Here is a 41,833-nt window from a genome sequence, read left to right as displayed (position 1 = left end):
CTCCATCAGGGCGTAGACCTTCTCCAGGCGCTTCACGACGTTGAAGACCTCGAGCAGCTGCTGCTTCTCGGCGATCTTGACGCTCAGGTGACCGGCGATGCGGTCGGCCAGCTCGGACGGGTTGTCGATCTGCGGGATCGCCGCCAGCGCCTCGGGCGGGACCTTCTTGTTGAGTTTGACGTAGTTCTCGAACTGCTCGATCACCGCGCGGCTCAGGGCCTCGGCCTCGGGCGAGCCGACGCCGTCCTCCTGGACCATGGCGATCTCGGCCTCGTAGTAGTCTTCCTGGCCGGTGAAGCGGGTGATGCCCGCGCGCGCCTTGCCCTCGACCAGCACCTTCACGGTGCCGTCAGGCAGCTTCAGGAGCTGCAGGATGGTGGCGACCACGCCGACGTCATAGATGGCGCCGGGCGACGGATCGTCGTCGTCCTTGTCCTTCTGGGTGGCCAGCAGGATCTGCTTGCCCTCGCCGCGCATCGCCTCTTCGAGCGCACGCACGGATTTCTCGCGGCCCACGAAGAGCGGCACCGGCTGATGAGGGAAGACCACGATGTCCCGCAGCGGCAGGATCGGCAGAATCTTGATCTCTGACATGATGCTCTAACTCCTGGCGGGCCCCTTCAGTGGCGACCTCGCCTGCCGGATCGCGGTCACTCAAACGATGCGCTTGAGTCGGACGACCCGTCCGCCGGACCTCGGCGGCTTGCTCAACGATTTATGTGGACGGTTTCCAACACCTTTCAAGCGCAGCAAGAGCCATGCGCGACACTGCGTCCCATCGCCTCTGACAAGCCAGCTTGAGCGGGAGAACGCGGGGGCGACGCGCAAGGCCATGCCCGACCACACCGCCTAGATATGGACGCGGCGGCCTCCGCTCAAGGCGAGGCCGTCGCGCATGACGAGACGGTCCCTCCCCCCACGCGGGCCGGGCGAGCGGACAGGCGGCGTCGCGACCGGGCCTGGAGGCCTCGACCGTGCGCCAGGATCTTGCGGCAAGCGGCGTCACCGGGGCGCCGGGGCCGCGGCTCAACCGGTGTCGGGAGCGCCGGGCCGCGGCGCGGCCGAGGACATGCCCGCGGGCGTGACCTCTTCGGACGGCCAGGCGGCCTGATGGGGCCAGAGACCCTTGCCCATCACGTGGCTGACACGGTCGACGGCGTCGACCTTGGGCTCGTCCAGCGGCAGCCGCGCGCAGATGTCGGCGACCAGCGCCTCGATGTCGGCCGTCAGGAAATCGGGCCGCTCGGACTCGATCTCGACCTCGCGCGCCAGCGCCGCCAGGGCCGCCTCGCGCTCGTGGGGCTCGGCGCAGACGACCACGGCCGCGCCGAGCCGGCCTTCGAGCTCGCGGCCCCGCGCGGTCCGACGCGCGACGTCCAGCAGCCTTTCGCGGGCCGCCGCCTCGGCCTCGCGCGCCAGGCGCGCCTTCAGCGCCAGCGACTGGCGGAGCGAGCGCGCGAGCCGCTGGTAGGTCCGGCCGAGGTCGGAGAACTCGGCGGCGCTCTCGGCCGCCATCATCCGCGCATGCGCTTCCTCGGCGCCGGCCAGGTCGCACGCGGCGATCCGGGCCAGGGCGGCCTCGATGTCGATGTCGGGCGGCGCGGCGGTCATCCGCCGCATGGGCTCATGCGGCTACGTCAGATTCGGTCGCACGTAGTGAGCCGGCCAACCGCCACAGCGGAGGCGCCCCTCGCGCGAAGCGCCTTCTTCGAACCACGAATGAACACGAATGCACACGAATGGGGCCCGGAGCTCTCGGCGAACATTCGTGTTCTTCGTGTTCATTCGTGGTCGAAAAAGAACGGCCTTCGGCCTGAAGGAACCGGCGGGACGGATCGCCCCGTCAGCCTCGCGGCCGTTCGCCTTTCCAGTTCAGCTCGATGGTCACGCCCGTGGGGTCGCGGACGAAGATCTGCCTGACGGTCGTGCCGGGCGTCTCGACCGCGCGGAACTTCCGCCCGGAGCGCTGCACGCGAGCGAACGCATCGTCATAGTCGGAGATGTCGAAGGCGAAGTGGTCGAGGGACGACCCCGCCGACTCGGCCGCGGGCGCGTCCACCTCGACGAGGTGCACCACGTCCTTGTCGCCGGCGTAGAGCCACGCCCCCGGGAACGGGAACGGCGGCCGCCAGCCCTCGACGAGGCCCAGCACGTCCACCAGGAACGCCCGCGTGGCGGCCAGGTCGGCGGTGCGGATGTTGACGTGGTCGAGGCCGTTGATGAGGGGCATGGGCGCAGTGTGGCGCGGGAGGCCCGCACCTTCAACGTGATCCCGCGGCCCGCTTCACCTGCCGCCCAAGGATGGGTCCCGCGGACAGGCCGCGGGATGACGACGGGTGAAGTTACGCCGCGCCGCCCTTGTCGCGGCGTTCGGCGTAGATGATCAGCGGCTGGGCGCGGCCTTCGATGACTTCCGCGTTGACCACCACCTCCTCGACGCCGTCGTAGGTGGGCAGCTCGTACATGGTGTCGAGCAGCACGCCCTCGAGGATCGAGCGCAGGCCGCGCGCGCCGGTCTTGCGCACGATGGCCTTGCGGGCCACGGCGTTCAGCGCGTCGTCGGTGAAGGTGAGGCCCACGTTCTCCATCTCGAAGAGGCGGACGTACTGCTTCACGAAGGCGTTCTTCGGCTCGGTGAGGATCTTCACCAGGGCCTTCTCGTCCAGGTCGTCCAGCGTCGCGATGACGGGCAGACGGCCCACGAACTCGGGGATCAGGCCGAAGCGGAGCAGGTCGTCCGGCTCCACCTGGCGGAAGATCTCGCCGGTGCGGCGCTCGTCAGGGTCGGAGACCTTGGCGCCGAAGCCGATCGAAGTGCCCTGCCCGCGCGCCGAGATGATCTTCTCGAGGCCGGCGAAGGCGCCGCCGCAGATGAACAGGATGTTGGTCGTGTCGACCTGCAGGAACTCCTGCTGCGGATGCTTGCGCCCGCCCTGCGGCGGCACGGAGGCGACGGTGCCCTCCATGATCTTGAGCAGCGCCTGCTGCACGCCCTCGCCCGACACGTCCCGCGTGATGGAGGGGTTGTCGGACTTCCGGCTGATCTTATCGACCTCGTCGATGTAGACGATGCCGCGCTGCGCGCGCTCGACGTTGTAGTCCGCGGCCTGCAGCAGCTTGAGGATGATGTTCTCGACGTCCTCGCCCACATAACCGGCTTCGGTGAGCGTCGTCGCGTCGGCGACGGTGAACGGCACGTCGATGATTCGGGCGAGCGTCTGCGCCAGCAGGGTCTTGCCGGTGCCCGTGGGGCCGATCAGCAGGATGTTCGCCTTGCCCAGTTCGACGTCGTTGTTCTTCGTCGCGTGGTTCAGGCGCTTGTAGTGATTGTGGACCGCGACCGAGAGGACCTTCTTGGCGTGATCCTGGCCGATCACGTAATCGTCGAGGACTTCGCGGATTTCCTTCGGAGTGGGCACGCCATCCTTGGACTTCACGAAGGAGATCTTGTGCTCCTCGCGAATGATGTCCATGCACAGTTCCACGCATTCATCACAGATGAACACAGTCGGACCTGCGATGAGCTTACGCACCTCGTGCTGGCTCTTGCCGCAGAAAGAGCAATACAGCGTGCTCTTCGAATCTCCGCTGGCCGCCTTGGTCATGGTCTCATCTCACTCTCTCAGCGAAGCCGGCCGATGGTCTGGACGGCTTCGCCCCGGGGCGTCATCTGCCCTCGCTTGCAGGATACGCGCCGCGGGTTGTCCAAGTCTTGACATTCCCTGATCCGCGCCGGGATCACAAGCGTTCGCTTGCGGGAGCGACATTGTGAGGCGCGCACCTCCGGGAACCGGCGGCGCCTGGCACCAGATGGGAAACGCGCCGAAATGGCACAAGAGCGTGAGGACGACCCGGTGGTCGAAGAGGGTTGGGATCCGCCCATCGTGGCCTTCGATTTCGACGGCACGCTCACCGTGCGCGACAGCTACACGGCGTTCCTCAAGTGGCGGACGCCGGCGTTCCGGTGGTGGCTGGGCAGTCTGCGGCTGGCGCCGGCCGCCGTGGCCTACCTGTTCCACCGGGATCGCGGACGGATCAAAGCGGCGGCGACCAAAGTGTTCCTTTCCGGCGTGCCGCGCGAGCGTCTCGAGGCGGACGCGCGGCGGTTCGCCGAGCTCTTCTCGCGCAAGCTTCTGCGGCCCGACGCGATGATCGCGTGGAAGCGGTGGCGCACGAAGCGCGTCAAGCTGGTGATCGTCACGGCCTCGCCCGACATCGTGGTGGCGCCCTTCGCCCGCGGCCTGGCGGCCCACGACCTGCTGGGAACGCCCCTGGCCTTCGACGCGCAGGACCGGGTCACCGGGGCGTTCTCGTCCCCCAACTGCCGCGGGGCGGAGAAGGTCGCCCGGCTGAAGGCCGCCTACGGACCGGACCTGCGGGTCCACGCGGCCTACGGCGACACCAGCGGCGACACCGAGATGCTGGCGATCGCGGAGCAGCCGTACTTCCGGGTGTTCACCGGCAAGCCGTGAGGCGCGCCTGGCCGGCGGCGCGGGCCGCCGGCGTGCGCAGCTCCGACTGTCCCGGCGAATGCCGGGACCCATCGCAATTGGAAGAGCTCCGAGACGACCGGACCCGCGCCGGGATCACCGGGTATCGGGCACGGACCCTAAGGTTCTCCGGCGATCGACGCCCATGCGGCGGCCAGCTGCGCCTCGAAGGCCTCGCGGCTGAACCCGGCTGCGGCGGCGCGGCCGGCGGCGCGGCGGGCCTCGAAGGTCTCGCCGGCGCGCAGTTCGTCGACGCGTCGCGCGAGCGTCTCGGCGATCTCGATGTAGGCGCCCTCGTCGAACCAGTCGCCGTTCTCGGGCGTGGCGTACTCGCGGCCGCCGCCGCCGGTGAAGCCCACCACCAGCGCGCCCGTGGCCAGGGCCTCGAGGGGCGGCAGGCCGAGGCCCTCACGCTCGCCGAGCGCCAGGAAGAGCTCGCTGCCCGCCATGGCCTGGGCGACCTGGGCGCGGGACATGTCCCTGATCTCGATCCACGGGACCTCGCCCAGGTCGGGCCGCAGCGAGCGGAAGGCGCCGCGGATCAGCCGCCACTCCTGCGGCCGGCGGTTGACGGTCGCGGCGATGCGGAGCCGGCGCGGCCCGCCCGCCGACGCGAAGCCGGGATCCAGCGCGGGCCGAACCACGTGGAGCGGCCGCGTCCAGCCCATCCGCCGGAGCATGTCGGCCGCGAAGCCGGACGGCAGGATCATCGCCTCGGCGCCCCAGCGTTCGATCGAAGGGACGTCCAGGAAGGCCGAGAAGCTGTAGTAGGGCCCCTGGTTGTGCAGGATCTTGCGGCAGGGCGCGTCCATGACCGCCAGCGCGCCCGCGCCGAACATCTCGCCCACCACCGCGATGTCGTCGGCCGCCAGCGACGGGGCGCCGACGCTCCAGGGCGCGTCGAAGCCGGCCGGGAACTCGGGCGCGAAGGCCCCCGGCGGCTCGCCTTCCGGCCGGACGAACAGGAGGCGCGCGTCGTAGCCGAACCGGCGCAGGGCCGCGACGTGGTCGAGGTTCACCAGCTGGCCGCCGGTCCGGTGCACCCCCTGGGTGACGTAGAAGATCCGCAACTGCGCGCCCCCGCCTCACCCGCACGGTGGCGGACTCGCGGGCAAACGAAAAGGGCGCCCGGCGGACCGGACGCCCTTCGCAAAGCCGGGTGGCGGCGCTCAGACGTCGCCGTCACGCTTCTCCCAGACGTGGTCCACGAGGCCCCAGTCCTTCGCCTCGTGCGCGGTCATGAAGTGGTCGCGGTCCAGCGTCTCCTCGACCACCTCGATGGGCTGGCCGGTGTGCTTGGCGTAGATCTCGTTCAGGCGGCGCTTGGTCTTCAGGATGTCCTCGGCGTGGCGCTGGATGTCCTGGGCCTTGCCCGAGTAGCCGCCCGAGGGCTGGTGCACCATGATGCGGCTGTTGGGGAGCGCGATGCGGCTGCCCTTCTCGCCCGCCATCAGCAGGAACGAGCCCATGGAGGCCGCCATGCCCAGGCACAGGGTGATCACCGGGCTCTTGATGTACTGCATGGTGTCGTAGATCGCGAGGCCGGACGTCACGATCCCGCCTGGCGAGTTGATGTACATCTGGATCTCTTTCTTCGGGTTCTCAGCCTCCAGGTGCAGCAGCTGGGCGCAGATGAGGCTGGCCATCCCGTCCTCGACGGGGCCCGCCAGGAAGATGATCCGGTCCTTGAGGAGGCGCGAGAAGATGTCGTAGGCGCGCTCGCCCCGGCTCGTCTGCTCGACGACCATCGGCACGAGGCCAAGGGCGGTGGTCACGGGATCGCGCATCGGAAGTCCTTTTCGAAAGTCGCGACGCGCAGCCTGCGAAAGGCGGCGCGGCAGAGTCCCGATATCGCGTGCCCGCGGGCCCGGCGCAAGGCGGCAGGACGGCGGCAATTGCGCGCCGCCGTCCCGCAGGGCCTCACACGAACAGGAAGTCGTTGGCCTGCAGGCTGGCGAGCGAGACGTTCTGCAGGGTGATCACGTGCGTGGCGTCGAGCGTGATCACCACGTCGGCGCCGACCTGCGCCGCGCGGCTCTGCACGCCCGCGAAGTCCACGAACTGCGACGCGTCGAGCTGGATCACGTCCTTCGACTCGAAGTCCGTCACCACGTCCTTTCCGAAGTCGCCCGAGAAGACGAACCGGTCGACGCCGACGCCGCCCGAAAGCGTGTCGTTGCCGAGGCCGCCGTTGAGCGTGTCCGTGCCCACCAGGCCGGTCAGCTTGTCGGCGCCGCCGAGGCCGTTGATCGTGTCGTCCAGCGCCGTGCCGTTCAGCGTGTCGCCGTTGGCCGTGCCGTTGCGCACCGGCGCATTGGCCACGCCGCGGACGGTGACGTTGATGGTCCCGGTGGAGACCGCGCCGTGGCTGTCCTGCACCTGGTAGGTCAGGACGTCGATCAGCGTCTCGGGCTGCTTCAGGGCGTCGGCGGCGTCCCCGCTGGCGACGTAGACCACCTTGCCGTTCACGATCGAGGCCGTGCCGGCGCCGGTCGACGACGTGACGCCGACCAGGGTCAGGGTGTCGCCCGCGTTGCGGTCGGTGTCGTTGGCCAGCACGTCGATGGTGACCGACTGGTTCTCGGCCACGGTCGCGGCGTCGCCGCCCGTGGAAGGCCGGAAGTTCACGAAGAAGCGGGCCACCGAGCCGTCGTGGTCGGACGTCTGGTTGGCCGCCGCCTGGTTGGCGTTGACGTGGACGATGTCGTACTGGGCGCCGGCCGCGAGCTCCGGCGAGGCCAGCATGTGGTCGATCAGCTGGTTGTTGCCCTCGAAGTTGTACGAGTAGCGCTCGTTGGCCGGCAGCAGGTTGGCGAGGTTGCTCAGCCCGCCGGCTTCCAGCTGGGTGACGCTGGTCTCGAACTGGAAGGCGTTGAAGTCGCCGAGGACGAGCACGCGCGCGTCGGGGTCCGAGGCCAGCAGGTTCTCGACGTAGTTGCGGATGTGCAGCGTCTGCTCGACGCGGCGGTCGTCGCCCGCGTTGAGCGCCGGCTGGTTCTGTCCGAACAGGCCGTCGCTGCCCAGGCGCGAGGTGTTGTGCACGCCGATCAGCGTGACCGTCTCGCCGCCGAACGTGAAGACGCCCACCAGCGGCTTGCGGCTGTTCGCGTAGGTGTCGCCGTTGGCCGGCGTCGTGTCGGTGATCTGGCTGACCGAGACGAAGCCCACGCGGTCGGGATTGTAGAGGTAGCCGTTGCGGATGTTGCCGTTCCCCTCCCCGCCGTTCTGGTTGTTCCCGGTGGGGGCCACCTCGACGTAGACGTAGCGGGGCCCGCCGGCGGCGACGATGGCGTCGATCAGCTTCTGGGCGGTCGGCTGTCCGGAGTAGTTCGTCCCGGCGCCGGGGCCGTCGGCGTCCTGGACCTCCTCGAGGCCGATGATGTCCGGCGCGCCCAGGTTGGTGACGATGTTGCCGGCCAGGGCGTCGAACTTGGCCTGCGGGTCGAGGGGATCGAGGTTCTCGACGTTGAAGGCGCCGACGGTCAGGTGCTCGGCGCCGCCGCGCAGCGTGGTGGTCTCGCGGGGGAGGACGACGGGGCCGCTGCCGGCCGAGCCGATCGCGGTGGGCAGCACCTCATAGTTGCCGCCGAAGTAGTGCATGATGCCGGTGATGTCGCCGAGGTCGTCGCCCGTCACCGCGTTGGGCTTGGCGCCGATCGGCGCGACGCCGCTGTCGTAGAAGATCTGGACCCGCTCGGGGTTGAAGTCGCCGGCGCTGACCGTGATGCCGCCCGCGGCGTTCATGCCGGTGGCGTTCGCGCCCTGGTTGGCGACCACCCAGGTGGAGTTGCCGTTGGTGGGGCCCACGGCCTGGGCGTCGGGCACCGTCACCCGCATGCCTTCCAGCGACTCGTAGAAGTCGATGGCGTCCTCGGCGGGGTCGAAGACGGCGAAGTCGTCGTTGTCGATCACCGAGGTCGGGACGAGACGGCCGCCCGTCCCGAGCACGACCGCGGCCGGCAGCGGGTTGCCGCTGCTGAGCACCGTGATGATCGGCGAGTCGATCTCGGTGATGCCGAGGTTGTTGGCGTTGGAGCCGAAGAACTCGTTGACGTCGCCCTCGACCCGCACGAGGTCGCCCACGCTCACCGTCGGCGCGGCGCCGGTGAAGACGAAGATCGCCTCGGACGTGGCGTCGTTGGCGTCGGGGTTCGGATCCTGGATCCAGAAGCCGCGCGCGCCGGTGGTGTCGATCGCCGTGACGATCCCGGTGGTGAACACGTGCGCCCCGTTGAGCGGCGAGATGTGGCCCGCGCCCTGGATGTCGTGGATCGGCACCGGGGTGGTGTCGTCGTTGAGGATCGTCCCGGTCCCCTCGCCCGAGCCCTGGATCGTGGCCGCGCCGCTGACGTTGACGAGGTTGCTCAGCACGACCTTGAAGGTCTCGTTGGCCTCGGTGGTCGTGTCGCCGTTGATGGTGACCGAGATGGTCTGGGTGGCGGGCCCGCCGGCCGCGAAGGTCAGGGTCCCCGAGGCGGCGACGTAGTCGCTCCCGGCCGTGGCGTTGCCGCCGCTCGTGGCGAAGTCGACCGAGAACTCGCCCGCCGTGTTGCTGCGGGTGACGGTGAACACCATGGTGGTCGCGCCCGCGTCGCCCTCGACGATCGAGACGCTGTCGATCGTGACGCTGGCGCCCACGACGGCGGCCTGGCTGGTGACGCTGATGTTGTCCATGCCGATGAACGCGTCGCTTCCCGTGGCGTCCACGGTCATGAAGCGGATCTGGATCGTGGCCTGGCCGTTCAGCGCGCTGGGCAGGTCCAGCGAGATATGGCCCGTCGCGGCGTTGGCGATGTAGGCGCCCGGCACGTTGGTCCAGGTCTCGCCGTCCGCCAGCCGGTACTGGATGTTGAACTGCTGCACCGCGGCGTCGGCGTCGAGCCGGCGCAGGTCGAGGTCGAGATGCAGGCTCTGGCGGCCGGTGGCGTTGAGGTACAGCACGAGGCTGGGAGCGTCGGCCGTGCCCGACCCCTGGAAGCCCACGACCGGATTGGCGCCATGGAACTCGGCCACGCCGCCGTTGCTGATGGCGAAGCTCGACTGGTTGGCGATCACGTCGACGGCGCCCAGGTTCGAACCGGTGAGCGTGCGCGCATCGGTGTTGGTGATCGACCCGCTGCTGATGTCGCCCAGGTAGCCGACGATGCTGGGCACGCCGCTCCAGTCGTCGTTGGCGGTGATCAGGGAGATGTTGGACCAGTCCTGGAAGAAGTCCCCACCAGCCAGGTTGAAATAGACCGCGCTCATTATGCCCCCACTGAAACACCCGTTACGCGGCCCCTCCCCAGGGGCCGGTCAGCCAACCAAGCCTGCCCCAGGTTCGAGCGCAAGCGCCGGCGGCCGTTCGCCCACAGGCGGCGCACAGTTGCGGCCGCGCTGCCCGCGCAGAGCCCGCTCTGCGCAAGGATCGGGCTGGCTTAGCGAGCCCGGGTGACAGGTCGAAGACGGTCTGATCAAAGTCCCGCGTCCGCCACGCAGGCGGCGATCCCATCGACGGCGCATCCCGCCGCGGCTCAGGAGTCCCGAATGAAGTTGGCCTTCATCGCCGCCGCCCTGAGCCTCGCGGCGGGGCCGCTCGCCGCGGCGGTCAAGCCGGTCCCCCGCGACGCGCGGGTCTGGGCCGCGGCCGAGGCGGCGCGCGCCGAGCAGCTGAAGCTGCTCGAAACGGTGGTGAACATCGACTCCGGGACGGGCGACGTCGAGGGGGGCCGGAAGGTCGCCGCCGTCCTGATCCCGCGCCTCGAGGCGCTGGGCATGACGGTCGAGAAGGTCCCGGCCGAGGCGCCGGGACTGCCCGAGAACATCGTCGCCACGCTGAAGGGGACGGGCAAGGCCCGCATCCTGCTGATCGGGCACCTCGACACCGTGTTCGAGCCCGGGACGGCGGCGAAGTGGCCCTATTCGACGGCCGGCGACCGAGCCACCGGGCCCGGCGTCGGCGACGAGAAGGGCGGGGTCGTGGCCGGGGTCTATGCGCTCGGGATCCTGCGCGACCTCGGGTTCAGGGACTTCCGGCAGATCGTCTTCCTGATCGAGAGCTCGGAGGAGCGCGGGTCCCCGGGCACGCGCAAGCTGATCGACCGCCTGCTGGCCGACGCCGACGTGGAGCTGAACCTCGAGCCGGGCGACGCCCCCGACGTGATCACGGTCTGGCGCAAGGGCTCGACGGTCGTGAACATCGCGGTCAAGGGCCGCGCCGCGCACGCCGGGGTCGCGCCGCAGGAGGGCCGCAACGCGGCGGAGGAGCTGATCAACCAGCTCAAGGGAACGGCGCAGTTCCCGAAGACCGGCGACGGCACGACGCTGAACCTGACGGTCCTGGACGCGGGCACGCGCAACAACATCATCCCCGAGGACGCCAGCGCGACCCTGAGCCTGCGCGTGCGGGAGAAGGCCGAGGCCGAGCGCGTCTTCTCGGCGCTGGAGGCCAACGCGCGCACGACGGTCATTCCCGACACCCGGGTGACGGTGACGCGGCAGCCCTCCTTCCCGCCCCTGCCCGACAATCCCGCCACCGACGCCCTCGCCGACCGCGCGGCGGCGATCTACGCCGGCCTGGGACTTTCGCTCGGCCGGGGCGGCAATGGCGGCGCCTCGGAGTCGGCCCTGGCCCACGAGGCGGGCGTGCCCGCGCTGGACGGACTGGGCCCGGTCGGCGGGGCGTTCCACTCGGACAAGGAGTGGATCGACCTCAGGAGCGTGACGCCGCGGCTCTACCTGCTGACCAAGCTGATCATGGACGTGGCGAAGACGCCGCCCGCGCGGCACGCCCGGACGCGCTGAGCGTCGGGTTCAGGCGGCGATCCCGGCGATCCACTCGCGCAGCACCGCCAGCACCTGCTCGGGCGGCGCGTACCCGCGCGTGACGACGCCGTAGACGCCCTGGGCGTTCGGCCCGCCGACCAGGGTGGGAAAGCCCGTGACGCCGGCGCGGTGCGATGTCGCGTAGTCGCGCCAGGTCTCCTGCTTGGCCTCCTCGGTGGACCAGTCGGCCAGGAAACGCTCGCGATCGAGCCCGAAGTCGGCGGCGAGATCGGCCAGGACCTCGGGCCGGGTCACGTCCCGGCCCTCGGCGTAGAAGCCGCGCTGCACGGCCGCCAGGTATCGCAGGGCCACGTCCTGCCCCTCGCGGCGCACCACCACCACGGCGCGCGCGGCGGGGTCGGTGTCGTAGACGAAGCCGGGCTGGTTGATCACCGCGGGATCGAAGGGCAGCCCGGACGCCTCGTGCACATGATGCCAGTGCCCGGCGATGTCGACCTTGGCCTTGTCGGTCATCGGCTCTTCCGTGCCGGGCCGCAGACCCCCCATGATCACCCGGATCGGCAGGGCGTTGCCGTAGGCGGCGCGGACCTGCTCGATGACCGGCGAGAACCCATAGCACCACGAGCACATCGGGTCGGAGAAGTAGATCAGATGCGGGCCGTCCATCCCTCGCCTCCTTGTCCGCGCGATGATCGCAGCGATCCGGCCACGGGTCACGCGCGCTCTTCACCTTCGCCGCCCAATGGGTCCACACTCGTCCCATGGCGCACGACCATCACGACCATCATCACGACCACGATCATGAGCAGGAGCCGCCCTCCGAGATCGCCCTGCGCGTGAAGGCCCTGGAATCGCTGCTCGTGGAGAAGGGCCTCGTCGAGCCGGCGGCGCTCGACGCCATCGTCGACCACTACGAGCACAAGGTGGGCCCCAGGAACGGCGCGCGCGTGGTCGCCCGGGCGTGGACGGACCCGGACTACCGCCGCCGGCTGCAGGAGGACGCGACCGCCGCGATCGCCGAGTTCGGCTTCACCGGGCGCCAGGGCGAGCACATGATCGCGGTGGAGAACGGCCCCGGCGTTCACAACCTCGTCGTCTGCACCCTGTGCTCCTGCTACCCCTGGCCCGTCCTGGGCCTGCCGCCGGTCTGGTACAAGTCGCCGCCCTACCGCTCGCGCGCCGTGATCGATCCGCGCGGCGTGCTGCGCGAGTTCGGGACCGAGCTCCCCGAGGACGTCGAGGTGCGGGTCTGGGATTCCACGGCCGAGGTCCGCTACCTGGTCATTCCCGAGCGCCCGCAGGGGACCGAGCACCTGGACGAGGGGGCCCTGGCCGCCCTCGTCACGCGGGACGGCATGATCGGGACGGCGCGGCTGTGAACGGCGTCCACGACATGGGGGGCATGCACGGGATGGGTCCCGTCGCGCCCGAGCCGGGCGAGCCCGTGTTCCACCACGCGTGGGAGGGCCGGGTCCACGCCATGACCCTCGCCTCCCCGACCCGGGGAAACATCGACGCGGGCCGCCACCAGCTCGAGCGGCTGCCGCCGGCGGAATACCTGCGGATGAGCTACTACGAGAAGTGGCTCGCCCGGCTCGAGCTGCTGCTGGTGCAAGGCGGGTTCGTGACCGCCGAGGAACTGGCGACGGGCCGCGCCGACCCGGCCGCGCCGAAGGGGACGCCCGTGCGCCCCGCGGACAGTGTCGAGGCCGCGCTCACCGGCCCCTATTCCTACGTCCGCGAGGCCGGGGCGCCCGCCTACGCCGTCGGCGACAGGGTCCGCGCCCGCCGGATCAGCCCGCCGGGCCACTGCCGTCTGCCCCGCTACGTCCGCGGCTGCGTCGGAACGATCCTGCGCCGCCACGGCGCGCATGTGCTGCCGGACGCCAACGCACACGACCTGGGGGAGCAGCCCGCGCAACTGTACACGGTGCGCTTCGCCGCGCGCGACGTGTGGGGGCCCGAGGCGTCCGCCATCGACAGCATCAGCCTGGATCTCTGGGAGCCCTACCTTGAGCGCGCCTGACGTCCTGGCGCTGCCGCGTCTCCCGCGCGACGCCGAGGGGCCCGTCTTCGCCGAACCCTGGCAGGCGCAGGCCTTCGCGCTCGCCCTCAGGCTCCATGAGGCCGGCGCGTTCAGCTGGCCCGATTGGGCGGAAGCCCTGTCGCAGGAGCTGGCGAAGGACCCGGCCGACGACGGCTCCCGCTACTACGAGCATTGGGTGGCCGCGCTCGAGCGGCTGGTCGACACCGGGGGCCTGACAAGCGCCGCCGAGCGTGCGGCCCGGCAGGCCGCCTGGGCCGAGGCCTACCGGCGCACGCCCCACGGCCGACCGGTCGAATTGTGAAGCTTCAGGGAACCGTCGCCATGACCACGCGCTCAAGCTCGTGGAGGACGGAATGGTTCAACTTGCGGTGACCCTGAAGGACGGGGACTGGACGGTCTTTCACGACGGCAAGGCCGTGGCCGGCGAGCTCTCACGCTCGGCCGCCGTGCAGATGGCCAAGGACCTGGCGTTCGAGGCCGAGGAGCGCGGCGAACCGGTCGAGCTCCTGATCCAGGGCTACTATGGCGAAGTGAGCCGCCGCATCACGGGCGGCTCCGAGGACTAGCCCCGACGCATCTGCGCCTTCATCTCGCGCTTCGCGCGGGCCTCAGCCTTGGCCTGGGCCTTGCGGGCCTTCCGCTCGTCGCGCTTCAGCTGGAGCATCAGCTCCTCGTCGTTCTCGCGCGCCAGGCGGGCCTCTTCCTCGGCCTTCTCCTTGGCGATGCGCGCGGCTTCCTTCTCGGCGGCGCGACGCTCGCGGACTTCCGCCAGCTCGCGCGCCTTCTTCTGCTCGCGCGTCTCGAAGGCGCCTTCGGCCCGGACGGTCGGCTTCGGCTTGAACTTCTCGAGGAGGGCTTTCCGGGCCTCGGCCTGAGCGGCGAGACGATCGGAGAAGCCAGGCATGACCTTGGATTCTCTCATGTTCACTTATGGCAGTTGATGAAACTGGTTGGCCCCGCGAGGGAAACCCCCGCGGGAGCCGAGAGGTTGCGCGACCTCAGCCGACGATCTCGTCGTCCTTGAAGAACTGCGCGATCTCGATCCCGGCGTTTTCCAGGCTGTCCGAACCGTGCACCGAGTTCTCGCCCACGCTCTCGGCGTAGAGCTTGCGGATCGTGCCGTCGGCGGCCTGGGCCGGGTTGGTGGCGCCCATCACCTCACGGTACTTCGCCACGGCGTTCGGGCCTTCCAGCACCTGCACCACGACCGGCGCGGAGGTCATGAAGTCGACGAGCTCGCCGTAGAACGGGCGCTCCTTGTGCACCTCGTAGAACTTCTCGGCCTGGGCCTTGCTCATCCGGATGCGGCGCTGAGCCACGATCCGCAGGCCGGCGTCTTCGATCACCGCGTTGATCTTGCCGGTCAGGTTCCGCCGCGTGGCGTCCGGCTTGATGATCGAGAAGGTGCGTTCGGTCATGGGCTCCGCTGGGCTACTGCAGATGTGGGAAAGACGCGGGGCAGGCCCCCGCGCGAGTGGCGCGGTCTATATCGTGATGCCGCCCGCCAGCGCAACCCGGGATGCGCCCCGGGCGCCGGGCCAGATTCGCGCAGGCATGACGCACCCGCGCGCGTCTGATAGAGCCCCCCGCCAGCTAGCCCCATGTTGCAGATCAACGACCTTGTCCTCGACGCCTGGGGACGCCGCTTCTTCGACCACGCCACGGTCACCCTGCCCAAGGACGCCAAGGTCGGCCTCGTGGGGCGCAACGGCGTGGGCAAGACCACGCTGTTCAAGGTCATCCTGGGCCAGCTCGTCCACGGCTCGGGCGAGATCGGCCTGCCGCGCCATGCCCGGATCGGATCGGTCGACCAGGAGCACCCCGCCACTCCCGTGTCGCTGCTCGACACCGTGCTCGAGGCCGATGTCGAGCGGCACACCCTGCTGGGGCGGCTGGACACCGCGCCCCCCGAGGACCTGGGCGACATCTACGCGCGCCTGATCGAGATCGACGCCGATCGCGCCCCTTCGCGCGCCGCCGAGATCCTCGCGGGCCTGGGATTCAGCCAGGCCGACCTGGCGCGGCCGATGGCCGAGTTCTCGGGCGGCTGGCGGATGCGCGTCGCGCTGGCCGCGAGCCTGTTCGCCGAGCCCGACCTGCTGCTGCTGGACGAACCCACCAACTACCTGGATCTGGAAGGGGCGCTCTGGCTCGAGGCGCGCCTCAAGAAGTACCCCCACAGCGCCATCGTGATCAGCCACGACCGCGAACTGCTGAACAACTCGTGCGACCACATCCTGCACCTGAAGGACGGGAAGCTGAACCTGTACGTCGGCGGCTACGACGCCTTCGAGCGGCAGCTGACCGAGAAGCTGCGTTTGCAGGAGGCGATGCGCGTGAAGATCGAGGCGCAGCGGGCCCACCTGCAGTCGTTCGTGGACCGGTTCCGCTACAAGGAGTCCAAGGCCCGCCAGGCGCAGTCGCGCCTGAAGATGATCGCGCGCCTGCCGCCGGTCGCCGCGGTGGTGGAGGAGCGGGTGACGCCGTTCGTGCTGCCCTCGCCCGAGCGGCCGCTGGCGCCGCCGCTGCTGCGGCTGGAGGACGCCGCCGTGGGCTATGGCGGACCGCCGATCCTGAAGAAGCTGAACCTGCGCCTGGACGTGGACGACCGCATCGGGCTGCTGGGAGTCAACGGCGCCGGCAAATCCACCTTCGCCAAGCTGGTCGCAGGCGCGCTGAACGCCGAGACCGGGCGGCTGCACCGCTCCCCGCGCCTCAAGGTCGGCTGGTTCCACCAGCACCAGATCGAGGCGATGGACCCCGACGACACCCCGCTGGAGATCATCCGCCGGGTGATGCCCGAGGCGACGGAGGCGTCACGGCGCAACCGGCTGGCGCAGTTCGGGATCGGCTTCGAGAAGGTGGAGACGACGGTCGCCAACCTGTCGGGGGGCGAGCGGGCGCGCCTGCTGCTGAACCTGGTGGCGATGGAGGCGCCTCACCTCCTGATCCTCGACGAGCCGACCAACCACCTCGACATCGACTCGCGCCGCGCGCTGCTGGACGCGCTGAACGCGTACGAGGGCGCGGTCATCCTGATCACCCACGACCGGTCGCTGATGGAACTGGTGGCCGACCGGCTATGGCTCGCCGCCGACGGCGGCATCGAGCCGTTCGACGGCGACCTGGAGGACTACGCCAACTTCGTCCTGGAGCGCGCCCGGATGGCCGCGCGAAGCCCGACGCAGGTGAAAGCCGAGACCGCTCCGCCGCCGCCGCCTCCGCCGCCGCCGGCAAGGGCCCGGGTTCCCACGGGACCCGCCCGCCGACGGGCGGAAGCGGCCGAGGCCGCCCTGCAGAAGGCCACCGAACTGGTGGCGATCATCGATCGGGCCCTCGCGGACCCGGCGACCTTCTCGGGCGACCCCGCCAAGGCCGCTGAGCTGGGGCGCAGGCGGGAGGCCGCACAGGCCGCCCTGGAGCGGGCGGAACTGGAGTGGATCGAGGCCCAGGAGGCCTACGAGGCGGTCCTCAGGTGATGTGCTTGGGGCTGATGGGATCCGAGCCGGGGAAGGTCTCCTCGATCGCCTCGTCCAGCAGCGCCTCCTGACGGTCCTCGGCCGAGGCCTCGCGCTCCGCGAGATGATCGTGCTTCTGGCCTTCCGGCAGCGGCTCGGCGCTGCGGCTCGAAGGACCTTCCACGCTGCGCTGTTCCCTGATGTCGCAGGTCGGGTCCGTGGCCAGGTCGGCGGTCGCCCCGCTCGTGCCGTGGGTCAGGCCGCGATCCTTGTCGTGCTTACCGGTTTGCATTTGACGCTCCTCGCATTCGGTATGGGGAACGTCGGCCAGGCGAAGGGGTTGCCTTGGCCGTAGCCGCATCGACGTCCCGTGCGGTCAGCCTCGCTTGGGACCGCCGAGCAGGATCTGGCCCTCGTTCTGGAGCCGGCCCTTCAGCTTGTTGGCGATCATGCCGAAGATGCCCGGCAGGACCACGTCCAGCCGGACGTCCTGGTCGGACACGTCGATGGACCCGGTGATGGTCTGGCCGATCGCCTGCAGCGAGAAGGCGAGCCGGTCACCCGTCCAGCTCTGCTTCAGCTCGCCCACGGCGCCGATCTGGCTGGTGAGGCCGCCGAGGCCCTCGGAGATGCGGCGGCGGGCTTCGGCGCGGCCCAGCTGGTGCGGGATGGTGACGGTGATCGGCTTGCTCATGGGCCCTAGAACGATCCAGGCGGCGCAGGGGGTTCCCGTCGTGGGCGCCGCGCCTTAGCCTCGCGGGCGATGGAACCCGACCGCAGCCTCTTCGGCAACGGCCCCTACCCTGCCACAGGCCCGTTGGCGGTGCTGGCGCGCGTGGCGTTCCTGGGCGCGCTTCTGGCGATCGTCGTGGCGGTCTTCCTGCCCTCGCGCCTGGTGCCGGATTTCGTGCGCTCGACCAACCTGCAGCACTTCGCAGCCTACTATGTGGCGGGCCTCCTGGGCCTCGCCGCCTCGCCCCGGACTCCGATCCGCCAGGTGGCGTTCCGGATCTTCGCTTTCGCCACCGTCCTGGAGAGCCTTCATCTGCTCTCGGGCGCGCGGCTTCGGCCGCTGATCGACAACTGGGTCGCCGACCTGGGGGGACTGGCCGCCGCGCTGGCGCCCGTGGCGGTGGCGCACTTCCGGCGGCGCTTCGAACGGCCCGGCGCCGGCTAGAGGAACATCCAGCGTCGGTGCTGCTCGCGGACGCGAAGGTTGTTCTGCACGTTCACGACGCCGTCGACGTCGGCGACATCCTCGATGCGGCGCTTGTCGGCCTTGCGCCGGACGGTGCCGTTCAGGATCACCTCGCCGTTGCGCACGTCCACCTCGACGTCGCTGAGATCCAGTCGCCGCTCGTCCTCGAGCCGCTCGGTGATCACCGCCCAGAGCACCCGGTCGGAGGGCCCGTCGCGGCGTCCCTGCCGGCGGTCGGCCCAGGCGTCGGCGCGGCGGCGGTCGTCATGGCGGGGCGGATCGTCGCGGTAACGGCCCTCGTCGTAGCGGCGGGGTTCGTCGTAGGCCCGCACCTCGCCGAGCGGGCGCCGCTCGTCGCGTCGGTCCCAACGCTCGTCCCGGTCCACCCGGTACCCGGTCCGGTGCTCCGGATCGTAGGCGTAGCGGTCTGAGTAATCCGCCTGGCCGTAGTCGTCGCGGTCGCGGTCCCTCAGGCGCCGCAGACGCTCGCTCTCCAGGTCGCGCCAGTCTTCCCGCGCCATCCAGCGTCTCCTTGAAACGGTCTTGATGCTGACGGAGAAACCTGCGCCTTGCGCTTCGGTTCCCGAAGCCGACCATGGGCCTGGGCCCGATTCCGCGGAGCTGACCGAGCCTTGCTAGCCCAAGACCCCGACGCGCGGCCCGGCTCCCTCCCCGAGGACGTGGAAGAGGAACTGGCCGCCGTCCTGCCCGAGACGCAGGGCTCGCGGTTCGGGCGGTTCCTGGGCGGCGCGATCTGGCATTTCGTGGCCGTGATCCTGCTGGCGGCGGCGGCGTTCATCCTGTGGCGGGAATTCCACGACCTCAGCCCCCAGGAGCTGGCCGCGGCGATCCGCGCCTGGGGCTGGGACTCGACGCTGATGGCCATCGGCCTGTCGGCCGGAAGCTTCGCCCTGATGGGGGTCGTCGAGCTGATGGGCCTGCGATGGGCCGGCGCCCGCATCGGCGCCGGCTCGGCCATGGCGGGGGGCTTCATCGCCTGCGCCCTGTCGCACAGCCTGGGCGCGAACCTGCTCGTCGCGGGGGCGGTGCGGGCCCGCTTCTACGCCAAGCACGGGATCACCCTGCGCCAGGTGGCGGCGGCCACCGTGTTCAACAGCTTCACCTTCACCGCCGGCATCGCGACCCTGGCGGGCTTCAGCCTGCTGCTGGCGGGCAGCCACGAGATCGCCGCGGTCAGCCGCATCGCCAATCCGGTCGCCGACGTGCTCGGCGGGCTGCTTCTGGCGGGCGTTGGCGGCTACGTCGTGCTGTGCGCCGTGCTGAGAAAGCCGCTGCGCGCGTTCGGCCACAGCGTGAAGCTGCCCTCGCTCAAGGTGGCCCTGGCGCAGCTCGCGATCGGGACGATCGACAACGCCATGGCCGCCGCCATCCTGTGGGTTCTGCTACCTGCGGGTGCGATCGGCTACTTCGCCTTCGTGGGATCCTATGCGCCGTCCGTGATCGTCGGCCTCATCTCGCACGTGCCGGGCGGCGTAGGGGTGTTCGAGAGCACGCTTTCGACCCTCACGAAGGGGCTGAACCCCGCCGCGCTGGCCGCGGGCTTCCTGGGCTACCGCCTCTTCTTCTTCCTGCTGCCGCTGATGATCGCGGGCCTCGCGCTGGCCGCCGACACCGTGCGGGAACGCGCCCGCGCCGCCCGGCCCTGAAAAAAATTCTACCAGTGGATGCATCCCGTGCATCCGGGCGCGCCCTGGCCTCGTAACTCCGACGTCCGCGCATCTCCCACACACACGGACAAAAACGCGGCAGCGGCCCTGTTCCCCGACAACCGCCGCCGTACGCCCCGGTCCCCCGCCTCCCGTCGCGGGGACCGGGGCGACCCTTATCCGGAAGCTCCAAAACCGCTACTGGAACGGCCATGAGCCGCCCCCTCGCCGTTTTCGCCTACGATTTCGACGGCACCCTCGCGCCCGGCAACATGCAGGAACACGCGTTCATCCCGGACGAGCTGGGGATGGACCACGCCGACTTCTGGGCCGAGGCGGGGCGCCTGGCGCGCGCCCAGCGGGGCGACGGCATCCTGGCCTACATGCACCTGATGCTCGCCAAGGCCCGCGAGAAGGGCCTTGAGCTCAGCCTGGAGAGCTGGCGTCGCCGCGGCGCGAGCCTGCCGCTGTTCCCGGGCGTCGAGGACTGGTTCGCCCGGCAGAACGCGCGGGCCGAGGCGCTGGGGCTGGACCTGCGCCACTTCATCATCTCGTCCGGCAACCGCGAGCTGATCGAGGGCTCGCCGATCGCCGGCTGGTTCGAGCGCATCTACGCCTCGGGCTTCATGTTCGACGAGGACGACGACGCCATGGGGATCGCCCTGGCGATCAACTACACGGCCAAGACCCAGTACCTGTTCCGGATCAACAAATGGACCCTGGACGAGTGGGACAACGAGGGGATCAACGCCTACCTCGTCGACCGCGAGCGCCCGGTGCCGTTCAGCCGCATCGCGTTCTTCGGCGACGGGCTCACCGACATCCCGGTGATGCGGGTGATGACCGACCACGGCGGCCACCCCGTGGCGGTCTACGATCCGCAGACGCCGATCACCGAGGCCGCAGCCGCCAAGCTGCTGGCCGACGGCCGATCCCGGCTGGCGGCCGGCGGCGACTACCGCGAAGGCTCCAGGCTGGACACGCTGGCCGAGGACATCCTGCGCGAGATGGCCCGCGGCGTGACCAGCGACATGTTCGGGTAGCTGACCGGCCGCGACAGGGGAGGTAAGGCTCGCCTCAGCGGTCGTCGTACAGCCGCCGCAGCACCGCGGGCGCGAGGCCCGGGAGGTCCTCGGAGATCAGGCCGGGACCATGCAGGTCGGCGGCTTCGGCGTGGATCCAGGCGGCGGCGCAGGCGGCTTCGAAGCTGTCCATGCCCTGGCTGACCAGGCCGCCGATGAACCCCGCCAGCACGTCGCCCGAGCCGGCGGTGGCGAGCCAGGGCGAGCCGTTGACGTTGACGGCCGCGCGGCCGTCCGGCGCGGCAATGACGGTGTCCGGGCCTTTCAGCAGCACGACCGCCCCGGCTCGTTCGGCGGCCTTGCGGGCGGCGGTGATCCGCTCGGGCGACGCCTTCAACAGGCCCGGGAACAGCCGCTCGAACTCGCCCGCGTGCGGCGTGAGGACGTCGTCGCGATCGAGCACGGAGAACAGCTCCTCGGGATCGTCCCGGAAGACCGTGATCGCGTCGGCGTCGATCACCAGCGCCGCGCCCGTGCGGGCGAGCGCCAGAACGTTCAGCAGGGTCGTCTCGCTCACGCCCGCGGCCGGGCCGATGATGGCCGCGTCGGCGGTGTCGGCCGCCTGCTCCAGCTCCAGGTCGGTCGCGAAGGGACGCAGCATCACGGCTTCCAGGTGCGCGGCGTTCGGGGCGAGCGCCTCCTCGGTGGCGTAGAGGGTGACGAGGCCCGCCCCGATGCGCAGGCCCGCCCGGGCCGCGAGCCGCGCGGCCCCGGTGCTCCAGGCCTCGCCGGAGATCACGATCAGGCGTCCGCGGGCATGCTTGTGGGCGGTCGCCGTCGGCCAGGGGAAGCGGGCGAGCCAGAGCTCGGGGCCATTCTCCACGAGCTTCGACGGCGTCGCGCCCAGCCCGATGTCGGCCACCACCACCTCGCCGCAGAGGCTGCGGCCGGGCTCCAGCACCAGCCCCGGCTTGCGGGCGTGGAAGGTCACGGTCAGCCCGGCGCAGACGGCGGGCCCCTTGGGCTGGCCCGTGTCGCCCGGCACGCCGCTGGGAACGTCCACCGCGACGACCGCCTCCGGCCGCCCGGCCAGAGCCGCGGCGGCCTGCGCGGCCACGCCGTCCAGGGGCCGCGAGAGGCCGGCCCCGAAGAGCGCATCGACGACGAGCCCCTCGCCGGCCCTGCCCTCCAGCGCGCGGGTCTCGCCGTCCCAGCGCGCGGCCATGGCCTGCGCGTCGGCGGTGGCCGGCTCGCCCAGCCGGCGGACCTCGACCGGCCAGCCCCGCGCCTTCAGCAGACGGGCGATCACATAGCCGTCGCCGCCGTTGTTGCCCGGTCCGCAGAGCACCTGCGTCGGCTGGGGGCTGAAGCGCGCGGCGATCGCCTCGACCACGGCCGCGCCCGCCCGCTCCATCAACTCGACGCCCGGCGTGCCCCGCGCGATCGCGGCGCGGTCGGCCGCGGTCATCTCGGCGACGGTGAGGATCGGCTGGGCGGTCACGCGGGACTCCGTTGGCGGCCAACGGTGTTTCACCCCGCGCGCCCGGGTTCAAGCCCCGCTCAGAGCACCTGCGTCGCGGCCTCGGCGCCCTTCTCGACCAGCCGCACCGTTCCGCCGTCGGTTTCCAGGACGGTGATGGAGCAATGGTCGGGCCGGAACGCCAGGACCTGGTCGACGCCCAGCAGGCGCGAAACGGCGGCGTTGATCGCGACGTAGTGCGAGAAGACGGCCGTGTGGCCCCGGCGGCTGAGCGACTCGACGATCTCCCCGCGCCAGGCGTCGTAGTCGAGGTCGCCGCGGATGTCGGACCAGACCCCCTCGAAGGCCCTGCGCAGCCACGCCGGGCGCTCGGCCGCGCTCAGGCCCGACGGCGTCGGGATCTCGCCCACCACCGGGTCGACCTCGATCGTGACGCCCAGGGCCTGCGCCGTGGGCTCGGCGGTCTCGCGGCAGCGCCGCAGGGGCGAGCTGACGACCAGCCGCGGCCGCTCGTCCTGGGGACGCGACAGCAGCCAGTCCCGCGCCGCCCGCGCCTGCCCCTGCCCGGTCTCGTCGAGGCCGGGGTCGTCGTCGTGGCCGCCCCAGGTGGAGGACGGCCGGCCGTGCCGGATGAGGTAGAGCCGCGCCATGGTCACGCCGGGGTGAAGATGTTGAGGTCGCCCGCCTGCGACACGGTTCCCTTGCGGCCCACCTGTTCCGAGGCCTCCATCGAGGCCAGGGTCGCGGGATCGGCCGGCGTGTTGGCCACGAACCGGCGGCCGTTCTCGTCACGGCCCACGACGATCGCCATGAAGGGTCCCTCTCGCTTGTGGACAACGGTGTAGGTCTCGATCGTGCCGACGCCCTGCGGCGTCTCGACGATCTCGGGGTGCGGCAGCGCATCGATCTCGCGCTGCAGGACCGCCGGGTCCTCGCGCTCGAACGGCCTGTCGGGCGGCGTGGTGGAGTAGATGCCGGTGGACTGCTTGGTGAGGTACCAGCCGTTGCCCGTGATCAGGCCGTAGGCGCCCGGCTTCTCCGTGAGCTTGCGGTGCATCACGGCCACGGAGTGCATGACGTAGTTGTTCCCGGGGCCGCCCATGTAGGGGAGCCCGCCGGTCACCGTCAGGCCGCGCGGATCGTCCAGCGACAGCCCCAGTTCCTCGGCCCCGACCTCCACCGCCACCGGGAAGCACGAGTAGAGGTCGATGAAGTCGATCCGGTCGAGACCGACGCCGGCCATCTCGAACGCCCGCTTCCCGGTGAGCCGCATCGCCGGGCTGGAGTGGAAGTTCTGGCGGTCGGTGAGATTCCACAGGTCGGCCGCGTCGGCGCAGCCGTGCAGATAGACCCACTTCGATTCCGGGACGCCCAGCTCGCGCGCCTTCCTGACGCTGCAGACGAGGACGGCCGCCGACTGGTCCACCTCCATGATGGCGTTGAGCAGCTTCGGGTACGGGAAGCCGATCATCCGGTTCTTCTCGGAGACCTCGACCAGCTCCTCGGGCGTGCGGGCGGTGGGGAACCAGGCGTCCGGGTTCTTCGCCGCCACCTGGCTGAACGCGGAGAACAGCTTGCCCAGCCGCTTCTGGTGGTCGGGGATCGAGCGCTTGTCGCGGGCCCGCAGGGCGTTCTCGAACATCGGATAGATGTTGATCGGGCGGTTCAGGCCGTGGCGGCCCTCATAGGGGGTGTTGCCCGGCCGGGGATCGCCGACCCGCTGGGGCGGATCGAGCGTCTCGTCCTCGACGGCCTTCCAGTCGTCGAACGGGAGCCCCTTGCCGGCGCGCTTCATGGCCGAGCCCAGGAACTCGCATCCCACGGTGAGGGCCAGGTCCGCCTCGCCGCGCGCGATCCGCTCGGCCAGCATGTTGATCAGGTACTGGGGCGTGTTGCCGCCCATCTCGGAGTAGGCGCTCCAGCGCGGGTTCGCGCCGATCATGCCGGAGAGCAGCGCCGGCGGGTTGGTGGAGTGCGGAATCATCCCCCGCTTCGAGCCGGGCGCGTCGATGGTGAAGCCCGCCACGGCCAGCGTGTCGATCGCCGCCAGGCCCGCCGCGCCGATGCCGGCGTCCGCCGCGGCGCGTTCCGCCGCAATCTTCAGCAAAGTGGTCGGCGACGGCGAAGCGGCCGGATCGCCCCGGTAGGTGAATTGGCCCGCTCCGATGAGCACCGGGGTCCGTTCGTCCATGTCAGCTCTCACTCCCGAGACGTTTCGCGGCGATCCTAGGGGTGGAAGACGCCGTCACAAGGCGATTCCCGGCCTGATCGTTTTTTGAACTTTCGGCGCCTATTTCCTAGGCGCCCGCTCAGTTTCGCAACTCGCCCCAACGGCAAGCAACCGCTCGCCGCTTGTGAGGGCGGCCCGGCGCGTGCTGGGTCGCCCGCAACCGGCGGGGGCCCCGGCGACCGCAAGCCAATGTCGAGCGCATGAAAAAGATCGAAGCCATCATCAAGCCCTTCAAGCTCGACGAGGTGAAGGAGGCTCTCCAGGAACTGGGCGTCCAGGGGATGACCGTCATCGAAGCCAAGGGCTACGGGCGCCAGAAGGGCCAGACCGAGCTCTACCGCGGCGCCGAGTACGTCGTGGACTTCTTGCCCAAGATCAAGGTCGAGGTCGTGGTCGCGGACGATCAGTTGGACCGCGCGCTGGAGGCCATCGCCGGCGCCGCGCGCACCGGTCGGATCGGGGACGGCAAGATCTTCGTCACCGAGGTGCTGGACGTCGTGCGGATCCGCACGGGCGAGTCCGGCGCGATCGCCATCTGAACATCGGGTCTATCGAAAGGGGATAATCAACAATGGCTTCCGCCAAGGACATCCAGAACCTCATCAAGGAAAAGGACGTCAAATACGTCGACGTCCGCTTCACCGACGTGCGCGGCAAGATGCAGCACGTGACCTTCGACATCGACCTGGTGGACGAGGAATTCCTCACCGACGGCACCATGTTCGACGGCTCCTCGATCGCCGGCTGGAAGGCGATCAACGAGTCCGACATGAAGCTGCGTCCCGACCTGGACTCGGCGATCATCGACCCGTTCTACCAGCAGACCACGCTGGCGCTGTTCTGCGACGTCGTGAACCCCGACACCAACACGCCCTACAACCGCGACCCGCGCTCGATCGCCAAGGCCGCGCTGAACCACGTGAAGGCGCTGGGCATCGGCGACACCGTCTACTTCGGTCCGGAAGCCGAGTTCTTCATCTTCGACGACGTGCAGTGGAACACCGCCCCGCACGACACCCGCTACTCCTACGACTCCACCGAACTGCCGGTCAGCTCGGGCAAGGCCTATCCGGAAGGCAACATGGGCCACCGGCCCGGCCCGAAGGGCGGCTACTTCCCCGTGAACCCGGTGGACTCGGGTCAGGACCTGCGCGGCGAGATGCTGGCGGTCATGGGCGAGCTGGGCATGAAGCCCGAGAAGCACCACCACGAGGTGGCGCCCGCCCAGCACGAGCTCGGCCTGAAGTTCGACGAGCTGATCACCATGGCCGACCGCCTGCAGCTCTATAAGTACGTGATCCACAATGTGGCCCACGCCTACGGCAAGACGGCCACCTTCATGGCCAAGCCGATGTTCGGCGACAACGGCTCGGGCATGCACGTGCACCAGTCGATCTGGAAGGCCGGCAAGCCGATGTTCGCGGGCGACAAGTACGCCGGCCTCTCGGACATGTGCCTCTGGTACATCGGCGGCATCATCAAGCACGCCAAGGCGATCAACGCGTTCTCGAACTCCACGACGAACTCGTACAAGCGCCTGGTGCCGGGCTACGAAGCCCCGGTGAAGCTGGCCTACTCGGCCCGCAACCGCTCGGCCTCGATCCGCATCCCGCACGTGGACTCGCCGAAGGCCAAGCGCATCGAGGCCCGCTTCCCCGACCCGATGGGCAACCCCTACCTGACCTTCGTGGCCCTGCTGATGGCCGGCCTCGACGGGATCGAGAACAAGATCGATCCGGGTCCGGCCATGGACAAGAACCTCTACGACCTGCCGCCGCGCGAGCAGAAGAAGGTTCCGGAAGTCTGCGGCAGCCTGCGCGAAGCCCTCGAGAACCTCGACCGCGACCGCGCCTTCCTCAAGAAGGGCGGCGTCATGGATGACGACTTCATCGACAGCTACATCGAGCTGAAGATGGAAGAGGTGATGCGCCTGCAGCTGCACCCGCACCCGGTCGAATTCGACATGTACTACAAGTGCTAGCCGCCTGACGTTCAGGTGGACCGGAAGGGGCCGCGGAGCGATCCGCGGCCCTTTTTCGTGGCCGGCCCCGACGGCGGACGGACGGCGCGGCGCGACCGCCGGCAGTTGAGAGGCGGCGCCGACCCGCTCTAGAAGGACGGAAACCCTTCGCAGAGTGCCCGCCTTGAAATCCGCGTTCCTCGCCGCCGCCCTCCTGCTGGCGGCCGCCTCCCCGGTCTTCGCCCAGCCGTCCGCCGGTCCCCAGCCCGTCGCCCTGCCCCCCGCGGTCCCCGCCCCGCGCGACGTGGCCTATCCGGGCGTGATCCGGCTGGAGGTGGACCTCACCGACACGGCCCGACGCATCTGGCGCGTGAAGGAGACGATCCCCGTCGCCCAGAGCGGTCCCCTCACCCTGCTCTATCCGCAGTGGCTGCCCGGCAAGCACGCGCCGCGGGGCGCCATCGACAAGCTCGCCGGCCTGGTGATCAAGGGCGACGGCAAGACGATCCCCTGGGTGCGCGACACGGTGGACGTCTACGCCTTCCACCTGGACGTGCCCGCAGGCGTGCGGGAGATCACCGCGGAGTTCCAGTTCCTGACTCCCACCGCGCCCAACCAGGGCCGGGTGATGGTGACGCCCGAGATGCTGAACCTGCAGTGGGAGGCCGTGGCGCTCTATCCCGCAGGCCACTTCAGCCGGCGGGTCATGGTGGAGCCGCGCATCCGGCTGCCGGGCGGATGGGGCTATGGCGTGGCCCTGGACACCGCCGCGCGCGAGGGCGACGTGGTCCGCTTCAAGCCGGTCGACTTCGAGACCCTGGTGGACTCCCCGATCTTCGCCGGCCGCCACTTCCGCCAGATCGACCTCGACCCGGGCGCGAGGATCCCCGTCCGCCTGAACGTGGTGGGCGACACGGCCGGCGAACTCGTGGTCGCCGACAAGGTGGTCGAGACGCACAGGAACCTCGTGCGCCAGGCGGACAAGCTGTTCGGCTCGCGCCCCTTCGACCGCTACGAGTTCCTGCTGGCCATTTCCGACCGGCTGGGCGGCATCGGCCTGGAGCACCATCGCTCCAGCGAGAACCAGGTGGAGCCGGGCTACTTCACCGACTTCGACAAGGCGGTGACCGACCGCAACCTGCTGGCGCACGAATACACCCACGCCTGGGACGGCAAGTACCGCCGCCCGGCAGAGCTCTGGACGCCGAACTACAACGTGCCGATGCGCGGCCAGCTCCTGTGGGTCTACGAGGGCCAGGACCAGTACTGGGGCTATGTCCTGGGCGGCCGCTCGGGCATGTTCTCGAAGGAGGAGAGCCTGGAGGCCCTGGCCGCGACCGCCGCCACCTACGAGACCCGCATCGGCCGGCGCTGGCGGCACATGGAGGACACCGGACAGGATCCGGTGATGTCGGCCCGGCGGCCGCAGCCGTGGGTGAGCTGGCAGCGCAGCGAGGAGTACTATTCCGAGGGCCAGCTGATCTGGCTCGACGCCGACACCCTGATCCGCGAGCGGTCCGGCGGGAAGCGCTCGCTGGACGACTTCGCCCGCGCCTTCTTCGGCGGCAAGGACGGCGACTGGACGGTGCGGCCCTACACCTTCGAGGATGTCGTCGCGGCGCTGAACGCCGTCGAGCCCTACGACTGGGCGACGTTCCTGAAGGTGCGGATCAGGGACGTGGCCGTGAAGCCGCCGCTGGACGGCATCACCCGCGGCGGCTGGAAGCTGGTCTACGACGAGACGCCCACCAGCTACTTCAAGGCCGCCGAGACGGCCGGCAAGAACACCAACCTGACCTATTCGCTGGGCGTGGTCCTGGGCCGCGAGGGCGAGGTGACCAGCGTGCTGTGGGACAGCCCGGCGTTCGACGCGGGCCTCACGGTTTCGACGCGGATCCTGGCCGTGGACGGCATCGCCTATGACGCCGATCGGCTGAAGGCGGCGATCACCGCCGCCAAGGACGGCCGGCCCATCAGCCTGCTGGTCCGGAACGGAGACCATTTCCAGACGATCCCGATCACCTACCGGGGCGGCCTGCGCTATCCCCGCCTGGAACGACTCCCCGGGAAGCCGGACCTGCTCAGCGAGATCTACCGGCCGCGGTAGCGGCTCACGACAGCCGCTCGTCCAGCCAGGCGCCCGAGGTACGGATCGCGCGGCGCGCGGCGTTCAGCACGGCGCCGTAGGCCTGGAACACGTGGATCATCTCGGGCCAGACCTCGAGCCGGACCTCCACGCGCGCCTGGGCCAGGACGTCGGCGAGGGTCACGCTGTCGGAGAGCAGCGCCTCTTCCGAGCCGGTCTGGATCATCACCGGCGCCACGCCCTCGAAGTCGCCGAAGATCGGCGACGCCAGCGGATCGTGCGGATCGAGGCCGCCGAGATAGGCCAGGGCCATCTGGTCCAGGCCCGCCTTGGTGATCACCGGGTCCACGTCGGCCTTGGTCCGGTAGCTGGCCCCGGACTGCGTCAGGTCGGCCCACGGGCTGATGGCGAGATAGCCCGCCGGCTGCGGCAGCCCCGCGGCCTTGAGGGACAGCGCGAGCGCCATGGCGAGGCCGCCGCCGGCGGAGTCCCCCGCGACCGCGAGGCCGGCCGGCTCGGTCCCCGCGTCGAGCAGGGCCCGGTAGACCGCCGTGGCGTCCTCGACGGCGCCGGGAAACCGGGTCTCGGGGCCCAGCCGATAGTCCGGTACGATCGCGACCGCCCTCGCCGCCTCGGCGAGGCGGGCCACCATCGGCCGATGGCTGCGCGGGCTGCCGATCGTGTAGCCGCCGCCGTGCAGGTAGAGGAGGCGCCGCCCCTCCACCGCCCCTTGCGGCACGACCCGCTCGCCCTTCACCCCGCTGAGCGCAAGCGGCTCGTGGAAGCACCCTCTCGGAAGCGCGCCGGCCTCGCCCACCGCGTCCATGGCCGCGCGCCGCTCGGCGTAGCTGGGCGGCGAGGACGGGTCCGGCGCCCGCGCCGCCAGCAGGGCCCGCACGCCCGCGATCTCAGGATCCCGCCAGCTCGCCAACGCACCCTCCGAAGGCTCGCCCCCGTCAGCGTGCCTAGAATCTGAGCGTGCCCTAGAATCACGGCGGCCGCACAGCGGTCTCTGGCCGCGCACATAGCCCGATCGGGGGATGGCGGCGCGGGCGAACCGGCTTCAGCGTAGTGCGATCGTGCTATGGAGCCCGGATGTCCGGAGAGGAGGAAATTCTGGACCTGATCTACGGCGCGGCTCTCGACCCGAGCCTCTGGACGCGGGTCATGGAGCGGGTCGCCGATCAGGTGGGCGGCGGAGGCGCCACACTGGCCAGGTTGAGCGTCGTCGATGGGTCGGGCGAGGCGCTGCTGGCGCGCTCGGACCCGGAAACGCTTCGCACCTACGCCGAGCATTTCGAACGCCGCAACGTGCTGACCGTGGTGGAGGACCCCACGGCCTACCGCCAGGGCCGGACAGCCGGGGTCGCGACGGAAGAGGCGGCCCTGTCGCGCGCGGCGTTCGAGCGGAGCGAGTTCTACAACGACTTTCTCAAGCCGCAGGACATCGACTCGGCGCTCTGGATCCGCCTGGAGCTGGCGGAGCGCGAAGTGTGCACGATCACGGTAGGCCGGCCGGAGCGTCGGGGACGCTTCGAGACGTCCGACATGGCAGCGGCCGTCCGGCTGCGGCCGCATCTCGTCCGGGCCTACAAGATGGGGCGCAACCTCGCCGGCCGCCTGGGGCTGGCGCACGACCTGACCCAGGCGGTCGAGGGCTCGCTCCACGCGATCCTGATCCTCGACGCCTCAGGCCGGGTGGTCCACGCGAACCGCCGCGCCGCGTCGCTGCTGGGCGAGGACCGCGGGCTCGGGCTCGCGGCCGGACGGCTCTTCGCGTCCAACCCACAAGCCAATGCAACCCTGCAGAAGCTCATCGCGAGCGGCCTGGCGGCGGGCGGCGACAGGGCGGGCGGCGCGATGGGCGTTCCGTCGCCGACCCGGCGGTTGCCGCTGGCGCTGCGCACCTCGCCGATCCCGGGCCGCGACATGCCGATATTCGGTGCGCCGGGCGGTCTGCTGGTCTCGGTCGCGGACCTCGATCGCCAGCTTCGCTCGCCCGCTGACGAGCTGCGCCTCCTGTTCGGACTGACCGCGGCCGAGGCCCGGCTCGCGGACGCCGTGTTCGAGGGCTTGAGCCTGCCCGAGGCGGCGGACCGCTTCGGCCTGAGCCTGCATACGGTCCGCTTCCAGATCGCCCGGGTGTTCGAGAAGTCGGGCGTCGCGCGCCAGACGGACCTCGTCAAACTGATGATGCGGCTGGCGGGGTAGCCCCGTCAGGCGGCGGCGGGCTGCCGCCGACGCGTCCGGATGGCGGCGCCGGCCGCGCCGAAGCCCAGGATCATCATCGCCCAGGTCGCCGGTTCCGGGACGCCGCCCGGGGGCGCCGGGAAGTCCACGCTGGCGACGGAGCCCGGCGCCTGGCGCGCATCGAGCTGGCCGGAGAACAGCAGGGTGTCGCCCGCGCCGAAGATGCTCACGTTCCAGAAATCGCGTGCACGGCAGCAGTCGGTGCGGCCTCTGATGCTGAGGCTGGAGAGCGTCGCGATCCGGCCCAGCTGAATCGTCAGCTTCTCGAGCCCATCCCCGCTGCCCGAGTAGTAGGGCGAGAAGACGGACGCGTCGATCGCGTCGCCCGCCGATGTCCCAAAGCCGCTGCTCACCGCGCTCGCCGAGGCTCCCTCGGCGGCCGACGCGACGTTGTCCAGCGAGCCGAGCTCCAGCGCCTGGACGTCGAAGATCTGCAGGAAATCCGGGACTGCGCTGCTGATCTCGATGCGCACCGCGTCGACGACGGGGGTCGCGGCGGTCGCGGCTGCGGCGACGGCGACCGCGCACGCGGTGGTCAGGCCTGCTATGATCTGCCGAAGGTAGGACAAGGTAAGCTCCGGTGGTTCTTCGTGGTCGCCGCCAGCCTCGCCCGACCGACCGGATCGCCGCATCCGCCGAACGCGCTATGCTCGAAAGGCGACCGGCGCTCGCCTTTTCCGGGAGCCCGGCTTTCCATTGACCCGCGCGCCGCCGCGCGCCCATAGGGCCCCTCGCCCAGAATCGACGCACTTTCCCCACGATGCCCAAGTCCTCCGCCCAGCCCCTTCCCGACCTCTTCGGCGACGACGCCCTGAACCCCGTGCCGGCCGCGCCCCTGGCCGAAAGCCATGAGCCGCGCGCGGACGCGGCCGTGACCAAGGGCGGCGGCTATTCGGCCAAGGACATCGAGGTCCTCGAGGGGCTGGAGCCCGTGCGCAAGCGGCCGGGCATGTACATCGGGGGCACCGACGAGCGGGCGCTGCACCACCTGTTCGCCGAGGTGCTGGACAACGCCATGGACGAGGCCGTGGCCGGCCACGCCAAGGTGATCACGGTCAGCCTCGACGCCGACGGCCAGCTCACCGTCACCGACGACGGCCGCGGCATCCCCGTCGACCCGCACCCGAAGCATCCGGGCAAGTCGGCGCTGGAAGTGATCATGACCGTCCTGCACTCGGGCGGGAAGTTCTCGGGCAAGGCGTATGAGACGTCCGGCGGCCTGCACGGCGTGGGCGTGTCCGTCGTCAACGCGCTCTCCGAGCGGGTCGAGGTGACCGTCTGGAAGGACGGCTTCGAGTGGCGCCAGGCCTTCACCCGCGGCAAGCCGGTGGGCGGCATCGAGAAGATCGGGCCGACGCGCAAGAAGGGCACCCAGATCGCCTTCACGCCCGATCCCGTCATCTTCGGCGAGAGCGTGGCCTTCAAGCCGGCGCGGCTCTACCGGATGGCGCGATCCAAGGCCTACCTCTTCGGGGGCGTCGAGATCCGCTGGCGCTGCGATCCCGGCCGCATCCAGGACCAGACGCCGCCCGAGGCGGTGTTCCGCTTCCCCAACGGCCTCGCCGACTTCCTGGCCGAGCGCGTGAAGTCGCTGGAAACGGTGACGCCCGAGCCCTTCACCGGCCGCTACGAGCGGCCGGGCGAAACCGGCAAGGTGGAATGGGCGGTGGCCTGGACGCCGGCGGGGTTCGGCGAGGCCGACGGCTTCATGCAGTCCTACTGCAACACCGTGCCCACGCCGGAGGGCGGCACGCACGAGAGCGGACTGCGCGCCGCGCTCACCCGGGGCCTCAAGCAGTACGCCGAGATGGTGGGCGAGAAGCGCGGCGGCCTCATCACCGCCGACGACGTGGTGGCCCAGGCCGGCGCGCTGGTCAGCGTGTTCATCCGCGACCCCGAGTTCCAGGGCCAGACCAAGGAGAAGCTGTCGTCTTCCGAGGCCCAGCGTCTGGTCGAGAAGGCGGTCGCCGATCCCTTCGACCACTGGCTGACGGCGCAGCCCAAGGCGGCCAGCGCCCTGCTCACCTTCGTGGTCGAGCGCGCCGAAGAGCGCCTCAAGCGCCGCAAGGAGAAGGAGGTCGCCCGCGCCTCGGCCACCCGCAAGCTGCGGCTGCCCGGCAAGCTGGCCGACTGCGCCGGCTCCTCGACGGAGGGGACGGAGCTGTTCCTGGTCGAGGGCGACTCGGCCGGCGGCTCGGCCAAGCAGGCGCGCGACCGCAAGACCCAGGCGATCCTGCCGCTGCGGGGCAAGATCCTGAACGTCGCCTCGGCGTCGGTCGACAAGTTCGGCGGCAACAAGGAGCTGTCGGACCTGCTGCTGGCCCTGGGCGCGCAGACGGGCTCGAAGTTCAGGGAAGAGGACCTGCGCTACGACCGCATCGTCATCATGACCGACGCCGACGTCGACGGCGCCCACATCGCGAGCCTGCTGATCACCTTCTTCTACCGGACCATGCCCGGCCTGATCCGCTCGGGCCGCCTCTACCTCGCCCTGCCGCCGCTCTACCGGCTGAGCCACGGCGGCAAGGCGGTCTACGCCCGGGACAACGAACACCGCGACGAGCTCCTGGCCACCGAGTTCAAGGGCAAGAAGCCCGAGATCAGCCGGTTCAAGGGGCTGGGCGAGATGATGCCGGCGCAGCTCAAGGAAACCACCATGGACCCCAAGACCCGCACGCTGGCGCGGGTCACCCTGCCCCGCTCCGAGGAGCAGGTGGAGGACCTGGTCGAGGCGCTGATGGGCCGCAAGCCCGAGCTGCGGTTCCGCTTTATCCAGGAGAACGCCGAGTTCGCCGCGGCGGACCTCGACATCTAGCCCGGAACGGCCGCCCGCAGGGACGCGTTTGGGCTCCGGACCAGGAGCTCGCGATGGCCAAGCCGAAGAAGCGTTCGAAGGGACTGATCCCGAAGCGGATCGCTGGCGTGAAGGTGCCCAAGGCGGTCCGCAAGGGCCGCTTCGGCGAACTGCTGGCGTCCAGGACCGGCCAGGCAGTGATCGCACAGGCGATCCTGGGCGCAGGCGCGGTGGCCGCCGGCATGAAGGCCGCCGACAATCCCGAGGTCCGCGCGCGGGCCCGGGCCGCCAAGACGACGGCCGCCAACGAAGCCCATGACGCCGCCGACGCCGCCGCCTCCGCGGGCTCGGCGCTCGCCTACGCCCTGGGCGAAGCGGCCCACGCCTTTGCCGAAGCCCTGAAGCGGGGCGGGCCGAAGGCGGCCGCCTCCGGACCCCCGGATGCCGACGCCCCGGCGTCCCCGTCCCTGGCGCGACAATAGGCGAGGCGCGCCGAAATGGGCGGCTCAGGCGCCGGCCGATGAACTCCGTCGAGCAGCGTGCGTTGACAGCGGGACCGTCCGACGTATGTTCCGCGCGCGCGGCGATCTCCGTCCGCGCCGCCGCGTGGCCCTACCCCACCCCGGGAGCGCTCCGCACTCATCGTTAGCGAATGACCGAATTTTCCGATCTGGGGCTCTCGCCCGCGACCCTCGCCGCTGTGGCCGAGACCGGCTACACCACCGCCACGCCGATCCAGGCCTCGGCGATCCCCGTGGCGCTGGCGGGGCGCGACGTCCTGGGGATCGCCCAGACCGGCACCGGCAAGACCGCCGCCTTCACCCTGCCGCTCATCGACAAGCTGGCCGCGGGCCGGGCGCGGGCGCGCATGCCCCGCGCGCTGGTCATCGCGCCGACGCGCGAGCTGGCCGACCAGGTGGCCGCGAGCTTCGAGAAGTACTCCAAGGGCCAGAAGCTGACCTGGGCGCTGCTCATCGGCGGCGTCTCGTTCACCGACCAGGAGCTGAAGCTGGACCGGGGCGTCGACGTGCTCATCGCCACGCCCGGCCGCCTGCTGGACCACTTCGAGCGCGGCAAGCTGCTGCTCACGGGCGTGCAGATCATGGTGGTCGACGAGGCCGACCGCATGCTCGACATGGGCTTCATCCCGGACATCGAGCGCATCTTCAAGCTGACGCCGCCCAAGAAGCAGACGCTGTTCTTCTCAGCGACCATGCCGCCTGAGATCACGCGGCTCACCAAGCAGTTCCTCAACGACCCGACCCGGATCGAGGCGGCGCGCCCCGCCACCACCGCCGAGACCATCACCCAGAACATCGTGCGGCTGCCCACGGCGGACCCGAAGGCCAAGCGCACGGCGCTGCGGGCCCTGATCGGCCGCGACGACGTGAAGAACGGCATCGTCTTCTGCAACCGCAAGAGCGAGGTCGACATCGTCGCCAAGTCGCTCAAGAAGCACGGCCTGGACGCCGCGCCGATCCACGGCGATCTGGACCAGTCCACCCGCATGCGCACGCTGGAGGCTTTCCGGAAGGGCGAGCTGAAGCTCTTGTGCGCGTCCGACGTGGCGGCCCGCGGCCTCGACATCCCGGACGTGAGCCACGTCTTCAACTACGACGTCCCGCACCACGCCGACGACTATGTGCACCGGATCGGCCGCACGGGCCGGGCCGGCCGGTCGGGCCAGGCCTTCATGATCGTGACGCCGGTCGACTCCAAGAACCTGGACAAGGTGCTGAAGCTCACCGGCAAGGCGCCCGAGGAGATCACCCTCGAGGGGATCGACTGGGCGAGCATCAAGGATGAGCCCCGCAGCGGCGGCCGCGGCGCGCGCGAGCGCGGGGGCGGCCGGGGCCGCGATCGTGACCGCGGTGATCGTGACCGCGGCGGTCGTGAGCGCGACCGCGCGCTTCGCGAACCGCGCCCGCCGCGCGAGGAGCCGGCCGCGAGCGCCGCGCCCGCGCCCGAACCCGCCGAGGCGGCCGCGCCGTCGCCCGAACGCAGCCGGCGCCCGCGCCGGGACGCCCCCGCCGAGCGGCCCGCGCGCACGGACCGCCCTGCCCGCCCCGATCGGACCGAGCCGGCGCGCGCCGCGGAGCGTCCGCGACGCGAGCCAGATGAGGATCGCGACGGCGTCCGCGGCTTCGGCGGCGACACGCCGGCGTTCCTCATGCGCCCGACGCCACGAGCCCGCGACGATTAATCGGCGGCTTTAACGGACCATTTGCGGTCGGCGCGTACGCTATCGACCCATGCCGTCGGACATCGACATCTATATCCGCAGCCCCAAGGCCTATGACTGGGCCCGGCAGGCGATCGAGGCCATGGAAGCCCACAAGGTGTGGCCGACGGCCGTGAACTTCGAACTGTGGGTGCACTACGTTGCAGCCAAGGACAGTCGCGTCACCGCCGCGATCGACACCGTGCTGCAGTCCGGCGCCCCGTTCACGGACCAGGTGGGCGAGGCGATCGCGGAGCAGCACCTGCCGCACGCCAAGCTCTCGGGCGAGATCCTCGACGCCGGCAAGAGCCTGACCGAAGAACTGGACAGCGTCTCGCGCGCCATCGAATCGGCGCGGGAGACGACCGAATCGTACGGCCAGCAACTGGCCACCGCGTCCGAGTCCCTGCAGGGCGAAGACGCCGAGGCGGTGCGGGCGATGGTCGAGAACCTGAGCGCCGCGACCCGCAAGGTCCGCGAGGAGAACGCCGCCCTGGAAAGCCAGCTGGCGGAGACCAACGACGAACTCGGCCGCCTGCGCGAGCACCTGGAACAGGTGCGCCGCGATGCGATGACCGACGCCCTCAGCAACCTGGCCAACCGCAAGGCCTTCGACGAGGCGCTCGAACAGGCCTGCGCCGATCCCAACGGCAAGGTGACCCTGGCCGTCGTGGACATCGACCACTTCAAGATCTTCAACGACACCTGGGGTCACCAGACCGGCGACCAGGTCATCCGGTACGTGGCCAGCGTGGTGGGGCGCATCGCGGAGACGGGACACCGCTTCGCCGCCCGCTACGGCGGGGAGGAATTCGCCGTGATCTTCCGCGGCGAGGCCAGCGAGGTGGCCCTGCAGGCCCTCGAGGGGGCCCGCGAGGAGATCAGCTCGCGAATCCTCAAGCGCCGCTCTACCAACGAGGACCTGGGCGCGATCACCATCTCGTCCGGCATCGCCGAACGGCGCGCGGCCGAGTCGCCCAGCGCCCTGCTGGAACGCGCCGACACGGCGCTCTACGCCTCCAAGCGCGGCGGGCGCAACCGCACCACCGTGGCGGGCGCGGAAGAGGCCCCGAAAGCCGCCTGACCCGCGCCGCCCGGCGTTTCGGCCTTGGCTGACGCGGGGGTACTCTGCCTTCGATTGGGCTCAAGAGTTCAACGGAGGACGCCCCATGGACGGCGCGCAGGCTCCCGCCAAGGTCAAGACGACCATCCAGGACGGGATCGGCATCATCACGCTCTCGGACCCCGGCACGCTCAACGCCGCCGGGATCGACCTGATGCAGGAACTGCAGGCGAGCTTCGACGAGCTCGCCTACGGCGACAAGGCGCGGGCCATCGTCATCACCGGCGAGGGCCGCGGCTTCTGCTCGGGCGCCAACCTCTCGGGCGGCGGCTCGGCCGGCCGCGCGACCGACGGCGGCACGGGTCCCAACCAGGCGCTGCTGCGCACCTTCAACCCGTTCGTCTCGGCCGTGCGCAAGTCGCCCAAGCCCCTCGTCTCGGCGGTCAACGGCGTGGCCGCCGGCGTCGGCGTGTCGCTCGCGGTGGCGGCCGACCTCGTGGTCGCGGCCGAGAGCGCCTACTTCCTGCTGGCGTTCCGCCGCATCGGCCTCGTCCCGGACGGCGGCGCGACCTGGATGCTGCCCAAGCTGATCGGCAAGGCCCGGGCGATGGAGCTGATGCTGCTGGGCGAGAAGCTGCCGGCGAAGACGGCGGCCGAATGGGGCCTGATCAACAAGTGCGTGCCCGACGCCGAGCTGATGGACGCGGCGATGCAGTACGCCCGCGCCCTGGCCGACGGGCCGGCCTCGCTCGCGCTTACCCGCAACCTGGTGTGGGACTCGCTGGACTCGGCGTGGCACGAGCAGCTCGAGGCCGAGGCCTACGCGCAAGGGATCGCGGCCCGGACGAAGGACGCCCGCGAGGGCATCATGGCGTTCGTGGAAAAGCGCCCGGCGAAGTTCACGGGCCAGTAGCCTCACCCGTTCGGACCGAGCCGTCTGAACCGTAGAATTCGAAGGCCCTCGCGTTCCCCGCGGGGGCCTTTTCTCTGCGGGCTAAGCCATAAGCCCCGTACTCAAGGCCCGGTCATCCCGGCGAAGGCCGGGATCCACATGGAATGGCTCAGTTGGGGGTTCCGCAGGCTCGGAGCCCTTCCCTTCACGGTCTCGCACGTGGATCTGGGTCCCGGCGTTCGCCGGGACAATCGGAAGAATCAACGATACCGAGCGGGTCTGAAGCCTATCCGCCGCGCGTCCGCCGCAGCTTCTCGAGCTCTTCCTCGATGAGGCGGTCCCGGATGCCCTCGCCGTTCATGTAGACGGAGGCGCCGTGGGCGGCGAGGCCGATGCCCCAGCCCAGCATGGGCCAGATGGGCCAGAAGTAGTCGCCGAAGTCGCCCGTCGCGATGTAGATCGCCACCAGGCCGGCGTTGACCATGACATAGGCCAGCAGGTGGCTGCGGAAGGCCAGCTTCATGTCCGCTCGGCGGATGGCCAGGCGGCGCAGTTCGACGTCGTCGGTCATGTCGGGTCCAGAGTTGCTGGGCACAGGATACCCCGTTCGAACCGTCAGTCGAGTTTCACTGGTGTAATGGTTACGCTCTCGCCGCAACCGCACGCATCGGTCTCGTTCGGATTGCGGAACACGAACTTCGCGGACAGCCGGCTGACCTCGTAGTCGATCACGGTGCCGAGCAGGAACAGCACGGCCTTCGGCTCCACCAGGATGGTCACGCCCTTGTCCTCGACCACCTCGTCGAGAGGGTCGGCCGCCTCGGCGTACTCCAGGACGTACTCCTGGCCCGCGCAGCCGCCGTTCTTCACGCCGACGCGGAGGCCGGCGTAGGGCTTCTCGGCCTTGGCCATGATCTCGCGGACGCGCTCGGCGGCCGCATCCGTGAGGGTGACGACCTTGGGCCGGGGGCGGCGCGCGCGCGGCGCGGGAGTGGCGTCGAGGTGGGTCATCAGAACATGTTGAGCGCGAGCTTGGCCTCGTCGCTCATCCTTGAGGGGTCCCAGGGCGGATCGAAGACGAGGTCGACCTTCACCGAGCGCACCTCGGGGATCTCGCCGACGGCGTCCTCCACCCAGCCGGGCATCTCGCCGGCCACCGGGCAGCCGGGCGCGGTGAGCGTCATGTCGATCGCCACGTCCTTGTCGTCCGAGACGTCGACCTTGTAGATCAGGCCCAGCTCGTAGATGTCGACCGGGATCTCCGGGTCGTACACGGTCTTCAGCTTCTCGATCAGCTGATCGGTGAGCGCGTCGAGCTCCGCCTGAGAGAGCGGCGGGCTGGGGGTCGGCTCGATGGTCGCGGCGTCGTCCATGGGGCTCATGCGGTTACGCGAAGAATGCCTGAGTCTTCGTGAGCGCATCCACGAAGGCGTCGGCCTCTTCCAGGGTGTTATATAGGGCGAAGGATGCGCGGGCGCTCGACGTGACGCCGAAACGTCGCATCAGGGGCTCGGCGCAGTGCGTGCCGGCGCGGACCGCCACGCCATAGCGGTCGAGGATCTGCGCCACGTCGTGGGCATGGGCGCCGTCCACGGTGAAGGAGAGGATGGCCCCCTTCCCCGGCGCCTCGCCGATCACCCGCAGCCAGTTCATGCCCTGCAGCCGTTCGCGGACATGGGCGTAGAGGGCGTGCTCGTGCTCGGCGATGGCGACGCGGTCCTGCGTCGACAGCCAGTCGATCGCGGCGCCCAGGCCGATGGCCTCGAGAATCGCGGGCGTGCCGGCCTCGAAGCGGTGCGGCGGGTCGGCGTAGGTGATCTCGTCCTGGCTGACGATGCCGATCATCTCGCCCCCGCCCTGGTAGGGCGGCAGCGCGGCCAGCCGGTCGGCCTTTCCGTAGAGGATGCCGATGCCGGTCGGTCCGTAGAGCTTGTGGCCGGAGAAGACGTAGAAGTCGCAGTCGATGTCCTTCACGTCGACCGGCTTGTGGACGATGGCCTGGCAGCCGTCGAGCAGCACCAGGGCCCCGGCCTCATGCGCCATGCGGGTGAGCGCCTTGGCGTCGTTGATGGTGCCCAGCACGTTCGACATGTGGCTGAGCGCGACGACCCGGGTCCTGGGGCCCAGCAGGCTCTGGAAGTGCTCGAGGTCGAGCGCGCCGTCGTCGGTGACGCGGGTCCACTTCAGCACGACGCCCTTGCGCTCGCGCAGGAAGTGCCAGGGCACGATGTTGGCGTGGTGCTCCATCTCGGTGAGCACGATCTCGTCGCCCGCCTGCAGCGATGCGCCGATCCCGGCGGCCACGAGGTTCACCGCCTCGGTGCCGCCCTTGGTGAAGACGATCTCGGCGGGTTCGGCGCCGATGAAGCCGGCCACCTTGTTCCGCGCGGCCTCGTAGGCGTCGGTCGTCTCGTTGGCCAGCGTGTGCAGGCCGCGGTGGACGTTGGCGTAGGAGTGCTCCATCGCGTTCGTCATCGCCTCGATGACGGCGCGCGGCTTCTGCGCCGAGGCGGCCGAGTCCAGATAGACCAGCGGCTTGCCGTGGACATGCCGCAGCAGGATCGGGAACTCGGCGCGGGCCGCCTCGACGTCGAACGCCATGGTCAGACCCTCAGCCTTTCCGCGACCCAGGCGCGCACGACCTCGCGGGCGCCCTCGTGCTGGATGCGGTCCACGACCTCGCCCACGAACGCCTCGGTGAGCAGGGCGCGGGCCTCGGACTCGGGAATGCCGCGCTGGCGGGCGTAGAACAGAGCGTCCTCGTCGAGGGCGCCGACCGTGTTGCCATGGGCGCAGGAGACGTCGTCGGCGTAGATCTCGAGCTCGGGCTTGGCGTCGACCTCGGCGCGGTCCGACAGGATGAGGGCGTGGTGGCCCATGCGCGCGTCGGTCCGGTCGGCCCCCTCGGCGACGACGATCCGGCCCTGGAACACACCGCGCGCCTGGTCGCGCACGACGCCCTTGGCGAGCTGGGACGTCCGCCCGTCGAGCCCAGCGTGGGTCACGACGGTGGTCAGGTCGGCGTGGCGCTTGCCGTCGAGCAGGTAGATCGCGTCCAGCCGCAGGTCGGCGTGGCCGCCGGGATGCCGGACCCCTGTCTGCAGCCGCTGCCGCCGGGCGCCGCCGGTGACCACCGTCTGGACGAAGGACGCGTTCGGCGCGAGCTCAACCTCGGCCTGGCTGACGTTGACCCCCTCCGGGTCGTCGCCGGCCAGGATGATCCGCTCGACCTGGGCGCCGACGCCCAGGCTGAACATCAGCGACGTCTGCGCGAGGTAGGCGCCCTCGCCCTCGTAGCTCTCCAGCAGCACGAGCCGGGCGTCGGCCTCCACGTCGATCGAGATCCGGGCGGCGTGCGCCCCGTCCCCGCGGCCGACGATGCGCAGGGCCACGGTCCGCTCGCGCACCGGCTCGACGGCGATGTGGGCGGCGCCTTCCCCATTGGCCACGACGACCACCTCGTCGACCAGCGCGTCGAAGGGGCCCGGGCCGGGATCCCCGGCCAGCGGGCGCGACGGCGGCGGCACGTCGCGGATCAGCCCGCGCAGGTCGGTCCAGCGCCAGTCCTCGTCGCGCTTGCCGGGGAGCAGGGCGGCGTCCCGCGCGCGTATGGCCGCGGCGACGGTCATCCCTCCGCTCCGATGACAAGGCGGGAGAAGCCGAGGAAACCCATCACGCGGCCGCCTTCGCGTACTTCTCGTAGCCCTCGCGCTCGAGCTGGAGGGCGAGTTCCGGGCCGCCCGAGGCCACGATGCGGCCGCCGGCCAGGACGTGCACACGATCGGGTCTGATGTAGTCCAGCAGGCGCTGGTAGTGCGTGATGACCAGCATGGCGCGGTCCGGCCCGCGCAGGGCGTTCACCCCGTCGGCGACGATGCGCAGGGCGTCCACGTCCAGGCCGGAATCGGTCTCGTCCAGGATCAGGATGCGCGGCGAAAGCATCGCCATCTGAAGGATTTCCATCCGCTTCTTCTCACCGCCGGAGAAGCCGACGTTGAGCGCGCGCTTCAGCATGTCGAAATCCATCTTCAGCTCGCCGGCCTTGGCCCGGGCGAGCTTCAGGAACTCAGGCGCCGTGACCTCGGGCTCGCCGCGGGCCTTCTTCTGGGCGTTCAGCGCCGTGCGGATGAAGGTCAGCGCCGGGACGCCCGGGATCTCCAGCGGATACTGGAACGAGAGGAACACGCCCCTGGCCGCCCGCTCGTTCGGC

At 70.5% G+C, this 41,833-nt stretch carries 43 protein-coding genes; 19 read left to right on the top strand and 24 right to left on the bottom strand.

The features are described 5' to 3' along the window. From JNK30_RS18825 to clpX, 4 genes are all read right to left on the bottom strand, one after another. A partial coding sequence (locus tag JNK30_RS18825; protein WP_293484604.1) for an LON peptidase substrate-binding domain-containing protein occupies positions 1 to 594 on the bottom strand: 594 nt, incomplete at its 3' end. Positions 595 to 1,026: 432 nt separating this feature from the next. Beyond that, entirely contained in the window at positions 1,027 to 1,620 is a 594-nt protein-coding gene (locus tag JNK30_RS18820; protein ID WP_293484602.1) for a hypothetical protein, read from the bottom strand. Between the two features lie 223 nt (positions 1,621 to 1,843). Continuing rightward, entirely contained in the window at positions 1,844 to 2,230 is a 387-nt protein-coding gene (locus JNK30_RS18815) for a VOC family protein (protein ID WP_293484600.1), read from the bottom strand. Positions 2,231 to 2,342: 112 nt separating this feature from the next. After that, positions 2,343 to 3,605: an ATP-dependent Clp protease ATP-binding subunit ClpX gene (clpX, locus tag JNK30_RS18810; RefSeq protein ID WP_293484598.1), complete on the bottom strand. Its 1,263-nt coding sequence runs from the start codon at positions 3,603 to 3,605 to the stop codon at positions 2,343 to 2,345. Positions 3,606 to 3,827: 222 nt separating this feature from the next. On the opposite strand from clpX, the gene JNK30_RS18805 reads away from it, so the two are divergent. After that, positions 3,828 to 4,472: an HAD-IB family hydrolase gene (locus JNK30_RS18805; protein ID WP_293484596.1), complete on the top strand. Its 645-nt coding sequence runs from the start codon at positions 3,828 to 3,830 to the stop codon at positions 4,470 to 4,472. Between the two features lie 137 nt (positions 4,473 to 4,609). Here JNK30_RS18805 and JNK30_RS18800 read toward each other — a convergent pair whose 3' ends face one another. The 3 genes from JNK30_RS18800 to JNK30_RS18790 all read right to left on the bottom strand — a co-directional run bounded on the left by JNK30_RS18800 (position 4,610) and on the right by JNK30_RS18790 (position 9,737). Next, a complete protein-coding gene (locus JNK30_RS18800) occupies positions 4,610 to 5,560 on the bottom strand; it encodes a glycosyltransferase (protein WP_293484594.1) in 951 nt (316 codons plus the stop codon). Positions 5,561 to 5,659: 99 nt separating this feature from the next. Next, on the bottom strand, positions 5,660 to 6,277 hold the full coding sequence (locus JNK30_RS18795; protein ID WP_293484592.1) for an ATP-dependent Clp protease proteolytic subunit: 618 nt from the start codon (positions 6,275 to 6,277) through the stop codon (positions 5,660 to 5,662). Positions 6,278 to 6,410: 133 nt separating this feature from the next. After that, positions 6,411 to 9,737: a Calx-beta domain-containing protein gene (locus JNK30_RS18790; protein ID WP_293484590.1), complete on the bottom strand. Its 3,327-nt coding sequence runs from the start codon at positions 9,735 to 9,737 to the stop codon at positions 6,411 to 6,413. Between the two features lie 279 nt (positions 9,738 to 10,016). On the opposite strand from JNK30_RS18790, the gene JNK30_RS18785 reads away from it, so the two are divergent. Then, positions 10,017 to 11,273 carry a glutamate carboxypeptidase gene (locus JNK30_RS18785; RefSeq protein WP_293484588.1) on the top strand — a complete coding sequence of 419 codons (1,257 nt, stop codon included), beginning with the start codon at positions 10,017 to 10,019 and terminating at the stop codon, positions 11,271 to 11,273. A gap of 9 nt (positions 11,274 to 11,282) precedes the next feature. Here JNK30_RS18785 and JNK30_RS18780 read toward each other — a convergent pair whose 3' ends face one another. Then, positions 11,283 to 11,921 carry a DsbA family protein gene (locus JNK30_RS18780; protein ID WP_293484586.1) on the bottom strand — a complete coding sequence of 213 codons (639 nt, stop codon included), beginning with the start codon at positions 11,919 to 11,921 and terminating at the stop codon, positions 11,283 to 11,285. A 95-nt stretch (positions 11,922 to 12,016) separates the two neighbouring features. Between JNK30_RS18780 and nthA the strand changes: the two genes are divergently transcribed. Genes nthA through JNK30_RS18760 form a run of 4 tightly spaced genes read left to right on the top strand, consistent with a single transcriptional unit; the run spans position 12,017 to position 13,868 of the window. Then, positions 12,017 to 12,634 carry a nitrile hydratase subunit alpha gene (gene nthA / locus JNK30_RS18775; RefSeq protein ID WP_293484584.1) on the top strand — a complete coding sequence of 206 codons (618 nt, stop codon included), beginning with the start codon at positions 12,017 to 12,019 and terminating at the stop codon, positions 12,632 to 12,634. Next, a complete protein-coding gene (gene nthB / locus JNK30_RS18770; protein WP_367118765.1) occupies positions 12,631 to 13,281 on the top strand; it encodes a nitrile hydratase subunit beta in 651 nt (216 codons plus the stop codon). The genes nthA and nthB overlap by 4 nt, the downstream gene beginning before the upstream one ends. Continuing rightward, positions 13,268 to 13,603: a nitrile hydratase accessory protein gene (locus JNK30_RS18765; protein ID WP_293484580.1), complete on the top strand. Its 336-nt coding sequence runs from the start codon at positions 13,268 to 13,270 to the stop codon at positions 13,601 to 13,603. The genes nthB and JNK30_RS18765 overlap by 14 nt, the downstream gene beginning before the upstream one ends. A gap of 52 nt (positions 13,604 to 13,655) precedes the next feature. Continuing rightward, complete coding sequence (locus JNK30_RS18760) at positions 13,656 to 13,868, top strand: hypothetical protein (protein WP_293484578.1); 213 nt, start codon at positions 13,656 to 13,658, stop codon at positions 13,866 to 13,868. Here JNK30_RS18760 and JNK30_RS18755 read toward each other — a convergent pair. Continuing rightward, a complete protein-coding gene (locus JNK30_RS18755) occupies positions 13,865 to 14,224 on the bottom strand; it encodes a DUF6481 family protein (protein WP_293484576.1) in 360 nt (119 codons plus the stop codon). The genes JNK30_RS18760 and JNK30_RS18755 overlap by 4 nt on opposite strands. A gap of 76 nt (positions 14,225 to 14,300) precedes the next feature. Beyond that, entirely contained in the window at positions 14,301 to 14,720 is a 420-nt protein-coding gene (gene ndk / locus JNK30_RS18750; protein ID WP_293484575.1) for a nucleoside-diphosphate kinase, read from the bottom strand. A 183-nt stretch (positions 14,721 to 14,903) separates the two neighbouring features. Between ndk and JNK30_RS18745 the strand changes: the two genes are divergently transcribed. Further along, the gene (locus JNK30_RS18745; RefSeq protein ID WP_293484573.1) at positions 14,904 to 16,781 is read left to right on the top strand and encodes an ABC-F family ATP-binding cassette domain-containing protein; all 1,878 of its coding nucleotides are present in this window, start codon (positions 14,904 to 14,906) and stop codon (positions 16,779 to 16,781) included. Here JNK30_RS18745 and JNK30_RS18740 read toward each other — a convergent pair. Then, positions 16,774 to 17,052 (bottom strand): hypothetical protein, encoded by a 279-nt coding sequence (locus tag JNK30_RS18740; protein WP_293484571.1) that lies wholly within the window; start codon positions 17,050 to 17,052, stop codon positions 16,774 to 16,776. The two genes, JNK30_RS18745 and JNK30_RS18740, sit on opposite strands and share 8 nt — an antisense overlap. Positions 17,053 to 17,136: 84 nt before the next feature. Beyond that, positions 17,137 to 17,454 carry a polyhydroxyalkanoic acid system family protein gene (locus tag JNK30_RS18735; protein WP_293484569.1) on the bottom strand — a complete coding sequence of 106 codons (318 nt, stop codon included), beginning with the start codon at positions 17,452 to 17,454 and terminating at the stop codon, positions 17,137 to 17,139. 69 nt (positions 17,455 to 17,523) lie between these two features. On the opposite strand from JNK30_RS18735, the gene JNK30_RS18730 reads away from it, so the two are divergent. Beyond that, positions 17,524 to 17,937 carry a hypothetical protein gene (locus tag JNK30_RS18730; protein WP_293484567.1) on the top strand — a complete coding sequence of 138 codons (414 nt, stop codon included), beginning with the start codon at positions 17,524 to 17,526 and terminating at the stop codon, positions 17,935 to 17,937. Here the strand turns inward: JNK30_RS18730 and JNK30_RS18725 are convergent. Continuing rightward, positions 17,934 to 18,479, bottom strand: a complete 546-nt coding sequence (locus tag JNK30_RS18725) for a BON domain-containing protein (RefSeq protein WP_293484565.1) — start codon at positions 18,477 to 18,479, stop codon at positions 17,934 to 17,936. The genes JNK30_RS18730 and JNK30_RS18725 overlap by 4 nt on opposite strands. Positions 18,480 to 18,590: 111 nt before the next feature. On the opposite strand from JNK30_RS18725, the gene JNK30_RS18720 reads away from it, so the two are divergent. Beyond that, positions 18,591 to 19,625 carry a lysylphosphatidylglycerol synthase domain-containing protein gene (locus JNK30_RS18720; RefSeq protein ID WP_293484563.1) on the top strand — a complete coding sequence of 345 codons (1,035 nt, stop codon included), beginning with the start codon at positions 18,591 to 18,593 and terminating at the stop codon, positions 19,623 to 19,625. A gap of 212 nt (positions 19,626 to 19,837) precedes the next feature. Beyond that, positions 19,838 to 20,668, top strand: a complete 831-nt coding sequence (locus JNK30_RS18715) for an HAD family hydrolase (protein ID WP_293484561.1) — start codon at positions 19,838 to 19,840, stop codon at positions 20,666 to 20,668. Between the two features lie 34 nt (positions 20,669 to 20,702). Here JNK30_RS18715 and JNK30_RS18710 read toward each other — a convergent pair whose 3' ends face one another. The 3 genes from JNK30_RS18710 to JNK30_RS18700 are packed head-to-tail and all read right to left on the bottom strand — an operon-like array spanning position 20,703 to position 24,318. Further along, entirely contained in the window at positions 20,703 to 22,148 is a 1,446-nt protein-coding gene (locus tag JNK30_RS18710) for an NAD(P)H-hydrate dehydratase (protein ID WP_293484559.1), read from the bottom strand. A gap of 59 nt (positions 22,149 to 22,207) precedes the next feature. After that, a complete protein-coding gene (locus JNK30_RS18705; RefSeq protein WP_293484608.1) occupies positions 22,208 to 22,777 on the bottom strand; it encodes a histidine phosphatase family protein in 570 nt (189 codons plus the stop codon). Positions 22,778 to 22,779: 2 nt separating this feature from the next. Further along, positions 22,780 to 24,318 carry an acetyl-CoA acetyltransferase gene (locus JNK30_RS18700; protein ID WP_293484557.1) on the bottom strand — a complete coding sequence of 513 codons (1,539 nt, stop codon included), beginning with the start codon at positions 24,316 to 24,318 and terminating at the stop codon, positions 22,780 to 22,782. Positions 24,319 to 24,557: 239 nt separating this feature from the next. On the opposite strand from JNK30_RS18700, the gene JNK30_RS18695 reads away from it, so the two are divergent. The 3 genes from JNK30_RS18695 (at position 24,558) to JNK30_RS18685 (ending at position 28,424) form a co-directional block, all read left to right on the top strand. Further along, positions 24,558 to 24,896 (top strand): P-II family nitrogen regulator, encoded by a 339-nt coding sequence (locus JNK30_RS18695; RefSeq protein WP_293484555.1) that lies wholly within the window; start codon positions 24,558 to 24,560, stop codon positions 24,894 to 24,896. A gap of 32 nt (positions 24,897 to 24,928) precedes the next feature. Beyond that, the gene (gene glnA / locus JNK30_RS18690) at positions 24,929 to 26,338 is read left to right on the top strand and encodes a type I glutamate--ammonia ligase (protein ID WP_293484553.1); all 1,410 of its coding nucleotides are present in this window, start codon (positions 24,929 to 24,931) and stop codon (positions 26,336 to 26,338) included. A 154-nt stretch (positions 26,339 to 26,492) separates the two neighbouring features. Continuing rightward, the gene (locus JNK30_RS18685) at positions 26,493 to 28,424 is read left to right on the top strand and encodes a M61 family metallopeptidase (protein ID WP_367118764.1); all 1,932 of its coding nucleotides are present in this window, start codon (positions 26,493 to 26,495) and stop codon (positions 28,422 to 28,424) included. 4 nt (positions 28,425 to 28,428) lie between these two features. Here JNK30_RS18685 and JNK30_RS18680 read toward each other — a convergent pair whose 3' ends face one another. Then, positions 28,429 to 29,334, bottom strand: coding sequence for an alpha/beta hydrolase (locus tag JNK30_RS18680; protein WP_293484549.1), 906 nt, complete (start codon positions 29,332 to 29,334; stop codon positions 28,429 to 28,431). A gap of 164 nt (positions 29,335 to 29,498) precedes the next feature. Here JNK30_RS18680 and JNK30_RS18675 point away from each other — a divergent pair, with 164 nt between their 5' ends. Then, positions 29,499 to 30,614 carry a helix-turn-helix transcriptional regulator gene (locus tag JNK30_RS18675; RefSeq protein WP_293484547.1) on the top strand — a complete coding sequence of 372 codons (1,116 nt, stop codon included), beginning with the start codon at positions 29,499 to 29,501 and terminating at the stop codon, positions 30,612 to 30,614. A gap of 5 nt (positions 30,615 to 30,619) precedes the next feature. Here the strand turns inward: JNK30_RS18675 and JNK30_RS18670 are convergent, their stop codons facing one another. Next, complete coding sequence (locus tag JNK30_RS18670; RefSeq protein WP_293484545.1) at positions 30,620 to 31,222, bottom strand: PEPxxWA-CTERM sorting domain-containing protein; 603 nt, start codon at positions 31,220 to 31,222, stop codon at positions 30,620 to 30,622. Between the two features lie 191 nt (positions 31,223 to 31,413). On the opposite strand from JNK30_RS18670, the gene parE reads away from it, so the two are divergent. The 5 genes from parE to JNK30_RS18645 all read left to right on the top strand — a co-directional run bounded on the left by parE (position 31,414) and on the right by JNK30_RS18645 (position 37,644). Further along, complete coding sequence (parE, locus tag JNK30_RS18665) at positions 31,414 to 33,468, top strand: DNA topoisomerase IV subunit B (protein ID WP_293484543.1); 2,055 nt, start codon at positions 31,414 to 31,416, stop codon at positions 33,466 to 33,468. Positions 33,469 to 33,521: 53 nt separating this feature from the next. After that, a complete protein-coding gene (locus tag JNK30_RS18660; protein WP_293484542.1) occupies positions 33,522 to 33,929 on the top strand; it encodes a hypothetical protein in 408 nt (135 codons plus the stop codon). Positions 33,930 to 34,099: 170 nt separating this feature from the next. Continuing rightward, positions 34,100 to 35,650 (top strand): DEAD/DEAH box helicase, encoded by a 1,551-nt coding sequence (locus JNK30_RS18655; RefSeq protein WP_293484540.1) that lies wholly within the window; start codon positions 34,100 to 34,102, stop codon positions 35,648 to 35,650. Between the two features lie 49 nt (positions 35,651 to 35,699). Continuing rightward, positions 35,700 to 36,752: a GGDEF domain-containing protein gene (locus JNK30_RS18650; RefSeq protein ID WP_293484538.1), complete on the top strand. Its 1,053-nt coding sequence runs from the start codon at positions 35,700 to 35,702 to the stop codon at positions 36,750 to 36,752. An 85-nt stretch (positions 36,753 to 36,837) separates the two neighbouring features. Continuing rightward, positions 36,838 to 37,644 (top strand): enoyl-CoA hydratase/isomerase, encoded by an 807-nt coding sequence (locus JNK30_RS18645; RefSeq protein WP_293484536.1) that lies wholly within the window; start codon positions 36,838 to 36,840, stop codon positions 37,642 to 37,644. Positions 37,645 to 37,909: 265 nt separating this feature from the next. Here JNK30_RS18645 and JNK30_RS18640 read toward each other — a convergent pair whose 3' ends face one another. The 6 genes from JNK30_RS18640 to sufC form a co-directional block, all read right to left on the bottom strand. Next, positions 37,910 to 38,194 (bottom strand): 2TM domain-containing protein, encoded by a 285-nt coding sequence (locus JNK30_RS18640; protein WP_293484534.1) that lies wholly within the window; start codon positions 38,192 to 38,194, stop codon positions 37,910 to 37,912. Between the two features lie 44 nt (positions 38,195 to 38,238). Then, on the bottom strand, positions 38,239 to 38,634 hold the full coding sequence (locus JNK30_RS18635) for an iron-sulfur cluster assembly accessory protein (RefSeq protein ID WP_293484532.1): 396 nt from the start codon (positions 38,632 to 38,634) through the stop codon (positions 38,239 to 38,241). After that, positions 38,634 to 38,996 (bottom strand): SUF system Fe-S cluster assembly protein, encoded by a 363-nt coding sequence (locus tag JNK30_RS18630; protein ID WP_293484606.1) that lies wholly within the window; start codon positions 38,994 to 38,996, stop codon positions 38,634 to 38,636. Before JNK30_RS18630 ends, JNK30_RS18635 begins: the two co-directional genes overlap by 1 nt. 13 nt (positions 38,997 to 39,009) lie before the next feature. Continuing rightward, complete coding sequence (locus tag JNK30_RS18625; RefSeq protein ID WP_293484530.1) at positions 39,010 to 40,224, bottom strand: cysteine desulfurase; 1,215 nt, start codon at positions 40,222 to 40,224, stop codon at positions 39,010 to 39,012. Positions 40,225 to 40,226: 2 nt separating this feature from the next. Continuing rightward, complete coding sequence (sufD, locus tag JNK30_RS18620) at positions 40,227 to 41,252, bottom strand: Fe-S cluster assembly protein SufD (protein WP_293484529.1); 1,026 nt, start codon at positions 41,250 to 41,252, stop codon at positions 40,227 to 40,229. A 43-nt stretch (positions 41,253 to 41,295) separates the two neighbouring features. Then, on the bottom strand, positions 41,296 to 41,833 hold a 538-nt coding region (sufC, locus tag JNK30_RS18615), incomplete at its 5' end, for a Fe-S cluster assembly ATPase SufC (RefSeq protein ID WP_293484528.1).

The organism is Phenylobacterium sp., assembly GCF_016793225.1.
Classification (GTDB): Bacteria; Pseudomonadota; Alphaproteobacteria; order Caulobacterales; family Caulobacteraceae; genus Phenylobacterium.
The sequence above is the reverse complement of the archived record's forward strand: the minus strand, read 5'-3'. Positions and strand labels throughout refer to the sequence as shown.

Excerpts from the sequence above, each read along its gene's own strand:
- JNK30_RS18755 (WP_293484576.1), bottom strand. The coding sequence starts at position 14,224 with ATGAGAGAATCCAAGGTCATGCCTGGCTTCTCCGATCGTCTCGCCGCT.
- JNK30_RS18650 (WP_293484538.1), top strand. The coding sequence starts at position 35,700 with ATGCCGTCGGACATCGACATCTATATCCGCAGCCCCAAGGCCTATGAC.
- JNK30_RS18635 (WP_293484532.1), bottom strand. The coding sequence starts at position 38,634 with ATGACCCACCTCGACGCCACTCCCGCGCCGCGCGCGCGCCGCCCCCGG.
- glnA (WP_293484553.1), top strand. The coding sequence starts at position 24,929 with ATGGCTTCCGCCAAGGACATCCAGAACCTCATCAAGGAAAAGGACGTC.
- JNK30_RS18700 (WP_293484557.1), bottom strand. The coding sequence starts at position 24,318 with ATGGACGAACGGACCCCGGTGCTCATCGGAGCGGGCCAATTCACCTAC.
- JNK30_RS18630 (WP_293484606.1), bottom strand. The coding sequence starts at position 38,996 with ATGGACGACGCCGCGACCATCGAGCCGACCCCCAGCCCGCCGCTCTCT.
- JNK30_RS18640 (WP_293484534.1), bottom strand. The coding sequence starts at position 38,194 with ATGACCGACGACGTCGAACTGCGCCGCCTGGCCATCCGCCGAGCGGAC.
- JNK30_RS18660 (WP_293484542.1), top strand. The coding sequence starts at position 33,522 with ATGGCCAAGCCGAAGAAGCGTTCGAAGGGACTGATCCCGAAGCGGATC.
- sufD (WP_293484529.1), bottom strand. The coding sequence starts at position 41,252 with ATGACCGTCGCCGCGGCCATACGCGCGCGGGACGCCGCCCTGCTCCCC.
- parE (WP_293484543.1), top strand. The coding sequence starts at position 31,414 with ATGCCCAAGTCCTCCGCCCAGCCCCTTCCCGACCTCTTCGGCGACGAC.
- clpX (WP_293484598.1), bottom strand. The coding sequence starts at position 3,605 with ATGACCAAGGCGGCCAGCGGAGATTCGAAGAGCACGCTGTATTGCTCT.
- JNK30_RS18715 (WP_293484561.1), top strand. The coding sequence starts at position 19,838 with ATGAGCCGCCCCCTCGCCGTTTTCGCCTACGATTTCGACGGCACCCTC.
- JNK30_RS18780 (WP_293484586.1), bottom strand. The coding sequence starts at position 11,921 with ATGGACGGCCCGCATCTGATCTACTTCTCCGACCCGATGTGCTCGTGG.
- JNK30_RS18820 (WP_293484602.1), bottom strand. The coding sequence starts at position 1,620 with ATGCGGCGGATGACCGCCGCGCCGCCCGACATCGACATCGAGGCCGCC.
- JNK30_RS18785 (WP_293484588.1), top strand. The coding sequence starts at position 10,017 with ATGAAGTTGGCCTTCATCGCCGCCGCCCTGAGCCTCGCGGCGGGGCCG.
- JNK30_RS18695 (WP_293484555.1), top strand. The coding sequence starts at position 24,558 with ATGAAAAAGATCGAAGCCATCATCAAGCCCTTCAAGCTCGACGAGGTG.
- JNK30_RS18735 (WP_293484569.1), bottom strand. The coding sequence starts at position 17,454 with ATGAGCAAGCCGATCACCGTCACCATCCCGCACCAGCTGGGCCGCGCC.
- JNK30_RS18705 (WP_293484608.1), bottom strand. The coding sequence starts at position 22,777 with ATGGCGCGGCTCTACCTCATCCGGCACGGCCGGCCGTCCTCCACCTGG.
- JNK30_RS18655 (WP_293484540.1), top strand. The coding sequence starts at position 34,100 with ATGACCGAATTTTCCGATCTGGGGCTCTCGCCCGCGACCCTCGCCGCT.
- JNK30_RS18745 (WP_293484573.1), top strand. The coding sequence starts at position 14,904 with ATGTTGCAGATCAACGACCTTGTCCTCGACGCCTGGGGACGCCGCTTC.
- JNK30_RS18730 (WP_293484567.1), top strand. The coding sequence starts at position 17,524 with ATGGAACCCGACCGCAGCCTCTTCGGCAACGGCCCCTACCCTGCCACA.
- JNK30_RS18740 (WP_293484571.1), bottom strand. The coding sequence starts at position 17,052 with ATGCAAACCGGTAAGCACGACAAGGATCGCGGCCTGACCCACGGCACG.
- JNK30_RS18625 (WP_293484530.1), bottom strand. The coding sequence starts at position 40,224 with ATGGCGTTCGACGTCGAGGCGGCCCGCGCCGAGTTCCCGATCCTGCTG.
- JNK30_RS18725 (WP_293484565.1), bottom strand. The coding sequence starts at position 18,479 with ATGGCGCGGGAAGACTGGCGCGACCTGGAGAGCGAGCGTCTGCGGCGC.
- JNK30_RS18795 (WP_293484592.1), bottom strand. The coding sequence starts at position 6,277 with ATGCGCGATCCCGTGACCACCGCCCTTGGCCTCGTGCCGATGGTCGTC.
- JNK30_RS18790 (WP_293484590.1), bottom strand. The coding sequence starts at position 9,737 with ATGAGCGCGGTCTATTTCAACCTGGCTGGTGGGGACTTCTTCCAGGAC.
- JNK30_RS18815 (WP_293484600.1), bottom strand. The coding sequence starts at position 2,230 with ATGCCCCTCATCAACGGCCTCGACCACGTCAACATCCGCACCGCCGAC.
- JNK30_RS18645 (WP_293484536.1), top strand. The coding sequence starts at position 36,838 with ATGGACGGCGCGCAGGCTCCCGCCAAGGTCAAGACGACCATCCAGGAC.
- nthA (WP_293484584.1), top strand. The coding sequence starts at position 12,017 with ATGGCGCACGACCATCACGACCATCATCACGACCACGATCATGAGCAG.
- JNK30_RS18805 (WP_293484596.1), top strand. The coding sequence starts at position 3,828 with ATGGCACAAGAGCGTGAGGACGACCCGGTGGTCGAAGAGGGTTGGGAT.
- JNK30_RS18675 (WP_293484547.1), top strand. The coding sequence starts at position 29,499 with ATGTCCGGAGAGGAGGAAATTCTGGACCTGATCTACGGCGCGGCTCTC.
- JNK30_RS18760 (WP_293484578.1), top strand. The coding sequence starts at position 13,656 with ATGGTTCAACTTGCGGTGACCCTGAAGGACGGGGACTGGACGGTCTTT.
- ndk (WP_293484575.1), bottom strand. The coding sequence starts at position 14,720 with ATGACCGAACGCACCTTCTCGATCATCAAGCCGGACGCCACGCGGCGG.